The sequence below is a fragment of the Microbulbifer sp. SH-1 genome (genome assembly GCF_011326135.1).
Taxonomy (GTDB): Bacteria; Pseudomonadota; Gammaproteobacteria; order Pseudomonadales; family Cellvibrionaceae; genus Microbulbifer; species Microbulbifer harenosus.
Genome location: NZ_CP046948.1, coordinates 2,182,094 through 2,239,764 on the forward strand (window position 1 = coordinate 2,182,094; position 57,671 = coordinate 2,239,764).

General features: G+C 57.4%; 33 protein-coding genes and 2 tRNA genes (2 of these 35 running past the window's edge). 12 read left to right on the forward strand and 23 right to left on the reverse strand.

What is annotated here, in order from left to right:
- The 7 genes from GNX18_RS09390 to dnaX all read right to left on the reverse strand — a co-directional run.
- Positions 1-322, reverse strand: the 5' portion of a protein-coding gene (locus GNX18_RS09390; RefSeq protein ID WP_138233805.1) for a hypothetical protein. 44 nt of this gene lie to the left of the window's left edge; only the first 322 of its 366 coding nucleotides appear in the window; the start codon lies at positions 320-322; the stop codon falls past the left edge of the window.
- 150 nt (positions 323-472) lie between these two features.
- Positions 473-925 carry a YcgN family cysteine cluster protein gene (locus tag GNX18_RS09395; RefSeq protein ID WP_256367383.1) on the reverse strand — a complete coding sequence of 151 codons (453 nt, stop codon included), beginning with the start codon at positions 923-925 and terminating at the stop codon, positions 473-475.
- Positions 926-941: 16 nt separating this feature from the next.
- Positions 942-1,232 (reverse strand): YcgL domain-containing protein, encoded by a 291-nt coding sequence (locus tag GNX18_RS09400; protein ID WP_138233803.1) that lies wholly within the window; start codon positions 1,230-1,232, stop codon positions 942-944.
- Positions 1,232-2,371, reverse strand: coding sequence for a ribonuclease D (rnd, locus tag GNX18_RS09405; protein ID WP_166217386.1), 1,140 nt, complete (start codon positions 2,369-2,371; stop codon positions 1,232-1,234). The genes GNX18_RS09400 and rnd overlap by 1 nt, the downstream gene beginning before the upstream one ends.
- A 12-nt stretch (positions 2,372-2,383) precedes the next feature.
- Positions 2,384-2,986 carry a recombination mediator RecR gene (recR, locus tag GNX18_RS09410; protein WP_138233801.1) on the reverse strand — a complete coding sequence of 201 codons (603 nt, stop codon included), beginning with the start codon at positions 2,984-2,986 and terminating at the stop codon, positions 2,384-2,386.
- A 96-nt stretch (positions 2,987-3,082) separates the two neighbouring features.
- Complete coding sequence (locus GNX18_RS09415; protein ID WP_166220519.1) at positions 3,083-3,430, reverse strand: YbaB/EbfC family nucleoid-associated protein; 348 nt, start codon at positions 3,428-3,430, stop codon at positions 3,083-3,085.
- A gap of 125 nt (positions 3,431-3,555) precedes the next feature.
- Positions 3,556-5,637: a DNA polymerase III subunit gamma/tau gene (dnaX, locus tag GNX18_RS09420; protein WP_166217389.1), complete on the reverse strand. Its 2,082-nt coding sequence runs from the start codon at positions 5,635-5,637 to the stop codon at positions 3,556-3,558.
- Positions 5,638-5,948: 311 nt separating this feature from the next.
- On the opposite strand from dnaX, the gene GNX18_RS09425 reads away from it, so the two are divergent.
- The 6 genes from GNX18_RS09425 to GNX18_RS09450 all read left to right on the forward strand — a co-directional run bounded on the left by GNX18_RS09425 (position 5,949) and on the right by GNX18_RS09450 (position 20,658).
- Positions 5,949-6,470 carry an RNA polymerase sigma factor gene (locus tag GNX18_RS09425; protein ID WP_138233799.1) on the forward strand — a complete coding sequence of 174 codons (522 nt, stop codon included), beginning with the start codon at positions 5,949-5,951 and terminating at the stop codon, positions 6,468-6,470.
- Between the two features lie 422 nt (positions 6,471-6,892).
- Positions 6,893-7,963, forward strand: coding sequence for a FecR family protein (locus tag GNX18_RS09430; RefSeq protein WP_166217391.1), 1,071 nt, complete (start codon positions 6,893-6,895; stop codon positions 7,961-7,963).
- A 78-nt stretch (positions 7,964-8,041) separates the two neighbouring features.
- Complete coding sequence (locus tag GNX18_RS09435; protein ID WP_240914324.1) at positions 8,042-10,993, forward strand: TonB-dependent receptor; 2,952 nt, start codon at positions 8,042-8,044, stop codon at positions 10,991-10,993.
- A 393-nt stretch (positions 10,994-11,386) separates the two neighbouring features.
- Entirely contained in the window at positions 11,387-14,170 is a 2,784-nt protein-coding gene (locus GNX18_RS09440; protein ID WP_166217394.1) for a TonB-dependent siderophore receptor, read from the forward strand.
- Between the two features lie 293 nt (positions 14,171-14,463).
- On the forward strand, positions 14,464-17,349 hold the full coding sequence (locus GNX18_RS09445; protein ID WP_166217397.1) for a TonB-dependent receptor: 2,886 nt from the start codon (positions 14,464-14,466) through the stop codon (positions 17,347-17,349).
- Positions 17,350-17,637: 288 nt separating this feature from the next.
- A complete protein-coding gene (locus GNX18_RS09450; protein WP_166217400.1) occupies positions 17,638-20,658 on the forward strand; it encodes a TonB-dependent receptor domain-containing protein in 3,021 nt (1,006 codons plus the stop codon).
- A gap of 93 nt (positions 20,659-20,751) precedes the next feature.
- Here GNX18_RS09450 and GNX18_RS09455 read toward each other — a convergent pair whose 3' ends face one another.
- Complete coding sequence (locus GNX18_RS09455; RefSeq protein ID WP_166217403.1) at positions 20,752-22,404, reverse strand: sulfotransferase; 1,653 nt, start codon at positions 22,402-22,404, stop codon at positions 20,752-20,754.
- A 215-nt stretch (positions 22,405-22,619) separates the two neighbouring features.
- Positions 22,620-22,898: a hypothetical protein gene (locus GNX18_RS09460; protein WP_166217406.1), complete on the reverse strand. Its 279-nt coding sequence runs from the start codon at positions 22,896-22,898 to the stop codon at positions 22,620-22,622.
- A gap of 436 nt (positions 22,899-23,334) precedes the next feature.
- Between GNX18_RS09460 and GNX18_RS09465 the strand changes: the two genes are divergently transcribed.
- Together GNX18_RS09465 and GNX18_RS09470 are read left to right on the forward strand one after the other, a co-directional pair.
- Positions 23,335-23,919 (forward strand): MarC family protein, encoded by a 585-nt coding sequence (locus GNX18_RS09465; protein ID WP_138233795.1) that lies wholly within the window; start codon positions 23,335-23,337, stop codon positions 23,917-23,919.
- A 470-nt stretch (positions 23,920-24,389) separates the two neighbouring features.
- Complete coding sequence (locus tag GNX18_RS09470) at positions 24,390-27,080, forward strand: TonB-dependent siderophore receptor (RefSeq protein ID WP_166217408.1); 2,691 nt, start codon at positions 24,390-24,392, stop codon at positions 27,078-27,080.
- Positions 27,081-27,134: 54 nt separating this feature from the next.
- Here GNX18_RS09470 and GNX18_RS09475 read toward each other — a convergent pair whose 3' ends face one another.
- On the reverse strand, positions 27,135-28,334 hold the full coding sequence (locus GNX18_RS09475; protein WP_166217410.1) for a tetratricopeptide repeat protein: 1,200 nt from the start codon (positions 28,332-28,334) through the stop codon (positions 27,135-27,137).
- A 175-nt stretch (positions 28,335-28,509) separates the two neighbouring features.
- Between GNX18_RS09475 and GNX18_RS09480 the strand changes: the two genes are divergently transcribed.
- Positions 28,510-30,294, forward strand: coding sequence for a peptide MFS transporter (locus GNX18_RS09480; protein ID WP_166217412.1), 1,785 nt, complete (start codon positions 28,510-28,512; stop codon positions 30,292-30,294).
- A gap of 216 nt (positions 30,295-30,510) precedes the next feature.
- On the opposite strand, the gene GNX18_RS09485 is transcribed toward GNX18_RS09480, so the two are convergent.
- The 10 genes from GNX18_RS09485 to GNX18_RS09530 all read right to left on the reverse strand — a co-directional run bounded on the left by GNX18_RS09485 (position 30,511) and on the right by GNX18_RS09530 (position 41,639).
- Positions 30,511-31,335 carry a sulfite exporter TauE/SafE family protein gene (locus GNX18_RS09485; protein ID WP_138233791.1) on the reverse strand — a complete coding sequence of 275 codons (825 nt, stop codon included), beginning with the start codon at positions 31,333-31,335 and terminating at the stop codon, positions 30,511-30,513.
- Positions 31,336-31,515: 180 nt separating this feature from the next.
- Positions 31,516-33,624, reverse strand: a complete 2,109-nt coding sequence (gene pnp / locus GNX18_RS09490; protein ID WP_138233790.1) for a polyribonucleotide nucleotidyltransferase — start codon at positions 33,622-33,624, stop codon at positions 31,516-31,518.
- 245 nt (positions 33,625-33,869) lie between these two features.
- Positions 33,870-34,139, reverse strand: coding sequence for a 30S ribosomal protein S15 (gene rpsO / locus GNX18_RS09495; RefSeq protein ID WP_105103464.1), 270 nt, complete (start codon positions 34,137-34,139; stop codon positions 33,870-33,872).
- A 201-nt stretch (positions 34,140-34,340) separates the two neighbouring features.
- The gene (gene truB / locus GNX18_RS09500; protein ID WP_138233789.1) at positions 34,341-35,291 is read right to left on the reverse strand and encodes a tRNA pseudouridine(55) synthase TruB; all 951 of its coding nucleotides are present in this window, start codon (positions 35,289-35,291) and stop codon (positions 34,341-34,343) included.
- A complete protein-coding gene (rbfA, locus tag GNX18_RS09505) occupies positions 35,291-35,728 on the reverse strand; it encodes a 30S ribosome-binding factor RbfA (RefSeq protein WP_138233788.1) in 438 nt (145 codons plus the stop codon). The genes truB and rbfA overlap by 1 nt, the downstream gene beginning before the upstream one ends.
- A 117-nt stretch (positions 35,729-35,845) precedes the next feature.
- The gene (gene infB / locus GNX18_RS09510) at positions 35,846-38,665 is read right to left on the reverse strand and encodes a translation initiation factor IF-2 (protein ID WP_138233787.1); all 2,820 of its coding nucleotides are present in this window, start codon (positions 38,663-38,665) and stop codon (positions 35,846-35,848) included.
- Positions 38,666-38,811: 146 nt separating this feature from the next.
- Positions 38,812-40,308: a transcription termination factor NusA gene (gene nusA / locus GNX18_RS09515; protein WP_138233786.1), complete on the reverse strand. Its 1,497-nt coding sequence runs from the start codon at positions 40,306-40,308 to the stop codon at positions 38,812-38,814.
- A gap of 177 nt (positions 40,309-40,485) precedes the next feature.
- Positions 40,486-40,962 (reverse strand): ribosome maturation factor RimP, encoded by a 477-nt coding sequence (gene rimP, locus GNX18_RS09520; protein ID WP_138233785.1) that lies wholly within the window; start codon positions 40,960-40,962, stop codon positions 40,486-40,488.
- Between the two features lie 364 nt (positions 40,963-41,326).
- Positions 41,327-41,403, reverse strand: a tRNA-Met gene (locus GNX18_RS09525).
- Positions 41,404-41,562: 159 nt separating this feature from the next.
- Positions 41,563-41,639: transfer RNA gene (locus GNX18_RS09530), tRNA-Met, on the reverse strand.
- A gap of 345 nt (positions 41,640-41,984) precedes the next feature.
- Between GNX18_RS09530 and GNX18_RS09535 the strand changes: the two genes are divergently transcribed.
- The 3 genes from GNX18_RS09535 to GNX18_RS09545 all read left to right on the forward strand — a co-directional run bounded on the left by GNX18_RS09535 (position 41,985) and on the right by GNX18_RS09545 (position 46,566).
- The gene (locus GNX18_RS09535) at positions 41,985-44,099 is read left to right on the forward strand and encodes a TonB-dependent receptor (RefSeq protein ID WP_166217417.1); all 2,115 of its coding nucleotides are present in this window, start codon (positions 41,985-41,987) and stop codon (positions 44,097-44,099) included.
- A 104-nt stretch (positions 44,100-44,203) separates the two neighbouring features.
- Positions 44,204-45,382 (forward strand): PepSY domain-containing protein, encoded by a 1,179-nt coding sequence (locus GNX18_RS09540; RefSeq protein ID WP_166217420.1) that lies wholly within the window; start codon positions 44,204-44,206, stop codon positions 45,380-45,382.
- A gap of 158 nt (positions 45,383-45,540) precedes the next feature.
- The gene (locus GNX18_RS09545; protein ID WP_166217422.1) at positions 45,541-46,566 is read left to right on the forward strand and encodes a zinc-binding alcohol dehydrogenase family protein; all 1,026 of its coding nucleotides are present in this window, start codon (positions 45,541-45,543) and stop codon (positions 46,564-46,566) included.
- Positions 46,567-46,652: 86 nt separating this feature from the next.
- On the opposite strand, the gene GNX18_RS09550 is transcribed toward GNX18_RS09545, so the two are convergent.
- The 3 genes from GNX18_RS09550 to GNX18_RS09560 form a co-directional block, all read right to left on the reverse strand.
- A complete protein-coding gene (locus tag GNX18_RS09550) occupies positions 46,653-47,099 on the reverse strand; it encodes a transposase (RefSeq protein WP_166217424.1) in 447 nt (148 codons plus the stop codon).
- Between the two features lie 91 nt (positions 47,100-47,190).
- The gene (locus tag GNX18_RS09555; protein ID WP_240914325.1) at positions 47,191-52,404 is read right to left on the reverse strand and encodes an OmpA family protein; all 5,214 of its coding nucleotides are present in this window, start codon (positions 52,402-52,404) and stop codon (positions 47,191-47,193) included.
- A gap of 80 nt (positions 52,405-52,484) precedes the next feature.
- A protein-coding gene (locus GNX18_RS09560) for a DUF11 domain-containing protein (protein ID WP_205828104.1) crosses the window boundary here: on the reverse strand, positions 52,485-57,671 show its 3' end. The gene runs 8,574 nt beyond the window's last position; 5,187 of the gene's 13,761 nt are visible here — the last part of the coding sequence; its start codon lies off the right edge, out of view — the gene reads right to left on this strand; its stop codon occupies positions 52,485-52,487.

Here is a 57,671-nt window from a genome sequence, read left to right on the forward strand (position 1 = left end):
GGAGTATCAGTCCGACGATGCCAATAATCAGCATGACCGCAAAGGCTCCACCTGCGGCAAACACCAAGCTGGCGGTCACCTCCGGGGTTGCACCATTTTCCTCGAACACCATCTGATATGCGAAAAGCGGCAGAACCGGCGTCAGCGGTGCGTCGTCCATAGTGCCACGCGCGGGTACCAGTAGTACGGTAGCGGACACCAGCAAAAACAGATTGCGCAGCCAGGACCAGTGCCAGTTGCGCATAAACCACCAACCCGCCGCGAGCAATACCACCACACCGCCGGCATATATTGCCCAGGCCACCTTGAATTCTTCTGCCATTATCTTTCCGCTTGTCTTTATTAATGGTTCATTTTTCGTTTGGCTATCGGGCACCGTTAACAATTTAATTCTCGCCACCCCGGGGGTTTCCGGGTTCCCGCCTTTGCGGGAAGAACGATGTTTAACGGTATCCTTTCGCGAATAAATTTTTCAATCGTCACCGATCCAGACGACGATGTGATCTTCATAATCTTCCACCTGCACTTGCTCCTCACTGATCACCTGATCCCTCACAGAAATACCGGCTTTATGCACGGATTCCGGATCGCCGGAAACCAGCGGGTGCCACTCGGGCAACTGCCCCCCCTGGGCCAGCAAGCGGTAGGCGCAGGTAGCGGGCAACCAGGCAAAGCTGGCAGCATCGTCCGGGGTCAACTGGATACAGTCTGGCACCTTCTGTTTGCGGTTTGGGTAATCACTGCAGCGGCAGCTGTGGCTGTCCAACAACTTGCAGGCCACACGGGTGGTGTAGACCTCTCCGGTGTCCTCGTCTTCCAACCGGTGCAGGCAGCAGCGACCACAACCGTCGCAGAGGGATTCCCACTCGGAAACCGTCATTTCCGCGAGGGTTTTGCGCTGCCAGAATGGCCTTTGGCTTACCACGTCCGCTACTCCGAATTCAGCCGCGGGGCAGTTTGCTGTTCTGCGCGGCAATTGCCCGCATTTCGTCATCCTGCGCCGGCGGCATTTGCAGATAGTAGCCCTGTTCCTGCAGCGCGTGTATGACCTTCTGCGCATCCGCACGCGCCAGTTTGCGCTCGGGGGTGATCAGCATGGTGGTCACATGCACCGGTGCACCAAACAGTTGCTGCAGGCTTTCCGGCACTTTGGACACGCCATCCTGCTTCTGCACATACAGATACATTTCGTCCTTGCGCGGGCTGCGGTAAATATCGCAAAGAAGTTTCATTATGCGTTTCTCAATCGGTTCAGTTCACCCAGCAATGGCTCACCGACAACAGTTCTGCGCCATCCCAGCAGGCGGCCTTCCAGCTCGGGCTTTTCCGCCTGCACCAGGTTTTCCAGTTCTTTTTTGCGCACCAGGATTTCCGGCGGCAGGCCCGCCGCCTCGGCGAGTTCGGTGACTTTCTGTCGCAGCAGTTTCAGATCCTCACCCTGCTCGCGATTCAGCGGCATAGGCATACGCGGAGGCAGGTCAGTGCGCTCGCTGGCGGCAGCGATGATCTGCAGCAGGGTCTCACCGTATTTGCGCATCGTCTTGCCCTCAAGTCCGGGCTGGCCCAGGGTAGCGAGATGCTTCGGCATCGACTGGGCGAGGCCGAGACAGACATTTTCTTTTAACAGGTGATTGCGCGGTATATCCCGCTCGCGCGCTTCACGCTCGCGCCACGCGCACAGGTCCTGCAGCACCGCAAGCTGTTTCTGTCGCAGGCGCCACGCCCCCTTCACTTTGAGGTAGTAGAGCTCCGGCACTTCCGTCTGGCGCGCGGCCTGGATAATCGCGTCGCAGTCTTCCCGCAACCAGTCGAGGCGCCCCAGCTCGCGCAGTTTTTTCAGCAGCATGCCGTAAATCAGCGGCAACCAGGCCACATCGAGGGCCGCATAATTTTTCTGAGACTCGCTGAGTGGCCGCTGCAGCCAGTCGGAGCGGGTCTCGCTTTTCGGCAGTTCAATCTGCAGCAGCTGCTGCACGGTGGCAGCGTATCCGAGGCCCGCGCCCATACCGGAAATGGCCGCTGCCACCTGGGTATCGAAGATTGGCTCGGGGATGGCGCCGAGCAGGCGATCGAGGGTTTCCAGATCCTCACTGCAGGAATGCATGACTTTGACCACACGCGTGTCCAGCAGCAGCTCCCTGAGCGGTCCCAAATCGTCGATGGCGAGATTGTCGATCAGATAGCAGTGTTTACCGTCCCCGATCTGCACCAGTGCAGGCAACGGGTAGAAGGTGCGGCTGCGCATGAATTCGGTATCCAGCGCCACCGCGCTCTGGGTGCGCCAGCGGGCACAGAGTTCCGCCAGCTGGGTGCTGCTGTCGATCCAGATGGGTGTGGTGTCGACCAGTTGTTTGTTGATTTGTTCGGGCATCAGAAAACCAGCTTAAAGGGCGGTGCGGCTATTGAATGCGTGCGCCAGGGTACCGCCGTCGATATATTCCAGCTCGCCACCAATAGGGACGCCGTGGGCAATACGGCTCACTTTGACACCTTTGGCGCGGGCACGCTCGGCGATGAACTGGGCGGTGGCCTCGCCTTCCACAGTGGGGTTGGTGGCAATGATCAGCTCGGCAATACGCTCCTCTTCCTGCTCGCCCAGGCGCTCGCCCAGCAGGTCGAGCCCGAGGTCTGCTGGCCCAACGCCGTCAATGGGGGACAGGTGGCCGTGCAATACGAAGTAGAGACCGTGGTAGTTGCCCGCCTGTTCAATGGCGAGCACATCCGCCGGGGTTTCCACCACACACAGCAGAGAATGATCGCGCCGGGTGTTGTTGCACAAGGCGCACACTGCTTGCTCGGTAAGCGTGCGACAGCGGCTGCAGCGTCCGACTCTTTCCACCGCCTGTTGCAGCGAGTGGGCGAGCAGGCCAGCCGCATCGCGGTCTTTTTCCAGCAGATACATCGCCATGCGCTGCGCGGATTTGGGACCGACACCGGGCAGGCAGCGCAGTGCGCGAATCAGGTCTTCAATCAAGGGGCTGAACATTTATCGGGTACGCCGGTTCAATAACAAAAAGGGGTCACTAACAAAAAGGGCCCGATTGGGCCCGGTATGCTCGATGGGCTCTCGACGGTAGGCCCGTCAGCCGAACGGGAACTTGAACCCTTCCGGCAGGTTCATGCCGGCGGCGAGCCCACCCATTTGCTCCTTCTGCACCTTTTGCGCGGCTTCTTCCACCCGGCGCACGGTATCGTTCACCGCTGCGGCCAGAAGGTCTTCGAGCATTTCCTTGTCTTCGCCGAGTAGGCTCTGGTCGATGTTGACGTCTACTACGTCGTGACGACCGTTCATGGTGACCTTCACCATGCCCGCGCCGGATTCACCGGTAACGCGCAGGTCAGCCAGCTCTTGCTGGATTTTTTCCATGCGCTCCTGCATATCGGCCTGCATCTTCTGGGCCTGCTGCATCAAATCGCCCAAACCTTTCATCATGGGAGTCACCCTTCCATTAATTCATTCAACACATGCGGAGAACGCTAAAAATCGTCGCAAGCACGTGGCTGGTAATGACCGCCGGACGCCACCAGGGCGCGCGCAGTAGATTTTTGCTCTGGTCAGCCCAGGTATTCCACGGTTTCCGGAACCAGCTGCGCGCCCAGCTCCGCCTGCAGATCCTGCACCAGCGGGTCCCGGTTGAGGGCGTCGCGGGCGGAGAGTAACTGCGCCTCGCGGGTAGCCGCCACCAGTCGCGCCGGCGTTCCACCGTGGACTTCGCCCACCTGGATATGAACACTTACCGGCTGGCCGAAAAAGTCTCCCAACACATCGGCGAGGCGGCGCTGATGGCCGTCGTCGTAGAGGCTGCTGAAAGACTGGTCCAGGATAAAAGACAGTATATGGTCCTGCCGCCCCTGCAACTCCAGATGCGAGGCAATGGAGTGGAGAATACCGGTCACGCCGATCTGCGGATACATAGCCGGCCAGCTGCCGGGCGACAACGCTTCCAGACGCGCCGGCGGCACAACTGGCGCTGGCTGCGCTGGCACACTGGGAGGAATCGGCGCCCGCGCTGCCGGCGCAGTCTGCGCTTCGGCTACCTGTTGCCGCAAGCGCTCGCGCATGGCGGCGCGGTCATCATCCGCTGCCGGTGCGCCCTCGTTTACCGGTGCGACCGTGTTTTCAGGTATCGCAGGCACAACAGATTCTTCTTCCGCTACTGCGGCAAATGTGGACGCGGCGGGCTCCGCCGCTGGAGATAGCGGCTTCTCTTCAGCTGCGGGCTTTTTTTCGCTGTCACTCCGGCTTGCCGTGTAGTTCGGCTCGAGTGGGCGCGACTCCAGCCCGCGGTCCGGACTTTCGCTCACCGGCTCGTCGTCCCACGGCGGTGTGTCGTCCTGTGGCGGCGCAGACTGCGGCTCTGGACGGGTTGGCTCAGCCGGGGGCGGGCTGGAGGACACAGACGCCCCTGCAGGCGCCTGAGCGACAGTCTCATTCACTGTTGGCGCAGGCTGCGGCTCTGCTGCAACCGGTGCCGATACCGGCTGTGGCGCCGGTTTGTGTTCAACGGCCTGGCCGGCACCGGCGAGGCGGGCCGTTGGAATGTTGGCAACGCCCTGTGGCTTGAATGCCAGCATCCGCAAAAGCGCCATCTCAAAACCGCCGCGAGGGTCCGGCGCCAGCGGCAGGTCTCGGCGTGCAAGCAGGGCCATCTGGTAGAAAAGTTGCACGTTTTCACTGGCGATGGTGGCCGCGTGTTGTTGCAGCTGTTCCGCATCGCCGAGGGCGTTGTCGATCGCCTCCGGTAGCACCTGGGCAATGGCGATACGATGGAGAATGGACGCGAGTTCCGCCAGTGCAGCGCTGTAATCCGGTGCGTGCTGCGAGAGATCGTTGACCGCGGCGAACAGCGCCGCCGGGTTCTCATCCGCCAGTGCCTGTACCAACTTCCACACCAGATTGCTGTCGAGTGTGCCGAGCATGGCCCGCACTTCCGCCTCGCTGATCTTGCCACCGCCAAACGCAATGGCCTGGTCGGTAAGACTCATGGCATCGCGCATGCTGCCGTCGGCAGCGCGCCCGAGCAACCACAGGGCGGCCTCCTCAAACGGCACTAGCTCTTTTTCCAGTACGAAACGCAGGTGCTCAACCACCCGCTCCGGGCTCATGTTCTTCAGATTGAACTGCAAACAGCGGGATAGCACCGTGACCGGCAGCTTCTGCGGATCGGTGGTGGCCAGCAGGAATTTGACATGGGGCGGCGGCTCTTCCAGCGTTTTCAACAGGGCGTTGAAAGAGCTGTTGGACAGCATGTGCACCTCGTCGATCAGGTACACCTTGTAGCGACCCCTTGTGGGCGCATACTGCACATTTTCCAGCAGCTCGCGGGTGTCCTCCACCTTGGTGCGGGAAGCCGCGTCCACCTCAATCAGGTCCACAAAGCGCCCTTCGGCAATCTCGTTACACACCGAGCACTGGCCGCAGGGTTCGGAACTGACACCGGTTTCGCAGTTGAGGCACTTGGCGAGAATCCGCGCAATGGTGGTCTTGCCCACTCCGCGGGTACCGGCAAACAGATAGGCGTGGTGCAGGCGGTTGTTGTCCAGGGCATTGATCAGCGCCTGGAGCACATGCTCCTGGCCCACCATCTCCCGAAACAACCGCGGCCGCCACTTGCGCGCCAGTACTTGATAACTCATTCGCTCTCCGCACCTTGGGGTGCCCTGATTTGGACGGAATATGCCGGCAGCGGCACTTGAGAAGTCGGCCATTATAGCGACATCACCGCTCAGGAGTAGACACCCGCCAGCCGGCGTCGGCGGGGAGCACCGCAAACGACGTTTTCTCGGCTCCGCCTCCCGAAAGGACGAACTTGAGGACAATTCGGTCAACTTATCGTGTCAAAACGACCACTCGTCGATTGCTATACGCCTGTGTTATAACTTGCCCGGCTCGAGACAAAGCAACCACAACAATCACAACGAGCGCTGTACGGGGATTTCACCAACCAATGAATAAAGCCCGGAAGACACTTCTGGAGAAGCTGTTTGCCGAACACGGCCAGGCACTGGTGCGCTTCGTCACTCGCATTGTGCGCAGCCCTGAAGACGCCGAAGACATTGCCCAGTACGCCTATCTGCGCCTGCAGAACCTTACCGATGAAAAGGATCTGGAGAACCCCCGCGCCTACCTCTTCCAGATTGCCAACAATCTGGCGCTGGATCAGCTGCGCCGGGGGAAGCTGCATATTGATTACGTCAACCAGCACCTGCCCGTCGACAGCACCGGCGAGGATGACCACGCCGACCACCACTCTCCGGAACGGGTTCTCGCTGCCAGGCAACAACTACAGGCCATTCACGAAGCCATGGACAGCCTGCCTCTTAAGTGCCGCCAGGCTTTCCTGTTGCACCGCAACCGAGGCCTCTCCTATAGCGAAATCGCTGAAGATATGAACATATCCGTCAGCAGTGTGGAGAAGTACATTCTGCAGGCGCTGAAGGTCTGCCGGCAGAAAACCGGAAACCTCTAATCCCGCAACCAATCTCAATCCGCCCCTCCGTGGCGTACAGGCTTGCTGTGGCGCTTTACCGACACCGCACTGCCGTGCCCAACAGGATTCGAACCAGTCTGGCGCACACCGGCTGACCAGTGCACCGCGGTGCAGCAAATTAATTCGAATTTGTTTGAGGTAATCCCCCCGCTGCTCGTCTTACCTATGAGCAGCGGCATCTGAACAAGAAAAAACGGATTCCGTGAGAAATTTGTGCTAAATTTTTCGGCGTTTTTTCGCAAAAATTGCACAGAAAGTTTGTAGCAGTTGATTTGAGCGCCTTCCCATAGCACCATATTGGTGCATCCAGGCAGTTAAGGCCTGAGGAAAGGCACTTACCACCCAAATGACAACTCTGACAGGCAGTCCAACAGGTTATCGGAAAACAAGGTATTAGTGCGGTGAACCCTCAGGAAGTACAAGACGTACCAACGGAAGACAGGCTGGACCAGGCGTGTGCCTGGATCGCGCGCCTGCGTTCCGACGCGCTCAGCGATACCGACCGCCGCGCTTTTGCCCAATGGATGGCGGAGTCTCCGGCGAACCACAAAGCCTTTGAGGAAATGTGTGAACTCTGGGGCGACCTGGGTGTACTCTCCCGCCTGCCGCTCGACGAAATCTACCCCGAAAGCGTTCCCGCGTCTCACCACCGCGACACCGCTAATCAAGCAAGCCGCGGGCGCCCAACGCCGGCCGGCGACGAGCCCTCCAGCCGCGGATGGAACCTGCCTCAATGGCTGATGGGCGGCAGTGCCGTTGCAGCCTGCCTTGGCATTGCCCTTTGGATTGGCAACCAGTGGTTGCAACAGACACCAACGCAACAGCAGATGTACACCACGGCTGTCGGCGAAATGCGCACTGTTGATCTCCCCGATGGTTCACGCGTACAGCTGAACACCAACTCGGAGCTAATCGTCAACTTCAGCCGCGAAGAGCGCCGCACACAACTGCTGCGCGGCGAGGCTTACTTCGATGTGGCCCGCCAGACCGCACGCCCCTTCACGGTAAGCGCCGGTAGCGCCAATATCCGCGTGCTGGGCACCCAGTTCAATGTGGAGCGCAACCCCGAGAACACCCGTGTATCCGTCACCGGCGGCACCGTGGCCGTGAGCGAGGCCAGCGCCGCCAGTGGCCTGCGGCCGGAAACCGTCAAGCTGACCCGCAATCAGAAGGTCAGCGTGTCTGGCAGCGGCCTGTCCGAAGTCGGCCGCACCTCCGAGCAGGAGGCACTTGACTGGACTCAGGGTCAACTGGTCTTTGACGAAACCCCGCTCAACGAGGCATTGGAAGAACTGAACCGCTATCTCAAGGTACCTGCCGCTGCAGCACCTGCAGTGGGTGACAGGACTCTGTCCGGCACCTTCGAGCTGACCGACCCGGAAAACACGCTTTCCGCCATCGCCGCCGCACTGGGATTGAGCCAGGATCACAGCAATCCCAACCTGACTCTCTTGTCCCCCAAGCCTAACTGAGATATAAACCTCGCTTCGGGTGATCGTACTTTTTTTAGCCAAAAGCTTGCGCTCACCTTCACCAGATAATCCATCAGAATGCATGCAGTCGCGGCCGCTGATCGCGCCGACTGCGCGGGTGAGACGAGAGCATTGGACTTCCGGCACTGGGTAACACTGTCTCTGACAGGCCTGCTGGCATTCTCCGGGAGTGCTCTCTCCGCCTGCCCGAAATCCGGCGTCCAGCTTCCTTCCGGCCCTCTTTCCCGCGCACTGATTGCCCTTGGCAAGCAATGCCGGGTGTCGCTGGTGATGCAACCCAACAGTGTGTCCAGCATCCAGGTTAGAGAGCAGCACCTGGAAACCTCCAATGGCAGTATCGCCCCGGCGCTTCATCAGCTGCTAGACAAGACGCCACTGACCTTCATGCACACCGGCACCAATGCGGTGGCGATCATTGCCCGCCCCACAGAATCAGAGGGCGATCATGCGGCAGCGGCACCAACCCTGCCTGCCGAAGAAGTCACGGTTACCGGGCAGAGTCTCACCGGCAGCCACCTGCGCCACCTGAAGCTCGACAGCTACGCGCCGATCGATGTGCTTGCACAACCGGAACTGGAAATCACCGGCGCACAAACCGTCGCCGAGCTGCTTAAGTTCCTGCCCGCGGTTTCAGGTAATTCCACCAGTACGTCTGTCACCAACGGCGGCAACGGCACGGCCACCGTCACCCTGCGCGGCCTTCCCGCCAGCAATACCCTGGTACTGATCAACGGCCGGCGCATCGTCAACAACGGATTCGGTGGTGAAGCGGCGGACCTGAACACCATTCCGCTCTCCGCGGTAGACCGCATCGAAGTACTGAAAGACGGCGCCTCGGCCGTATACGGCTCCGACGCTATTGCCGGGGTGGTGAACATCATCCTGCGGCGGGATTTTGACGGGCTGGATATCAGCAGTTATTACGGCCAGGCGGTACGCGGCGACCAGCGGACCAATTCATACAGCATTACCTGGGGTGGCGGCAGCGAGACCAGCCACTTGATGTTCAGCCTCGCCCACTACCGCCAGGGCGAAATTCGGAGTCGCGATCGGGATCTATCCGACTCTGCCGACAACCGCGCCCTCGGCGGTACGGATGTGCGCTCTTCCGCGTCCCCGTCGGGATATATTTCGCTCACCAGCGGCGTAGTCACCAATGACGGAGATGGATTTACTCACTGGAACGAGGACTTCCTGTATAACTTCCGTGAGCACACCTCCGCTCTGGTTCCCTCCGAGCGTCAGTCCCTTTATGTTGCCGCCAGTCACAGCCTGTCTGACACCGTGGACGCCTACGCAGAGTCCATGGTTATTCGCACCCGCTCTGAATTGACAATGGCGCCCACGCCCGTCTTTACCCGCTTCGACAATGGCGATCTCAGCATCGCGCGCGATCAGATCTACAACCCGTTTGGCGAAGAAATCACTGACGTACGGAAGCGTGTACAAGAGCTGGGCCCGCGAATCCAGAACAACGACACCGATACCTGGCGCCTGAACACCGGCATAAAAGGACAAGCCGACGAATGGCGCTGGGAGCTTACCGCTGCGACCCATTACACCCGAGCCAACGAAACCCTCAGCAACCTGATTGACCCGAACCGCCTTTCCCTCGCCCTCAAAGGGCCGGATGTCTGTGCCGAAGAAAACGACTGCGTAGCGGTCAACCTGCTCGGCGCCCCCGGTAGTATCGACGGCGTACAGCTGGACTATATCCGCGCAGAGAACCGCGTAGACGGCACCACCCGCATGCACTCGGTTACCTATGTCGCCGATGGCCCATTGGGCGGGAACGCCGCCGGAGAAATACTCGCCGCCGCCGGTATCGAAATCCGCCGCGAGGCCATAGATTTCACCTCTACCGATTCTGCCGGTCTCTCGCTGATTGGTGGCGTAGCCTCAGGTGCGGCGGAGGGTCAACGCCTGATCGGCGAGGCATTTGCCGAAATTTCCCTGCCACTGAAAGCGGACCGCCTGTGGCTCGACGGCGCGCTGCGCTATTCCGAGTACAGCGACTTCGGCAACACCGCCAATCCAAAAATTGCACTGCGCTGGCGACCGTGGCCGGCGCTACTGGTGCGCGCGAGCTATGCCACCGGATTCAAGGCACCTACGCTCATCGACATGAACCAGACCGGCCACCAGAGCCAGGAATTCCTGTTCGACCCCTGCACCAATAGCAATGCCGACCAACTGCCCGGCTGCAACGGTCGCGCGGATCAGGACCGCATCCAGTATCTGACGGAATATGGTGGCAATCCGGACCTTCAACCGGAAACTTCAGACAACCGGTCCCTCGGCGTCGTGTGGACCCCCGGCGACTTCACCGGATTTCATGCCAGCCTCGACCTGTTTGAGATCCGTCAGAACGATGTGATTGATACCAGCCCCCAGTACCTGATCACGAAAAATGCCTATCACGGACTGTTCCGCGATCGCGTGCAGCGGGACGGCGAAGGCGATATCACTCGCATCGTCGCCACCCGCCTGAATATCGGCGCCCGTGAAGTGCGCGGCGTCGATGCCTCCATGCGCTACCAGTATCAGTCCAAAACACTCGGACTGATCCGCTGGTCCATGAACAGCAGCCATATGTCGCGCTACCTGAACCAGCTCGCGCCAGGCAGCCCGGTCGAAGATCTCTCCGGCACATTTGCCGATGCCGCCAGCGGCGGCGCTGGCTCACTGCCCGAGTGGAAGGCCAACACCGGTATTTACTGGCAGCGCGGTCGCTGGGAAGGCGGCTACACCATTCACTATGTGAGTGACCTTGAAGAGAGCTTTACGCTCAACGATCAGGCCGTCACTCGCACCATCGACAGCTGGTCCACCCACGATCTGCAACTGGCATACGGCGTACCCAGTGGTTTCCGCTTCGCCATTGGCATCGACAACTTGCTGGACCAGGCACCGCCTTTCGCCGCCTCGGCATTCAACGACAATTTCGACGCTCGCACCTACGACCTGACCGGGCGCTACTGCTACACCACTTTCAGCTTCAGCATGTGATGCAACCGGCGACAACCGGTTTCTCCTTTTTAGAATCCGCACTACGCTGTTGGCAGTAGCGCGATTACTGCGATGAATGGACACGCGACGAATAAAATCCGGTCGTTGTCCAAGCTATTTGCGATTCGCGAATTTCCCTTTCCTGTCCGCATCAATGTCGCCCCCTCCCCGCTCCCGGCAAAAACTGACGCACATTCCGTTCGCTCATTTCCCCACGGATGACGTCGCAATTGGCACAAACGAACCAAAGGCGCAATTTCATTCACAAAATCTCTTGATGAAAGAAAAATTGTTCTAGGGTTGTTAGCAAGCCTCTATTGATAGAAGTAAGCAGTTGTCAGGGAGAGCAAAGCCAAATTCGGCGAACATTACCGGTATCAGGAGAGGTATACCATGGACAGAACCCGTCTTTCTCGGGCAATCAAGGGCGCGATCGCGGCTGCCGCGGTTTCAACCAGCTTTTCCTCCGTTTCTTTTGCCCAAGATACTCAGGCAGAGGTTGAGGAAATTGTTGTAACCGGTTCTCGAATTCAGCGTGCGACAGACGCCAACAGCGCCACCCCTATCAGTGTGTTTGACGCGGCACAACTCGAACAGTCAGGGCAAACCACTCTGGAAGATTTCCTGCAAGATATTCCATCAATGACCGGTGGCCAACTGGGCTCATCGGTAAACAATGGCAGTGCCGGCCTGGCGACAGTATCGCTTCGCGGCCTCGGATCTTCCCGCACACTGATCCTGATGAACGGTCGCCGCCTCAGCTCATCCGGCGGCGCCACCGGTGTGGTCGACCTCAACACCATCCCTACCTCCATCATTGAACGCGTCGAAATACTTCGCGACGGAGCATCCACCATTTACGGTTCTGACGCCATCGCCGGTGTCATCAACATTATCACCAAGAAAGGGTTTGAGGGGGCGGAGCTCACCGCGGATTACGGTTCCTCCACGCACGGTGACGGCGATGAATATCTCGCCGCAGCGACCTTTGGTACAGGGAACGACAAAGGTCATGTGATGCTAAATGCGCAGTACACCAAGCGCGATGATATCTGGCAGGGAGACCGCCGCTTCTCCGAGTGCCCTCTTGGCGAATCTGGTGGCAACGTGCTTTGTATCGGTAGCCCGACAACTATCCCGGCGCGCTTCTCTCCTCTATCGAATAACGACCAATTCATTGTCGACCCGGTTACCGGAGAAGTCGAAGATTTTGACCTGGCTCGGTACGGCTACAATTTCGCGGCAGCCAGCTATCTGGTAACTCCCCAAGAAGTTGCTTCCATTTATGGATATGGCACCTACGAATTATGGGACTGGGAAGACGTTACTACGATACGGGGATTCTCTGAGCTCTCATTTGTTAACCGTCGCTCAGACCAATTGATGGCAGCGGAGGGTACTTTTTGGGCTCCAGAAGTTCCATTGACAAATCCAGGCTTCCCCGCGGGATTCAATGAACCAGTCACCATCGGCCGCCGTCTGGCTGAAACCGGTGGCCGTTCGTTTACCCAAGACCTAAATACCTGGCGCGGCGTCGTCGGCCTGGAAGGTGAGTTCTGCAATGAGTGGACCTGGGACCTTTCTTACAACTATTCCCGCTGGATCGACTCGCAGATAGACCGCGGCAGGGCCAATACCATTCGGTTCGAAAACCTCCTTGACCCAGCCGCTTGCGCCGCCGATCCAGATTGTGCGGCTGCCGTTGCCGAGACCGGCGAAACAGCCTGGAATCCCTTCGCGGAAAACAGTCTCTCCCCTGCCATGCAGCAGTATGCCCTAGTAACCAACTCACCTATAGAGCGCGCCAGATTACGTAGCTTCCAAGCCAACCTAGTAGGTGATTTCGGAGAATGGGCCCTTACCGGTGAGGCGCCCGCTTGGGCCATCGGTTATGAAAACCGTTCAGAGACGACAGAAATTATTCCTGATGGCGCTGCGGAAATCGGCCAGATCTACTTTGTAAATGGCGACGCATGGGGCGGCAGTTACAGTGTCGATGAGTTTTATGGAGAAGTAAGGGTCCCGGTGCTGGAAGGACGCCCGTGGGCAGATATTCTCGCTTTCGAAGCTTCATTCCGGTATTCCGACTACAACACCATAGGTAGTGACACCACCTTTGGCGCAGTCATCGAATATGCGCCACTGGAGCAACTCCGCTTCCGTGGCACCTACTCCGAAGGATTCCGTGCCCCAGGCCTGGACGATTTGTTCCTGACCCCAACCGTATCCGCAGAAACCTATACCGATCCATGTAACGACTACGATGCCGATGAAGACCCTGTCAACGTTGTTGCCAACTGCATGGCTGACGGTATCGCCCCCGGGACCACTATCGGCACACAGGCAACCGGTCTGTTCGGCGGCAACCCGGACCTGAATGCTGAAACATCCGAGAGCTATACCCTGGGCATCGTGTGGACTCCAACCTTCACTGATGACATGGGATTCACTCTGGATTACTTCAATATCAGTATTGACGACGCCATTGGCACTCTGACCACTAACACCATTGTCAACGGTTGTTATGAGAGTGCGAACTTTAGCTCACCACTGTGTGACCTGATTACCGGCGCACCCGCAGTAGGCACCAGTCCCTCGGCAGACGCGCCCCAGCGCCGAGCATCGGACCTGACTGTTGCCGGTCAGCTATTGAATAGCCAGAACGTCTCAACCTTTGAAACCTCCGGTGTCGATCTCGGATTCGACTACAGCATGGAGATGGGTCCTGGTATTTTCACGGTTAACGCTACCGCGACCTATCTGCATGAATGGAAGTATCGCGCCAGCGCCGACGACCCCACCATCGATTTGGCCGGCTATTATGGTGCAGACCCGGTAACCACAGCTATCGTGGCTTTCCCTGAGTGGAAGCTATACACCACCTTCGGCTACGAGTACGACTGCTGGAGCGCGTTTACCACCGTCCGGATGCTGGGTGAAGTTGATGACTTTGATCCGCAAGCCGGAGACCTTGCAACTCATATTGACACTACTTGGTATCAAGATGTGAACTTCAACTACTTCCGCTGGGAGAACATCAAGATTACCGGTGGTATCCGCAACGTCTGGAACCAGCAGCCACCATATGTCACTAACTACGATGACATGAATACGCTAATGAGAAGCTACGACACTGTCGGTCGCTTCTTCTACGGTAGCGTGACCTTTCAGTTCTAACCCTCCGCCTCAGAAGTTCACCTCTCCAGCCCCGCCTCCATGGCGGGGCCCCTAGTTCCCGCCCATAGCTATCAACACACGATTATCGGACATATATATCCCAAACATCATATCCTGACTATATATCTCAAAATGTTTTTCAATTTCCTTGAGGGAACTATTTCGCCATCCGTTAAATGATCGTTGGGAAGGGAATGACCACTTGGGGGTAGTCATTCCAGCTTCGTGAAACAATTCAAAAAGATCCAACGATCAAGAGAGGATTTAGAATGAGAACTAGCTTTAAGAGAAGCATGCTGGCAGCAGCAGTAAGTGCGACTTTGTGCGCACCTGTATTTGCCGCAGATGACACCAAAGGCTATCTTCGTGGTGCGTTAATCGCCAGTGAGGTTAGCACCTCCGATGTAACTATTACCGTTACGGATCAAAAACAAGGCGCCTCCCGTACTTTTGTCACTGGTACAGATGGCGAGTTTCGCTTCCCAGCATTGGCCACCGGTGTCTATGACATCTCTGCCAGCAAAAACGGCGAAGTAATTGCTGAAGCAAAAGGCGTGGTCGTTGGTTTGGGAGGAAAAACCACCTTCAACTTAGTGGCATCTGGCTCCGGCACTATTGAAGAGCTCGAGGTTGTCGGCAAGCAAGTAAGTGTTGACACCAGTTCTGCAGTACAAGATTTCGTAATTAATACCGATGAATTGACCTCTAAAATCCCTGTTGCACGCAACCTCACCTCTATCGCTCTGCTGGCCCCATCAGCAACTGCCGGCGACGTGTCATTTGCTACAAACAACCACGATGCTCCAGGCCTTTCATTGGGTGGTGCATCTGTTGCTGAGAATGCCTGTTTCATCAACGGTCTCAACACAACTGATTTCCGTAAAGGCCTAAGTTGTAGTCAGGTTCCGTTTCAGTTCCTTGACACTGTACAGGTTAAGAATGGCGGCTATAACGCGGAATTCGGGCGTGCCATTGGCGGTGTAATGAACGCAACCTCCAAACGTGGTGGTAACGAGTTTGAAAGTGGCGTAAATATGTTTTGGGAGCCGGACGCTTTGCGTTCAGACTCTCCAAACACCTATGCTGCAGATAACGATCAGGACGAACGCGAGCAATTGAATTTTGATGTTTGGGCTAGTGGTGCAATCATCCAAGACAAACTGTTTTACTATGGTTTGTATAGCCGTCACAACCAAACCAATGTTGACGCGGGCTCCGGTCGTTACTTTGAAAGCACCTGGGAGGATGACTTCTGGGCGCTCAAAATAGATTACGTTATCGCTGAAGGCCACACACTGGAATACACTGGTTTTGACGATACCCGCGAAGAAACCGAGGGTGGATATAAGTACAGCTCAGAGGATGGGAAGGGTGACAAGATTGCCGATTCTTTCTACACTCGTGGCGGTGTGAACCACACTATTAAGTATACCGGAGCCCTCACTGACGATCTTACGTTGAATGCCCAATACGGTATCAACAAATATGACCGTATGGATGATAACAGCGCGAGTGCCAACCCTGCAGTCATTGACTATCGCTCCGGCTCTCGTGTTGACATTGGCAACTGGGTAAGCCAACAAATCCTGGGAGCAAACGACGAGCGTAAAGCCTGGCGTATTGACCTTGATTATTACGTCGGAAATCATAGCCTTCGTGCAGGTTTTGATAGCGAAGTTAATACTGCCAACGAAGCGACAGAATATACTGGTGGTCACACCTATATGTACCGGGTAGCTTCCGCAAGCAGCTCACTGGTTACCGCTGGACTACTGAATGAAGGCGATGAATTTGTCGAAGACCGAATTTACGAAAACTTTGGTAGCTTCGAAACCGTTACAAACGCTTTCTACATTCAAGATGAATGGGAAATTAATTCTCAACTGACAGCCTATATTGGTGTCCGCAACGAAAGTTTCGACAACAAGAATGCCGAGGGAAATTCCTTCATCAAGATTGACGACCAGTGGGCACCGCGCTTGGGTATAACTTTCGATCCTACCGGCGACGCCACCTCCAAGATTTACGGTAACTTTGGTCGTTACTTCTTACCGATCGCCGCCAACACCAATATGCGTATGGCCGGCGCAGAATGGTATACAGCAGATTACTATCCTTTGCTGGAACTTAACGGTGACGACTCCCCAGTCTATGGCGATCACTTGGCACGCAGCGTCTTTGCCAACGGAGAAGTTGCAGATACACGCTCCATCCTCGATGAAAACATTGAGCCCATGTACCAAGACGAATTCATCCTCGGTTACGAGCTGGCTCTTAACGATGACTGGACTCTTGGTGTCCGCGGTGTTTACCGTGACCTGAAGAGCACCATCGAAGATATCGCTATCGACGCCGCAGTGATTGACCACTACAACTCTACTGGCACATGGGATGCCTCTAAAGTTGACGGGGATACTGTTGAAGATGTATTTGGTGGCTTCCACCAGTACGTTCTCACCAACCCTGGTGCAGATATGCGTGTTTACATCCCTGAGCAAGATGAAACGATTGAGCTGACCGCCGGCCAGCTGGGGTACCCTGCTGCCGAACGTACGTACAAGGCTCTTGAGTTGACCTTCGATCGCGCTTGGGATGGCAAATGGATGCTGGGCGGCTCACTTGTTATCGCCAGCCTGAAAGGTAACCATGAAGGCTATGTGAAGAGTGACAATGGACAAGATGACGCAGGCATTACTACTTCATTTGACCAGCCTGGTCTGACTCAAGGCTCTTTCGGCTATCTGCCGAATGATCGCCGCTGGACAATCAAAACCTGGGGTTCTTACCAGTTCGACAATGGACTGCTGATGGGTGCTAACTTAACTGCTAAGGATGGCCGCCCTATCAGCTGTATTGGGAACCACCCAACCGACGCCTTTGCCGCCGAATACGGTTCTGAATCGATGTTCTGTGGTGGTGAAATGGTTGTGCGTGGTACTGCCGGTCGCACCAGTGATATTTTCAATATCGACGCTAGCCTCCAGTATCCGATCAACATGAGCAATGGTTCAGAGCTTGTACTGCGTGCTGACGTGTTTAACCTGTTCAACTTCGACAATGAAATCGAGGTTCGTGAGCTGGGTGAGTTGGACTTTGCCGGTGCAGATCCTAACTACAAAAAGCCTACCAGCTATCAAGCACCTCGCAGCGTTCGTCTGAGCGCCAATTATCGTTTCTGATAATTGAGAGCAGTAATTTACTGACAACCGTATCAAGCCCCGACCACTGTGTCGGGGCTTTTTTTTTGCCAATCACAATCTTTCCGACAGTCACTAAAGACAGGCACAAAGCTTACGCCTAGGTTACACCAAAGCTCTCTGAAATATTTTTTTGAATTTTAGTGAGGGAACCACTCCTTCATCCGTTAAATGATCGTTGGGAAGGGAATGACCACTGGGGGTAGTCATTTCCGGCATCGCCTATTCAGGCAACACAATATAAATCCAACGATCAAGAGAGGATTTCCAATGAAAAAGAACCTACTGTCTGTAGCTGTTAAAGGCGCTCTGGGCCTCACCGCAGCTGCAATCATGGTTCCGGCAATGCCCGCATTTGCTCAGCAAGATGCGTCAATGGTAGAAGAAGTAGTAGTTACTGGTTCTCGTATTCAGCGTGACGCAAACGAAGTTAGTGTAAGCCCGGTTACTACCGTAAACGCTGATGATTTCAAAGCGACTGGTGTCGTTCGCGTTGAAGACCTGATTAACAGCCTTCCACAAGTTGCAGCAACTCAGACTGCCGGGCAGGCGAATGGTGCCACTGGTACAGCAACCGTATCTCTGCGCGGACTGGAGTCACAGCGTACTCTGGTGCTAATCGACGGTCGCCGTATGCCTGCAGGCTCCCCTGTTGCCGGTGGTTCCGGAGCGGACTTGAACCAGATTCCCGGTGCCTTGGTGGAGCGCGTTGAAGTGCTGACCGGCGGTTCTTCCGCCACTTACGGTTCTGACGCGATTGCTGGTGTCGTCAACTTCATCATGAAGGATGACTTCGAAGGTCTCCGTTTCGAAACCCAAACCAGTTTGTATCAGCACAACAATAACAACAGCGACATGCAGAACCTGGTTGAATCCAAAGGTTTTGACGTTGCTGATGGCAGTGTGACTGACGGTGAAATCAATGATTTTGCCCTCATCATGGGTGCCAATCTGGACAACGGTCGTGGCAACGTTACAGCTTATGCGAACTACCGCAAGATTGATTCCGTTCTGCAGTCAGATCGTGACTATAGTGGCTGTGCACTGGCCGGCTCACCGGATTCATTTGGCTGTGGCGGCTCCACCACCATGTTCCCGGCCAGATTTACTGATTTTGGATCGAACAATGGCTTGGGTCCGAATGGCGAAGCCATTAAAGGGTTTGACTACCTCGTAGAAGGCAACGAGTTTGTTAAACGCAATGGTGAAGTTTATAACTACGGCCCATTAAACTATTTCCAACGTCCCGATGAGCGTTGGACCATGGGTGCGTTTGCGCACTACGACATCAATGATAATGCCACCGCCTACACTCAGCTGATGTACGCGGATGACCGTACCGTTGCGCAAATCGCGCCGTCTGGTGCCTTCTTTGTTACCAGTGACCTCAACTGTGGCAACCCGCTGCTTTCTGAGCAGCAATTCGAAGCTATCTGTGGCGTCTACGGCCTGACCAAAGATCAAAATCTCAGTGATTTGGTTGTAACCAAAACTGATCCCGACGGCAACGTACTTATCAATGAAGTAACCGGCAACCCCATTACCGCTCCCGGAGCCATCTATATCGGCCGCCGCAACGTTGAAGGTGGTCCACGCCAAGACGATCTGCGACACACCAGCCTGCGCGGTGTTTTTGGTGTTCGCGGCGATATCAACGAGAGCTGGTCTTACGATGTATATGCACAGTATGCAGAAGTAAGTATGGAACAGACCTACCTGAATGATTTTTCCGCAACCAGAATTGCTCGTGCACTCAACGTTGTAGAAGATGACAAAGGTAATATTGTTTGTCAGTCCGTTGTCGATGGATCTGATCCTACATGTGTTCCCTACAATATCTTCCAGGAAGGTGGCGTTACTCAGGAGGCACTGAACTATCTGATTCTGCCTCTGTTCGCCCGAGGAACTACCGAGCAGGAAATTTATTCAGGCTATGTGACCGGCAACCTCGGCGACTATGGCGTTCAACTGCCCAGTGCTGATAGTGGTGTAGCAGTTGTTATGGGCTTGGAAAGCCGTAGAGAGACACTGAATTACAGCCCGGATAACGGCTTCCTCACTGGTGATGGTGCCGGTCAAGGTGGCCCCACCTTAGGTGTCGACGGAAGTCTGAGCGTAAAAGAAGTGTTCACTGAAATGAACATTCCCCTGGTTACCGGCAAGCCCGGATTCGAGTACTTGGGTCTGGAAATGGCCTACCGGTACTCTGACTACTCTACCGACATCAGTACCGATACCTTTAAGCTGGCTGCAGACTGGTCACCAATTTCCGACCTGAAAGTCCGCGCAAGCTTCCAGTCCGCAATGCGCCACGCCAATATTCGGGAACTCTATCGCCCGAGATCTATTCAGCTGTTCGACATGACAGAAGACCCCTGCGGATCTCGCGTGAACAGCAAGGGTGAGCTGGTTGGGCCATCTGCCTCTCTGGAAGCATGTATGAACTCCGGCATAACTGCAGCAACGTACGGTGGAGACATGGATTCCCCTGCCGGTCAGTACAACTTCATCGGCGGTGGTACCGAGACTCTAACACCTGAAGAGTCCGAGACCGTGACCTTTGGATTTGTATATTCTCCGAGTATGGTCGAAGGTCTGACCGTAAGCGTGGACTATTTCAATATCGACGTTACCGACGCTATTGATGCAGTCTCTCCAGAAACAGTGCTGAATAAGTGTCTTGAAACCGGTGAAGCCCGTTTCTGTGATTCGATCAACCGCGGCGCCAATGGCAACCTCTGGGTTGGCGAGGCAAGTATCAGTTCTCCGGATGCCAACCTCGGCTTTATCGAAACCGCAGGCATTGATGTAAATGCCAACTACGGCTTCGACATTGGTCGGTTTGGTTCCATGAATATGAACTTCATTGCCACCTATCTGACCAAGTGGGATCAACAGGAGTTTGCGGGAGAAGCGGTAGAAGACTGCAACGGTGTTTGGAATGGCTCTTGCGGCGAACCAACCCCTGAGTACGTCAGCACTCTGCGCGCAACCTGGGCTACTCCTGTGGAAGGGTTGGACGTAACTGGTGGCTGGCGTCATATTAGCGCCGTTGACGACCTCGGTGCCAATGGTGCCGACTTCGACGCAATCGACTACTTTGACCTGTCCGCTGCCTGGGCTGCGACTGACAATGTAATTGTTCGGTCCGGTATCAATAACCTGCTCGACGAAGAGCCACCTTTGACTGCGGATGCCGGCGCCGGTATCTTCGGTAACGGCAATACCTTCCCAGGCATTTACGACGCACTTGGTCGTTATGCGTTCTTGGGAGTTACTGTAGACTTCTAATCCTTCAGGATCAGAAATCTCTACAAAAAAGCGCGGAAGATTTTCTTCCGCGCTTTTTTATTGAATTAACTGATCAACTTGTCGCGAGCGAAATTATTTCGCCAAATACTTCTCGAGGCTCTTCAAGTATCCGCGATAGTTTTGATATCGGCTAGTTGAGCGAGAGTGAATCCCCTCCCTTACCTGCCAAATACTCGCAGTTTTTACGTAGTTACTACGTTCGGTAAACTCTAGACAAGAGGTCTCCCAGGGCAACCCGAGAAAAGAAAGTACATGTCGAAGCTCTCCTTCGGGATCTTCAACAAATTCCTCATACTCGATCTCCAAGATGTCATCAGGAAACAGGCACTTCCAATGTGTCATCAAGCGCACCTGCTCAACGTAATAGTGCGCAATGAACTCAAGATCGACGGAGTAATTCATACCTCCGCCAAGCTGCTGAAAATAAACAGACAGGCAATTGTCTAACAATCCACGTCTAGTCAATAAAAACCTGGATTTTGGCAAAACAGCTTTAATCAAGCCGACATGCAAAAAATTGTCTGGCCGCTTATCCGTAATTAAATCTGCTCCGGGAAACCTTCTTCGGAGGTCTTCCATGTAACAAGAACCCATTGATGTGAGATCGGCATTTGACATACTTTTTATTGCAAGCGGATAACTTTCCCCCATTCGAAATGCAAGCTGAGGAAAAAAATCGTTCTCACCGCCCGCAGTCAACCTAGAATGGCCACTAAGCACTTGTTCAATGAGCGTAGAACCGGAACGAAACATACCACAAATAAAAACTGGAGCATCTTCAACATTAGAGAAATGGTTTTCAAACCACTCCCTGGAAAAACATTGAATCAATGCATCAACTTTACATTTATGGCCATATTGATCATAAAGAGAAAAACGTTTTCTGCCTATTTGATTTGCCAATTGATAGTGCTTGAATGCATTATCATAACTGCCGCAGTCATCAAAAAGTTTACCTAGCGCAAAATGTAACTCTTCAGCTTCCGAGTCTGAAATACCAGCTCTCTCAACAAGTGCTAACGCACGCCGAATCAATACATCGCCGCTTTCACTTGCTGACCCCATATTTGCCAACCGACAAAGCGCCAAACTACAGCCGTCATCTATTTTCAATGCCCTGTTGTACAGTCGTGAAGCCTTGTCTTTCTCTCCCAACTCCTCAAAATAAGCAGCTAGATTTAGCATCGCGGGAATATAGTCACTCCGAACGTCAAGAGCTTTTTCAAAAAATTCCTTGGCCTTGTGTTCACGACGTAGCTCGGAATAGATGACCCCGATATTTGTATACACTTCTTCTTTGTCAGAAATATTCAAAAGCAAAGATTTCTGATACCAATCAATAGCTTCCTCTAAATATCCAGCTTTCCTAAGCATATAGGCAAAGTTAAACACGGTGTTTGGCTGCCCGGGTTCCTTGCTAAAGTATCTTCGATAAGCTTCTATTGCCTTATTGGTATTTCCAACCGACTGCGCCAATTGTGCCAACTGCAACCAATACTCGGGTGTAGTTGAAACACTCTTGGCCAACTGTTCCACACAGTCAATGGCTCTCCCAAACTTTTGCCACTGTATGTAGAGCTGACAAAGTTCTCGCAGAGCGCTTTCCCGGCCGACTTTACCCGATGCCAATTTTTGATAAATACTTTCCGCCTCGGAGAATCTACCACCGAGGGCAAGCCCCCTAGCTTTACGAAGTTCATTATTAACATTAGCAGAAAATGTCATTAAACCTTATTCCACCTTTTGAAACGGCGCGCTGACATTACCTATGCGGCAACACTTACTACATTACCTTCTATGAAATATGGGTTATGAAAAGTGAGAAATTAAAATGGGCCAACCCGATATAGAGGTAGCATTAAAAATCAAAAGCCAGAGGTATCCCTAGCAATCACAAGACAACAAGGAATAACCTCACGGCCACACTTACACAATCTATATCAATAGTTAGTGGGCTTACTACGAGTATCTTCGTCTAACATTTTCTTGGTTTCGTAGGCCATATTTTCCCACTCCTTTTCAGTCATACAGGTTTTCTGCTTAAATCGGGAACCAGTTATTGCACGCACTTTACAAATTTTTTCTTCGTTATCTTTCGCTAAAGAAGCCGCCGGCTCGGTTTTCAGCGTGCCAGCGGACTGATTTTCACTTGTACCAGATGCACAGCCTGCCAAAGCCGATAATAAAAAAGCGGTGAAAAGAAGTTTGCTGAGTTTCATTGATATACCCTAGTTTATAATTTGAGTCGATGATTTTGCCTCAACGCTATCCAGAAATCATCTCATGGTGACTATATGCGAGTCTTTTATTCTCCGGTTCATAACTAACATTTTCCACATAAACTACCCAACCACATTCTTGTGTCAGGGATTGCACAAACAGCGGAACTTCTGAAAAAATTGTGCCAGAATTGCTCTATGGAGAGTCGATTAGTTTCACACAGACTGAGCCTTCTCCACAGCAGCTCGCTTGCTCGCCTCAAGCTGCAGCAAACCCAACCACAAAACCTCATTTTTCTCGACCGTGAACGTTTATTGCGCCGTGATTCAACGCACCAGTCTATTAGCACTCAAGAAATTAGGTAATAAAACTGCCTTTTTCTAAAAAGACGATTAAAAACTCCACTTACACAATATCCCGGACAACCGAAAGACCATGGACACCCTAACCGCCTTCCTCACCCTCCTCTTCGTCATGGACCCACTGGGTAATATCCCGGTGTTCCTTGCAGCGTTGAAGAACGTGCCTCAACGGCGCCAGCTCTACGTGATCATGCGTGAACTCATCTTTGCCTTGATCGTGTTGCTGGTATTCCTTTATGGGGGCCGGTTTGTACTTGCCTGGCTGGGACTATCGCAGGAGGCAATCCGGATTGCCGGAGCGATCATCCTGTTCCTGATCGCGATCCGTATGGTGTTTCCCGTGGAGGGAGGAATCATGGGTGAGCGGCTTGAAGGCGAACCTTTCTTCGTGCCGCTGGCGGTTCCATTGGTGGCCGGCCCTTCGACCATGGCGATTCTGATGCTAATGACAAACAGCGAAGGAGAGCAACTGTGGAACTGGACGCTGGCCCTACTGGGCGCCTGGGCGGTATCTGCGGTGATTTTGTTGGCGTCTTCACCACTTGCTCGTCTTTTAGGCAATCGCGGGTTGATCGCGGTGGAACGCCTGATGGGAATGGTGCTGGTGATGCTCGCAGTACAGCTGTTTCTGGATGGAATCAAGCAGAGCCTGGCTTAGGGGATCTGACCAACGAGAAAAGGAATACAGGAAAAGGGGCGCAAGCCCCTTTTTTACTTTTTCCTGAAAAACTGCCTGCAGGAAGCATATTTGTCCGCCACTAGTAAGCTCTTCAACAGAAAGCTCCCACTTTTCAGCAGCGCCCTCAGAACTGATCAAAAAGCATACATTTTTGCATTTTGATCATTTATTGCCCACCAGAAAGGTCCGAAATTTTAGTTAAGAACATCCTAACTTTTTTTGAATTTACATATTAATTTAATGTAAATATGCAAAACCTTCGGATAGACAGACTCCTTAAAGGTCAAAAAACAGCCAGTTAGATCAAGAAGAGAACAATATATTGTATTTCCATGAGATCTCCCAATGACAGGTTAGTTCCACTATTAAAAATGATCCTTTAAAGTCAGCCCGCACTAAAAATACAACAAACCAATAAAAGTGCCTCTAACGACATAAAGGATGCATTTATGATCAAGACCAAGTTGAGTATTGCTGTTGCTGCGTTCAGCACTCTGGCTACCGCTGCCGTGTCCGCGCAGGAAACTGCCGCTAGCCCAATTGTTGAAGAAGTGATTGTTACCGGTTCACGTATTGCGCGCGATCCGCTGTCCACCACCGGCCCTATTACTATTCTGGATTCCGCTGCCATCAAACGTTCAGGTGTTGGCACCGTTGACGAGCTGCTGAACCAGCTGCCATCCATGGGCACCACCGGCATCAACGCCAATGACAACAACGGCGGTGCTGGCCTGTCTTTCGTAGACCTGCGCAATCTCGGTTCCGAGCGCACGCTGGTACTGGTTAACGGCCGTCGCTTCGTTTCTTCCTCTTCCGGCGTAGGTTCCGCCGTCGACATGAACAACATTCCTGTCGACATGATTGAGCGTATCGAAGTGCTGACCGACGGTGCTTCCGCGGTATACGGCTCCGACGCCGTTGCAGGTGTTATCAACGTAGTCCTGAAAAAGGCTGTTGACGGCCCGATGATAAGTGTCCGCGGTGGTGCCACCAAAGACGGCGGCGGTGAGAACGGCGATATCTCTTTCACCTTCAGTGGTGAAGGCGAACGCGGCAGCTTCATTGCCAACATCAGCCACAGCCAGCGTGATGAAATCACCTACAAAGATCGCGAGTGGGCGAGTCTCAACAGCTCCATCACCCCGAACGGTAACGTCTACACCGACTACGGCAGCTTCAAAGTCAAAGAAGACGGCTCTGGTCTGACGGCAGGAGCAGAGTCTCATGAGATTGGCCAGTACATGTGGCTGTCTGGAGCTATGGAGCGCTCTTCCGCGACCGCCAACGGCACCTTCTCCCTGACTGACGCCACCGAACTGTACGGTGAAGCCAGCTTTACCACCAAAACCACCAACCAACAGCTGGCGGCGCAGCCGATGTACGGCGCCAACGGCATGAGTATGACCACCGACCACCTGACGCCTGCTATGCAGCAACAGTTGATGGCAGCGTGGGACAAAGCCGAGCAGGCATACCAGATCGATAAGGCTGCGTACGAAGCCGCACTGGCCGAGTGGGTAGCGCAAGGTTCACCGGAAGGTATGAAGCCGACTGAGCCAGCTGCGAGCCACGGCACTGCGTGGGATGCCAACCCGATCGATGTACGTCTGCGCCCGGTGGGCGGCGGCACTCGTGACTACGAGCAAACCACCGACACCTACCGTGTAATTCTCGGCGCGCGCGGCGACTTCGCTAATAGCTGGAGCTGGGATACCTTCTACAGCTACGGCAAGAACGAAGGCGAAAACGTTACCCGCAACTCCTACAACAAGCGCCTGCTGTCGCAGGTACTGGATGGCACTTCCCCTATCCAGAACCCGCAGTTCTTCGGCGGCATCGGCGCTGACGTACTCGACTATATCCGCTACGACGACCACGAAAACAACGAGTACGAGCTGGTAAACGCGGGCGCGAGCCTGACCGGCGACATCGAAGCCATCCAGTTCCAGGGCGGCACTCTGGGCTTTGCTGCCGGCGTTGAATACCGCGAGGAATCCGGTGAGTTCAATCCTTCCGTAGAAACTCAGACCGGTGATACCTTCGGCAACCAGCAAGACGCCACTGCGGGTGAATTCTCCGCTACTGAAGTTTTCGCGGAATTCAATCTGCCAATTCTGGCAGGTATGAAGTATGCCGAAGAGCTGACAGCAGATCTGGCAGTACGCTACTCCGACTTCGACACCTTCGGTGGCGAAAGCACCGGAAAGCTGGGTCTGGTTTACGCGCCGACCGAAGACGTGCGTTTCCGTACCAGCTACTCTACCTCCTTCCGCGCTCCGGGTATCTATGAACTGTTCAGCGGTTCTGCTCAGAGCTACGAGTACCTGGAAGACCCCTGCTACGCAGAAGCAGAGAAAGGTACTGGAGCCCATTGTAATAAGATCATTACGGCTTTCGACGGCCAGGTTCCGACCAATATCGGTGGTAACTCTGAGCTGACTCCGGAAGAAGCCACTACCTTCACCGCTGGTGTTGTGTGGACTCCGAGCTTCTTCAATGACTTCTCCATTACTCTGGACTACTTCGACATCGAAATCGAAGACGCAATCACCTCTCCGGATCTGCAGCTGATTCTGGATGACTGTGAACGCAGAGGTATTGCCTCCGCATGTGATCGCATCCAGCGCAACGACGCGGGCAATATCACTGCACTGGAAGGTGCGTTGATGAACCTGGGCCAGATCAACACCAAAGGTGTTGATATCGATATGACCCAGAACTTCGACTTCGACGCTGGCCAGCTGGCACTGCGTGCCCAGGCTACCCGTCTGCTTGAGTACAAAGAGTTCAACACCCAGACTGGTCAGACCACTGACTACAAGGGTTACATCGGCACCTCTTCCGATATGTACGTAAAATGGCGTGCGCTGACCAGCGCTACCTGGTACGGCAATTCCTGGAACCTGGGTGTTGACGCCCAGTACATCGATAACGGCCACAGCCCGTACCTCGACGTACCTTCAGCTACCTACATCAACCTGAAGGCTGGCTGGGACGTAACCGAGGCAATGAGCCTGAGCGCCGGTATTGACAACGTCGCCGACCGCGAGCCGTTCGACGGTTCCGGCGGCGGTGACTGGAACAGTACCTACGACTATCAGGGCCGCTACTTCTGGGCTGGTGCCACTTACCAGTTCTAAGTTGCCGACCTAAAGTCGATACGAAAAAGGGGATGCCACTGGCATCCCCTTTTTTTATTGTTGTTGATTCCTCAAATATTCCAGCTTGCGGTTGTACGCCTGTTGCGTGCCCGGGTTATTGGCGAGGGAAAAGGCGGCACTGAAATGTTCGAGGGAGTCTTCAATCTCACCCAACTTGAAGTTGGTAAGTCCCAGTAAAAAGTGAAAACGGTGGTCGTTTTCGTGCCTCCAGAGAGCACGCTTCAATTGCCGCTTCGCATTTTTGTAATCCCCGTGCTCATAGGCGTTGCGCGCCTGGTAATAGAGGTAATAAGGGTTTCGCTGCCGGTGGAAACGGGCCTTTTCCGCATACTGATCCGCAAGGGCAAACCGCTGCTGTTTGCGGTAGAGCCGCTCGAGATTGCTGATGGCAATGTTGTGATCCTCCTGCAATCGCAGCGCCTGCAGATAGCTCTGTTCCGCCGCCTCTGGCTGCTGGTTGCGGCTGTAAAAGGCGCCGAGATTTGCCCACAGGTCGGCGCTTTCAGGGCGCAATGCCAGCGCCTTGCGCAAATACAGGAAAGCCTGCCGCATGTCCCCCCGCTGCATCCACTCGATACCGCGGTTGCTATAATACTGTCCGAAGGCTTCGGCATCCGAGATTTTTTGCTGGTCGTACACCGGGTCGTACGCCGCCAGATTGAAATCCACGACACGGCGCCCGCGACTGGTTTCCGACACCATATTGATATGCCGGTACACTACAAAGGTCTGCGCCTCTTCATGCCCCCACACCGGTGGCACCTCCACCTGATTGAAATGCGCTTCCGCTCCCAGTTCCCGTGCCATCGCAACCATCATGACGGTAAACGCCATGCAGTTGCCCTGCTGTTGGGTGTAGGTCTCGGAAGCGGTGAGGGTCCGGTCAGCTTGATACTGAACAGTAAAATCGCGGTTTTCAAAGGCGTGCACCAGTGCCACCAGCCGCTGCTGTGGGCTTTCATCGGGTGCAATCTGTGCCAGATAGCGACGTATCTCCGGCTCCAGGCCAAGGATGTCGTCGTCCGGGAGCATTTCCGGTGCAACCGGTTCTGCAAACAGTACCTCGCCGGATAGCAGCCAGTTCGGGTCGATCGCGGCCTCGGGCGCCGGGAGTGTGCTACTGCAGCCCCAGAGCAACATCGACAGCAGGCACGCGCCGAATCTGGTGGCGCGTACAAACAGCACTTGTGACCAGCGCAATCTTTTCAGCCCAGAATTTTCCGGGGTTTTCATCGTTATTGTCCCCATATCGTGTTTTGAATTCCTGATTTTCCACGATTCCTGTCGTGAAGGAATACCTTTTACAGGTGCATTTCCTGTTTCATGTGTAACCATTCGCCAGCTTTTGAGACGACTGTTACACTGCCGGAGACATTTCATTAAAGCTATAACAACCGGGATTGCAGATATGACATCAAATGTCGCAGACGTCACTACGACGGCCCCCCGCACCGGCTCGGGCGAGTTGCTCGGCCATCCGAAAGGACTTTACATCTGTTTTGCGACAGAACTCTGGGAGCGATTCTCTTTCTACGGCATGAAGTATCTGCTTCTGCTGTATTTGACCAAGTACCACCTGTTCACTGACAGCGCCGGCTACGATGTACTCGGTGCCTACGCCGGTCTGGTTTACGCACTCCCGCTGATCGGCGGCTTGCTGGCGGACCGCTATCTGGGTATGCGCAAGGCAGTGCTGTTCGGCGGCATCCTGCTTTGCCTGGGTCACCTGCTGATGGCGGTGGAAGGTCACCAGGCCATTTCTTATGCCGCGGGGACCGTGCTCAGCGAAGCCATTACCCTGAATGACGGCAGTGTTATCGCGGCCGGTACCACCCTGGCCAGCGACGTGATCATCCAGGATGTGGTCGCACTGAACGTCTTCTTTATGGCGCTGGCGCTGATCACTGTGGGTGTAGGCTTCCTGAAACCGAACATTTCCACCATTGTCGGCCAGCTATACCCGAAGAATGATCCCCGCCGCGATGCGGGCTTCACCATCTTCTACATGGGTATCAATGTGGGGTCCTTCATCGCCACGCTGCTGTGCGGCTGGCTGGGTGAAACCTACGGCTGGGGTTACGGCTTCGGTGTGGCGGGTATCGGCATGCTGCTGGGTCTGATCACCTTCATGTGGGGGCAGAAATACCTGGATGGCTTGGCTGAACCCAGCCGTCCGGAAGTGCTGAAAGAAAAGGCACTCGGTCCGATCAACAAGGAATGGGCCGTTTACCTGGGCGGTATCGCGTCACTGGCGCTGGTGTGGTTCCTGGTTCAGAGTGAGCCGGTCGTTCACCTGGCGCAGAACAGCCTGCTGATTGTCGCCATCGTGGGCCTCATCCTGTTCTCCATGCTGCACAAAGACAGTAAGGGCAAGGACATGGTCGCCATCGCCATGGCAGCGGTAACCGCGGCTCTGGGCCTGATCTGGGCGTTTACCGACATAGACGTGTGGCTGGGCGGTATGCTGCTGGGGCTTGTCGCCTTTATCGGCTACGGCTTTGCCCGCCACTATAGCGAGGAGTTCTCCCGCACCGTGGTGCTGATGGTGCTGATCACTTCCACCATCGTGTTCTGGGCTCTGTTCGAACAGTCTGCTGGCTCCATGACGCTGTATGCGGACCGCGTGCTCGACCGCACCGTCGGGGATGGAGAAATCCGCGCCTCCATGTTCGGCTCCCTGAATGCCGGCTTCATCATGCTGCTGGCGATTCCCTTTGCAGCCCTGTGGGTGTGGCTTGGCAAGCGCGGCTGGGAACCCAGCACGCCGGTCAAGTTCGGCCTGGGGATCATTCAGGCCGGCCTCGGCTTCGGTGCGCTGGTTCTGGGTGCTGCATTCCCCACCGAAGCCGGCAAAGTCGCCATGATCTGGCTGGTGCTGGCCTACCTGCTGCACACCACCGGTGAGCTGTGCCTGTCCCCTGTTGGTCTGTCTGCGGTGACCAAGCTGTCCATCGGCAAGGTAGTGAGCGTGAGTATGGGAACCTGGTTCCTGGCCACCGCCCTGTCTGAAACCGTCGCGACCCGTATTGGCAAGATGGCAGCTATGCCTCAGGATGGGGGCACGGATGTGGCGTCTACACTGGCGACTTACACCAGCCTGTACGAATATCTGATGTGGTGGGGTCTCGGCGTCGGCGCGTTGATGATTGTCATTTCTCCGCTGTTGAAGAAAGGGATGTGCGGTATTCGCTGATTGGCGACAACCAAACGCACTAAAAAGGCCGCTGCGGGAAACCGCAACGGCCTTTTTGTTGACGGAAGTGTACAGACAAAACCACGTTGTAGGAGCCTGCGGTGACCGCCATGGATGGCGGAAATGCAAATTATGCAGGAGCACAAATTTGTCAGACGAATGATACGGAGCACTGACCGCTTCGCCTGCAGGCAGGCTCCTACGGAGTTGGTGCCATTAATTGATTACTACAGCGTAATTCAGCCAGATAAACCGCACACCGATCACAAACAGCAAACCGGCAAAGCAGTTTTTCAGCAGCTGCGGCGAGAGCCTGTGGGCCAGTTTGGCACCGAGGCGGGCAAACCAGGTGCTGGCAAGCACAATGCCGAAAAACGCCGGCCAGTAGATATAGCCACTACTCCACTGGGGCAGCTGCGGATTGCTCCAGCCCTGTACCGCAAAACTCAGTGCACCCGCCACCGCGATGGGCAGGCCGCAGGCGGCGGAGGTGGCGACGGCACGCTGCATGACAATATGGCAGCGGGACAGGAAGGGGACGGTCAGTGAACCCCCACCAATACCAAAAATGGCGGATGCCCAACCGATAAACGCTCCCACTACCGTCAAGCCGGCCTTGCCTGGCAGCCGGCTACCGTCTGTGGGTAGTTCCGCCTTGCGCAGCCCATCCAGCCACATTTTGAGGGCGATACCCACGGCGAAGAGGCCGATCAGGAATTGCAGCCAAGCGCCAGACAGCCAGTCCGCGGTAACACCGCCAATCCACGAGCCGACCAGAATACCCGGCGCCATCAATGCAACGATTTTCCAGTCCACCGCGCGCTTGCCATGGTGGGTGCGGATGGAACTGATGGAGGTGATGATAATGGTGGCCAGCGAAGTGCCAACGGCCATGTGCGTGAGGATTTCCGGTGCAATCCCCTGGGCCGTGAACATCAGTACCAGCGCAGGGACGATGATCAAGCCTCCACCGACTCCGAACAGGCCGGCGATGGTGCCCGCCGCCATCCCCACCAGCAAATAAAGCAATAAGACTTCCACCGTCCTTCCCCCAGTTTTCCTGCTTACAAAATTCATTCAAACAAAACGGCGGGAATGCCGTTTTGCACAGCCGAAGACTGCCCCACGGATGAGGGCCATGGGTGGCCCGAATGAAAAAACGGTGGCATATAGCCACCGTTTCCGTCAGCCCGCAAGCGGGCTGTCTGTGTCCCCGGAGGATTACTCCTCGCCGGTTGCCTCTTCTGCCTGATCGGCAGTGGCTTCCTTGATGGACAGCTTAATGCGGCCACGCTGGTCTACGTCCAGCACCTTGACCTTGACCATCTGGCCTTCGCTCAGGTAGTCGGTCACTGCGTTGACACGCTCTTCCGCGATCTGGGAGATGTGCACCAGTCCGTCTTTACCCGGCAGGAAGTTGACGAACGCACCGAAGTCGACAATGCGCACAACCTTACCTTCGTAGATCGCGCCAATCTCGGCTTCCGCGGTGATTTCCTCGATACGGGTAACCGCCGCTTCCAGGCTCACACCGTCTTCACCGAAGACTTTTACAGTGCCATCGTCTTCGATATCGATGGAAGCACCTGTCTCTTCGGTAATGGAGCGGATGGTCGCACCGCCTTTACCGATCACGTCGCGGATCTTGTCCGGATGGATCTTCAGAGTCGCGTAGCGCGGGGCATTTTCATTGACCACTTCACGGGAAGCGCCGATCACCTTGTTCATTTCCGCGAGGATGTGCAGGCGAGCCTGCAGAGCCTGCTCCAAGGCAGTCTCCATGATTTCTTCGGTGATGCCTTCGATCTTGATGTCCATCTGCAGCGCGGTTACGCCGCTCGCGGTACCGGCCACTTTGAAGTCCATGTCGCCCAGGTGGTCTTCGTCACCCAGGATATCGGTCAGAACGGCAAAGCCGTCGTCTTCCTTCACCAGACCCATGGCAATACCGGCAACCGGTGCCTTCAGCGGAACACCCGCGTCCATCAGCGCCAGACTGGAGCCACATACAGACGCCATTGAGCTGGAACCGTTGGATTCGGTGATCTCGGAAACCACGCGCAGGGTGTAGGGGAACGATTCCGGGTTCGGCAGAACTGCAGCAATGCCGCGGCGGGCCAGACGGCCGTGGCCGATTTCGCGGCGACCGGTAGCACCTACACGACCCGCCTCACCCACAGAATAGGGAGGGAAGTTGTAGTGCAACATAAAGTAGTCTTTGCGCTCGCCTTCCAGCGCGTCGATGATCTGCGCATCGCGGGTGGCGCCGAGGGTAGCAACTACCAGAGCCTGGGTCTCACCGCGGGTGAACAGCGCGGAGCCGTGGCTTTTTGGCAGCACGCCCACTTCCACGCTGATCGGGCGCACGGTCTTGGTGTCGCGGCCGTCGATACGGGGCTCGCCGCGTACCACGGCACCGCGCACGATTTTCTTCTCCAGCTTGCCGAAGTAGGTTTTTACGGTGCCCTCATCCACTTCTTCGGTGGCCAGTTCAGCCGCGGCGGCATTGCGCAGTTCGCCCAGACGGGTGGTGCGCTGCTGCTTGTTGGTGATGCGATAGGCTTCTTTCACCTGCTCGCCGAACTGGGTTTCCAGTGCGGACTTCAGCTCTTCGTTAACCGCTTCAGGTTGCCAGTCCCAAGTGGGTTTGCCCGCTTCGGCTTTCAGCTCTTCACAGACTTTAACTACCGCCTGCATTTCCTGGTGGGCATACAGCACTGCGCCCAGCATGATGTCTTCCGGCAGCTCAGCCGCTTCGGATTCCACCATCAGCACGGCGTCTTTGGTACCAGCGACAACCATGTCCAGCTCGGACGTTTTCAGTTGGCTGTAACGCGGGTTCAGCAGGTAACCGTCTTTTTCGGTGTAGCCGACGCGCGCAGCGCCGATCGGGCCATTGAACGGAATGCCGGAGATCGACAGAGCCGCTGAGGTACCAATCATGCTGGCAATATCCGGATCCACGTCTTTTTCCGCGGACAGCACGGTGATCATCACCTGTACTTCGTTCATGAAACCTTTCGGGAACAGCGGACGGATCGGACGATCGATCAGGCGGGAAGTCAGTGTTTCTTTTTCCGACGGGCGGCCTTCACGCTTGAAGAAGCCACCGGGAATTTTACCGGCCGCGTAGGCCTTCTCTTGGTAATGTACAGACAGCGGGAAAAAGTCCTGACCGGCTTTGGCGTCTTTGGCACCGACAACGGTACAAAGAACAACGGTTTCGCCCATGGTGACAAGCGCCGCACCGGTAGCCTGGCGCGCGATGCGGCCGGTTTCGATGGTGACCTGGTCTTTCCCGTACTGGAAGGTTTTGGTTACTGGATTCACTAGTATCTTTCCTGTTTCCTTACGGCTGCTGGCCCATTCCAACAGCCCCTACAGTGTGTTCGCCTGCAAGCAGGCTCCTACATTTTACAAATCATTGTGTAGGAGCCTGCTTGCAGGCGAATTTCGCCGGGCCAAAGCCAAAGGCCGCCCAGCATTCCCAGGGAAACATCTTTGCCCCTGAAAATTCGTCAATTCTTACCGCTAAAAAGAAGAATGCCCGCCAAGGGGCGGGCATTCTCAGGGTCTTAGCGACGCAGGCCGAGCTTGGCGATCAGCTGTGCGTAACGGTTCAGATCCTTGCGCTTCAGGTAGTCCAGCAGCTTACGACGCTGGTTTACCATGCGGATCAGACCACGACGGGAGTGGTGGTCTTGCTTGTGAGAAGCAAAGTGACCCTGAAGCTTGTTGATGTTGGCGGTCAGCAGGGCAACCTGGACTTCCGGAGAACCGGTATCACCAGCCGCCTGGCCGTGCTCTTTCAGGATGGCTGCTTTTTCAGATGCAGACAGTGCCATAACGAATTACCTCGTTCGTAACATGCTTTGAAAATTCGGCTGACCCGTGCATGTTTACAGATCAGCTAATTACGTTTGCAGGATGTCCTGCGCACAGCACCTTTTTACCGTCATTCCGGACTTGTTCCGGAATCCACTGGATACCGTGCCGAATCGAGTCCGGCATGACAAAAGCGTCCGGTATGACGACAGTCAGGAGTGCTATTTCACCAACCGGCGGGGGGCGACCCGCCCGTCATCGGTAATCTCTCCAACGCCCAGAAATTCGCCACTTTCCAGGAAGAGGCGCACCATATCACCTTCATCGCCCAAACGATAGACCTGCAGATCCATCACCGGCTGACCCTGACGCAGATAGTAACCCGAGTCATCCGTAAGGATCATTTTGGGCAGTCCGGAGGCGGGAGAATCCGCCGGCAGCAGGTGGTGATCCAGCAGTTCCGCCTGGCCATCACCGCGCTCGGCAGTGAGCTCGTCCAGGGTGACCGCATCCTCCTCACGGTAGGGACCGGCGGCACTGCGGTGCAGTTTTTCCACGAAAGCACCGACACCGAGTACTTTGCCCAGATCCTCGGCGAGACTGCGCACATAGGTCCCCTTGGAGCAGTGCACCTCAATTTCCGCCCGCGGCAACTTGTCAGGAGAGTCAGCCCCGGGAATAAATTTAAGCAATTCGTAGGAATAAATTTCCACTTCCCGCGCTTCCCGCTCCACCTCGATGCCCTGGCGCGCCAGTTTGTACAGCGGCTGGCCGTTGTACTTGAGCGCCGAGTACATGGATGGCACCTGACGGATAGTGCCGCGGAAAGCTTCCATCGCCTTGCGCACCTGCGCCTCGGTGACCCCGGACGCATCACTAGTGGAAACCACATTGCCGTCGGCATCTCCTGTCTCGGTGGTCATCCCGAGGCAGAAGGTGCTGCGATAGCGCTTGTCAGCATCCAACAGGTACTGGGAAAACTTGGTGGCCTCACCGAAGCAGATCGGCAGTACACCGGTCGCCAGTGGGTCCAACGCACCGGTGTGGCCGGCGCGATTGGCGAAAAAGAGACGTTTGGCTTTTTGCAGGGCGTCGTTGGCCGTGATTCCGGCGGGCTTGTTCAGCAACAGCACACCGTCGACCTGGCGTCCCCATTTTGGTCTGCGGCCCATCAGTCGTTACTTTCTTCCTGAGAGCCTTCCTGACGGCCTTCATCGCCGCCGCGGTCTTCGTCAATATCGACATGTTTCTGATCCGCCTTCACGGCCTTGTCGATCAGTGCAGAGAGGTGCTGGCCGCGCACGGACGTCTCGTCGTAGCGGAAGTGCAGACGGGGAATGGTACGGATCTGGATCTCTTTGGCCAGCTGACTGCGCAGAAAGCCCGCCGCCTTGTTGAGCGCGGCCATGGAAATTTCAATCTTGCTCGGATCGTCTTCACCCACCAGGGTCACATAGACCTTGGCAACGGTGAGATCGCGACTCACTTCCACGTCGTTGACATTGACCATGCCAACCCGCGGGTCGCGCACTTCGTGCTGAATCAGCTGGGCCAGCTCGCGACGCATGGCATCGGCGACCCGGTCGGCGCGGTGGAATTCTTTGGCCATTGAATACCTATCGAAAATGGCTGTTCGCCTGCAAGCAGGCTCCCACAAAACACTCTGTAGGAGCCTGCTTGCAGGCGAACCAAAATGGGCCCCGGCCTTGGCCGGGGCGACGGACAATTACAGCTCGCGAGCTACCTTGGTGATGTCGTAGACCTCAATCTGATCGCCGGGTTTGACATCATTGTAGTCTTTAACGCCGATACCACACTCCATGCCGTGACGGACTTCAGCCACGTCGTCTTTGAAGCGGCGCAGAGACTCCAGCTCGCCCTGATAGATCACCACGTTGTCGCGCAGTACACGGATCGGTTTGTTGCGGTAGACGGTACCCTCGGTAACCATACAACCGGCAATGGCGCCGAACTTGGGCGAGCGGAATACGTCGCGCACTTCGGCGATACCGACGATTTCTTCGCGCACTTCCGGATCCAGCATGCCGGACAGGGCCTGCTTCACTTCGTCCAACAGGTTGTAGATCACGCTGTAGTAGCGGATTTCCACGCCCTCGTTTTCCGCCAGTTTGCGCGCGGCCACATCGGCACGGGTGTTGAACCCAAGAACGATGGCACCGGAGGTGAGCGCCAGGTTGACGTCGTTCTCGGCGATGCCGCCGACGCCGCTGGACACCACGGTCACAGACACTTCCTCGTTGCCGATGTCCATCAGTGCAGACTGGATGGCTTCCAGGGAGCCGCGCACATCGGTCTTGAGCACCACCGGCAGGACTTTCTTCTCACCGGCCTCCATGTTCGCAAACATGTTCTCGAGTTTGGCCGCCTGCTGACGCTGCATACGCTCGGAACGCTCTTTCTCGGCGCGCTGCTCCGCCACTTCGCGCGCTTTGCGCTCGTCCGCGACCACAAGGAACTCGTCACCGGCATTGGGCGTGGAATCCAGGCCCAGCAGTTCCACCGGCGTGGACGGGCCAGCATCTTTCACGGACTTGCCCAGCTCATTGGTCATGGCGCGCACGCGGCCGAAGCTCTGGCCGGCAAGGACGATATCGCCGCGCTTCAGTTCGCCGTTTTGTACCAGCAGTGTGGCAACCACACCGCGGCCCTTCTCGAGACGCGCTTCGATCACCACACCGGTGGCAGGTACGCCCACCTTGGCTTTCAGTTCCAGCATTTCCGCCTGCAGGGATACCGCTTCCAGCAGCTCGTCGATGCCCTGGCCGGTGTGCGCGGACACCTGCACAAACTGAGTGTCGCCACCCCAGTCTTCCGGGATTACGTCTTTGGCCGCCAGCTCGTTCTTCACGCGGTCCGGATCGGCCGCTTCCTTGTCGCACTTGTTGATTGCGACCACCAGCGGTACGCCCGCCGCCTTGGCGTGGGCGATAGCCTCTTCGGTCTGTGGCATCACGCCGTCGTCCGCCGCAACCACAAGAATCACTACGTCGGTGGCCTGGGCACCGCGGGCACGCATAGCGGTAAACGCGGCGTGGCCGGGAGTATCCAGGAAGGCGATCTCACCGTGGCTGGTCGGCACCCGGTAAGCACCGATGTGCTGGGTAATACCACCGGCCTCACCAGAAACCACTTTGGTGTTGCGGATGTAATCCAGCAGCGAGGTTTTGCCGTGGTCGACGTGGCCCATAACGGTAACCACCGGGGCGCGCGACACTTCTTCCCCTTCCACCTGCTGGGACTGGGCAACCAGTTGCTCTTCCAATTCGTTCTCGGAGCGCAGAACCACCTTGTGGCCCAGTTCTTCCACGATCAGGGTTGCAGTTTCGCGATCCAGGCTCTGGTTGATGGTAACCATTTCGCCCATTTTCATCAGGCGCTTGATCAGCTCGCCGGCTTTGATATTCAGCTGCTTGGCCAGATCGCCGACGGTGATGGTCTCGCCCAGTTGTACTTCGTACACTTGTTTTCCTGTCGGCCTTTTGAAGCCGTGCGTATTCTTGACTTTCAGCGTCGGGCGAGACAGGGAACGCGTACTGCGCTTTTCCTCTTCGTCGCTGTCGAAGGCTTCCAGTGCCGCATCAAAGAGCGAGGTTCTACTGGTCTTTTTCGGGCCGGACTTGCTGCGACGGCCACCGCGACGCTTGCGCGGCTCGTCGTCGTCTTCTTCGCGAACAACGTCAACCGTCTCGTGCTTACGGCGGGGAGCGGCCGCCTTGGCTCCGGCTTCCTCGGCATCTTTCTTCTTGGTGAGCTCCACACGCTCGGCGCGCTCTTTCTGCTCCTGCTCAAGACGTGCGCGCTCTGCTTCTACGCGCGCTTTCTTCTCTTCCAGTTCGGCCGCTTCGCGCTCGTCTTCCTTCTTGCGACGCTCAATGGCGGCAAGACGCATGACTTCGATGTCATCGACATAGCTTGAGCGGACGGGCGGTGCTTCCGGTTTGGGTTCCGGTTTCGGCTCGGGTGCCGCGGCCTTTTCAGCTTCTGCAGATTTCGCATCGGCGGCTTGTTCCGCAACTTTGGCTTCGGCTTCCGCCTGTGCCTTCGCCGCTTCTTCCGCTTCCTGACGGGCTTTGGCTTCCGCCTCGGCACGCGCTCTGGCCTCGGCTTCGGCAGCCTCCTGCTCGGCGCGCGCGCGCTCGGCTGCGGCCTTTTCTGCCGCGGCCAGCTCTTCCTCGGCCTTCTTCAGGGCGGAAGTATCCAGCTCGGGCTGTTCGGCCTCTTCGGTCTCTGCGCGCTTGACGTAGGTGCGCTTCTTGCGCACTTCCACATTCACTGTTTTACGGCCGGCGCCCGATCCGGTTTTCAGTGTTGTGGTGGTTTTGCGCTTGAGGGTGATCTTGCGAGGTGAAGCGCTCTGCTCCCCGTGACTGCTTTTCAGGAAGTTGAGCAGGACCTGTTTTTCTTCCGCAGATACCTTCGCATCTGCTGAAGTGTGGGGCAAACCCGCTTCCTGCATCTGCTTGAGCAGACGCTCTTCGGTGGCACCAACCGATTTGGCGAGTTCGCTAACTGTTACTTCGGCCATTCTCTCTCCTAAAAAGTCACTTGGTGGCAGAGCAGCTTCAATGCATTTTGCTGCTCCACCCTTGACCTGCACAGCAGGCAATTCGTGGCGCGCACCCAACAGCGGTGCGCGTGGCCGGGCACAGGCCCGGCACTGGGGTATCCAGCTTATTGATCACTGTCGTCGGCGAACCAGGGTTCGCGGGCTTTCATGATCAGCGCGGCAGCGCGCTCTTCATCCATACCTTCAATGTCGAGCAGGTCATCTACCGCCTGCTCCGCCAGGTCTTCCATGGAGGCCACGCCGCGGCTCGCGAGCTGGAATGCCAGCTGGCGATCCATGCCTTCCATGTTCAGAAGATCTTCCTGCGGCTCACCAGCATCCAACTGTTCTTCAGACGCCAGCGCCTGGGTCAGCAGGGCATCCTTGGCGCGGGCGCGCAGCTCTTCGGCAATCTCTGCGTCAAAGCCTTCGATGGTAAGCATCTCTTCCAGCGGCACATAGGCCACTTCCTCGAGGCTGGTGAAACCTTCGTCCACCAGAACACCGGCCACATCTTCGTCGATATCCAGGCGCTCCATGAAGACTTCCATGATGCTGCCGGACTCGGCCTCCTGCTTGGCCTGCCAGGCTTCAACGCTCATCACGTTGATCTGCCACTCGGTCAGCTCGGATGCCAGGCGCACGTTCTGGCCGCTGCGGCCGATGGCCATGGCCAGGTTTTCTTCGGCAACCGCCACGTCCATGGAGCCAGCGTCTTCATCCACAACGATGGATTCGATTTCCGCCGGAGCCATGGCGTTGATGACGAACTGGGCAGGGTTGTCGTCCCACAGCACGATATCCACGCGCTCGCCGGACAGTTCATTGGACACCGCCTGCACACGCGCACCGCGCATGCCCACACAGGCCCCCACCGGGTCGATACGACCGTCGTTGGTTTTCACCGCAATCTTGGCGCGCAGGCCCGGGTCGCGCGCGGCGCCCTTGATCTCAATAACCTGCTCGGAGATTTCCGGCACTTCGATGCGGAACAGTTCGATCAGCATCTCCGGACAGGAGCGGCTCAGTATCAGCTGCGGGCCACGCGCTTCCGGCAGAATTTCCTTCAGGATGGCGCGCACACGGTCACCGAGACGGAAAATTTCGCGGCCAACCAGCTGGTCGCGGGGCAGGCGCGCTTCGGCGTTGTTGCCCAGATCCACAGCGATAAAATCGCGAGTCACCTTTTTTACAGTGCCGCTGATCAGATCGCCGACGCGATCGCGATATTCGTCAACGATTTTTGCGCGCTCGGCTTCACGAACCTTCTGCACGATCACTTGCTTGGCGGTCTGCGCGGCGATACGGCCGAACTCGACGTTTTCCACCAGCTCCCGATACACGTCGCCGGCTTTCAACTCGGGATCTTTCTCGTGCGCTTCTTCCAGAGTGAACTGGGTACCCAGTTCCGCCAGAGTCTCATCGTCCACCACTTCCCAGCTGCGGAAAGTTTCGTAGTCACCGGTGCGACGATTGATGATCACCTGGATGGTGGAATCTTCGTCGTAGCGCTTCTTGGTGGCCGTTGCCAGGGCCGCCTCGATTGCCTGGAAAATAATCTCCCGGTCAACGCCTTTCTCGTTGGAAACCGCCTCGGCTACCAGCAAGATTTCTTTGTTCATGCAGCTGCCTCTTCAAAAACGCTACGTGCTTTTAATTCAATGCCATGGTGAGGGGCACGCGTGCCATCCCCACCCGCTACTTCTGCATTGCCCTTCAAAATATTCCCGGAAACTCCGGGGACGAAAACTACTTTGCTCGCGCCTGTAGAGAGCACCACAAGCTGTGCGGGGAACGCGCTACTTCTTCTTTCCGCTCTCGAACTGCGGAATCACATTCGCCCGCTCAATACTGTCGATCGGCAGCAGGTATTCATTTTCGCTGTCGATGCGCAGGACCACTTCATCGCCTTCCACACCGGCCAGCAGGCCGCGCCACTTGCGCTGACCTTCAAGCGGCATACGCAGGCGCACTTCTATCTGGGCGCCCATAAAACGCTCGTACTGTTCGAGTTTGTACAGCGGGCGGTCCATCCCCGGAGAGGAAACTTCCAGGGTGTAATTGCCGCTAATGGGGTCTTCCACATCCAGCACCGCACTCGCCTGGCGGCTGACCTTTTCGCAGTCCTCCACGGTGACCCCCTCCTCCGCATCAATGTAAATGCGCAGCAGGGCATTGCGGCCGTGGGTCTGGTATTCGATGCCCCACAACTCACAACCCAGTGATTCCACCACCGGAGCCAGAAGTTCTTCCAAAAGTTCGCGCTTGCTTGCCATATCACCACTTTGGCCCGCGATCGTGTCAGCCGTATTGCCGACCGCCGGGGCGGATGTGCAATTGCCGCAGCAGATTGCAAAAACAAAAAATGGGCAGCGGAGCTGACCCCACGGTCCGAATGAGAAACCGCGGCGCCGACTCCCGGCCCATTCGGATGGCAAACCAGGCTAATCCCGTTTGCCGCAGATACGAAAAAGCCCCTAACAGGGGCTTCAACTGCGTAGTCACACTCAACACACCAGAGAGCGACTACAGAATTTGGTAGCGGGGCAGGATTTGAACCCTAGACCTTCGCCGGCTATGCCGCCAGAGGTAAAAAGAGAGCCCGTCGGGCATCTCGCCAAGTACCACTGGCACCGAATTTGGTAGCGGGGGCAGGATTTGAACCTACGACCTTCGGGTTATGAGCCCGACGAGCTACCAGGCTGCTCCACCCCGCAACAACAACTCTGGGATATCACAACCACTTACAACTTCAGAAGTATAAATGGAAATTTGGTAGCGGGGGCAGGATTTGAATCCTAGACCTTCGCCGGCCATGCCGCCAGAGGTAAAAAGAGAGCCCGTCGGGCAACTCGCTAAAACCACTGATACCAAAATGGTAGCGGGGGCAGGATTTGAACCTACGACCTTCGGGTTATGAGCCCGACGAGCTACCAGGCTGCTCCACCCCGCACCAACAACCCTGGAAACCGACCTGGTAAGACTTCGATTTCCCGCGGCGGGTAACCCCAACCGCTCAGAGGCTGCGCATTCTATTGATCCCCTCCGGGGGAGTCAAGTCACTTCTGGCATTTAATGGAACGCCCACCGCCGACGTTGGAATCAGTAGCAAATTTACAGCTGCCACCACAAGGCAATTGATAAACATTCTCATTTTTCTTATGATCGCCACCCAAATTAACGGGTGCAGCAGACACCCGGGCCGGGTCAGCACTTCCCGGCTCTTGTGAGGTGAACTGCAAGTGACATCCACAAGACAAACACCACCTTCAACACTACTGACTCTCAGGAGCCCTGAATGCGCGGGACACGCACTTCTCTTGCCCTGGCGATTGCCGCTGCCAGTTCAATCACCACATCCATTGCGAGCGCTGCAGAAAGCGATGCGCGCCTTACCGAAGAAGTTGTGGTGACCGCCAGCCGCACCGAGAAACCCCTCAGTGCCATCCCCAATACCGTCACCCTGATCGACCAGCAGGAGCTGACCCGACAGATGGCCGCCACCAGCGACTTGTCCACGATTCTCGGCAACCTGATCCCAAGCTTCTCTCCCAGCCGTCAGAAGATGACCAATGCCGGTGAGAGCCTGCGTGGGCGCAAGCCGCTGTACCTGATCGACGGCGTGCCCCAATCCAACCCGCTGCGCGATGGTGGCCGCGACGGCCACACTATCGATCCGCTGATGCTGGAGCGGGTGGAAGTGATTCACGGCGCCAATGCCATCCACGGCATGGGCGCCTCCGGCGGCATCATCAACCTGGTGACCCGCACCCCCAGCGAAGACTTCCAGCAGAGCCTGCGGGTGGAGTCCAACCTGCAGACCGAAGAAGTCGGCGACACCTTCGGCTACAACGGCAGCTACAGCCTGTCGGGCAAGGTAAACGATGTCGATGTGCTGGCGAGCCTGACCTACCGCGACACCGGCATCAGCTATGACGCCAACGGGGAGATTGTCGGTTTCGACAACACCCAGGGCGACACCATGGACAGTGAAACCATCAACGCCTTCATCAAGACCGGCTACAGCTGGGACGACCAGCGCGTGCAGCTGACCGTCAACCACTACCTGGTGGAAGGCAACAACAACTGGCTGAGTGTCGACGGAGACATTTCCGAAGGCATCCCCACCACCGCCATCGAGGCGGACGTACCCGGCAAGTCCCCCTCCAATGAAGTGACCACCATCAACCTGCAGTACAGCAAGGAAAATTTCCTCGGCCAGAAACTGCGCGCACAGGTGTTCTCTCAGGACTTCGCCGGCACCTATGGCGGCACGCCCAGCGGCACCTTCCAGGATCCAGCCTACGGCGAGATGGTGTTCGACCAGTCCCAGAACAACTCGGAAAAACGCGGCCTGAAGCTGACCCTGATCAAAGACGATATTGCCGGCGCAGCGCTGAGTCTCGCCTACGGTGTGGATCTGCTGCGTGACGAAACCTGGCAACAGCTGATTCTCACCAACCGCGCCTGGGTCCCGCCCACAAAATACAAAAACATCGCCCCATATGCGCAGGCGGAGTTCAGCGGCATCGAGCGCATGACCATCACCGCAGGCGTGCGCCGTGAAATTTCCGAACTACAGGTAGACGACTTCACCACCCTCTACTCCTACAACGGTGGCCAGTTTGTGGAAGGCGGCAATCCGGAGTTCAGCGAGACCCTCGGCAATATCGGTGCTACCTACACGTTCAATGACGCGCTGAGGGTGTATGCCAATTACTCCGAAGGCTTCTCCATGCCGGATGTGGGCCGCGTACTGCGGGGTATCGACGAGCCAGGCCTCAGCGTGGAGAGCTTCCTCGACATGCAGCCGATTCTGACCGAGAACCAGGAAATCGGGCTGAATTTCAGCATTGACAGATTCACCGCGCAGGTCGCCTACTACACCTCCGATTCCGATTTCGGCCAGCGCCTGAACCTCGGCAGCGACGGCATCTACAGCGTCAGCCGCGAGCAGACCGAGATCGACGGCGTGGAGCTGCGCGGCCAGTGGTTCGCCACGGATACCGACACCATCGAAGCGCGCTACGCCTATACCAAGGGCCGCTACGACTCCAATGACGACGGCAAGGTAGACACCGACCTGGACGGCCGCAACATCGCCCCCAACCGCTTCAACCTGAGCTGGGCGCGCAACTGGACTGACGATTTCAGCACCCGCCTGCAGGCCAACTGGCTGCTGGACCGGGATTTTAAAAACAGCGCGGGTGTGGTGACCAAGGAATTCGATGGTTACACCATCATCGACGCCAGTGCCCAGCTAAAGGCGCTCGGCGGCGAATTTGCACTGGGCCTGCAGAACCTGACCAACGAAGACTACTTCACCTACAACTCCCAGACCGCGGGCAACGACATCCGCAACTTCAGGGGCCTGGGACGCAGCGTGAACCTGTCTTACTCGAAAGTGTTCTGATTGTTGATGAGTAGATAGACTGTTCGCCTGCGAGCAGGCTCCTACGGGCAGGCTTCCTCCCAATGCGTAGGAGCCTGCTTGCAGGCGAATCGGTTAAATCCCCCATGCGCAAAACGTTTTTCATCCTGCACAAATACGCCGGCCTCACCCTGGGCCTGCTGCTCGCCCTGATCGGACTCACCGGCAGTCTGCTGGTGTTCGATCATGTGCTGGATGAACAACTCGCGCCGCACACTGTGCGTTTCAATCCGAGCAACCAGCCGGCCAGCTATGCGGAGATTCTCTCCGCGGCACAGGCGGCAGTGCCGGGCAATCCTGCGCCTACCCGCCTGATGACCCAACGCCAGGCCGGCAGCCCCCACGTTGTGCGTTTCCCCACCCCGGAGGGCGCACCGGGCCCGCTGGAGGTCAGCGTTTCGCCTACCGATGCGGAAGTCCTTGCGATACGCACCTGGGGTACCAGCGGCTACACCATGACCTGGCTCTACCGCCTGCACTACACCCTGCTCGCGGGTAAAAACGGCAAGATCGTGGTGGGCTTTATGGGCCTGCTATTGATGCTGTTCTGCATCACTGGTGCCGTGTTGTGGTGGCCGAAGGCACTCAGGGCTGGCAAGGACCGCTGGAAACGCGCCTTTAGCATTTCCCGCAGCGGCAACCGCTTCCGGTTTTATTTCGATATCCACAAGGTAATCGGCATCTATTTTCTGCCGCTGTTGTTGATTGTGAGTTTTTCCGGCGTGGCACTGGTATTTCCCGTCCAGGTGGAAGCGGTGATCGGCAGTGTATTCAAACTGGACCCACTCCCCGCCCTGCCCGGATCGAACACGGACACAGGTACCCCCATTTCCCCCGATCAGGCGGTCGCCATCGGTGAACGCGTGTTCCCGGGCGGAACGCTCAAACGTATCTATCTGCCGCGGGACAACAAAGACAGCTACGGCCTTACCTTCCGCGCGGCCGGCGAAGCCTGGTCCAACTACGGCGCCAGTATCGTGCGCATCGACCAGTACTCCGGTGAAGTGCTGATGTCCCAGGACGTCACCGGAATCCCGCTCGGCAACAAAATCCTGCGCTGGCAGTTCCCGCTGCACAACGGCGATGCACTGGGTATTGTCGGGCGCTGGCTGGTACTGCTCACAGGCCTGACACCGGCCCTGCTGTTTGGCACGGGCACGTACCTGTGGTGGCAGAAACGCAGGCTCAGACGCGGCGCCAAAACCCGCACCGCCAACAAGCCCGCCAAGCCCGGCGCTCCCGTCAACATCCCCGCGGAAGTCTGAGCCAAATCACAGTCCGCGCGGTGAGGCTCAACTAAACTGCGACCGCGGTTACGAAATTTCTGCAACTTGTGCGCGCTACTGGCGCGAAAATTGAACACTAGTTGAATTCGGGATACACAATCCTCCCATCTTTGCCCCAATGGACATGGAGCTAGCGCGTGAAAGCTGTCGGCCTCTTTCAATACCTGCCCATTGACCACGAAGAGTCGCTGCTCGACCTGCATATCGATCAGCCGGAACCCGGCCCCAGGGACCTGCTGATCGCGGTCAAGGCCATCGCGGTCAACCCCGTCGACACTAAGGTCCGCGCCCCCAAGGCAAAGCCGGTTACCGAAACTACGCCCAAAATCCTCGGCTGGGATGGCGCCGGCGAAGTGATCGCCACCGGCAGTGACGTAAAGAATTTCCAGGTGGGCGATCAGGTATATTACGCCGGTGATATCAGCCGCCCCGGCTGCTACAGCGAATACCAGTTGGTGGACGAGCGCATCGTCGCCAGAATTCCGCGCACCCAGGACTATTTCGCCGCCGCGGCACTGCCGCTCACCAGCCTCACCGCGTGGGAAGCGCTGTTCGACCGGTTGGGGATTTCCAGCAGCGGTACCGATGCCGGCAAATCCATCCTGATCATCGGCGGTGCCGGCGGTGTCGGTTCCATCGCCATCCAGCTCGCGCGCTCACTGGCAAAGCTCAAGGTCATCGCCACCGCTTCGCGCACCAAATCCAGCGTGTGGGTAAAGCAGATGGGCGCAAGCCATGTGGTCAATCACCGCAACCCGGTGGACGAGGAATTGAAAGATATCGGCATTCCGGAAGTGGATTACATCCTGTGCCTCGCCGATACCGACCAGCACTTCCCCGCCATGGCCAACGCCATCAAACCCCAGGGAAAAATCTGCTGTGTGGTGGACAACCGAGAGCCTCTGCCGATGAACCTGCTGAAACCCAAGAGCGTCACCTTCGTGTGGGAATTCATGTTCACACGCAGCAAATTCGAAACCGGAGATATGGATCATCAGGGGTGGATTCTGAATCGGATCGCCGAGCTGGTGGATAACGAAACGCTGGTGACCACGGTTGGCGACACCGTGGAACCCATCAACGCCGCCAACCTGCGCCTCGCCCACCGGCAGCTGGAGACCGGGCGCACCATCGGCAAGATTGTGTTGGCGGGGTGGGAGTAGCAAGAGTTAGCCCTGTAGGAGCCTGCCTTGCAGGCGAACAGACTCGGCCTCCGTAGCCGTTCGCCTGCAAGGCAGGCTCCTACAAGTCAAAGCCAGATCGCGTCCCACAACGGGTAGTTTCGAAGGGATTTGACGAGACCTGCCCGAAGGGGATTGGCGACGACATATCTGGCAACCGCCTGAATGTCCTCCTCCTTGCGCAACGCATGGTCATGAAAACCGCGTTGCCAGACTGGACTTATCCAATTACTACTCAACAGCTTCGTCGTCAGTGACTTGGCCTTCTGGACCGCTTTAGACAGGTCAGCACCTTCAGCCAACTGCAAAAGCCAATGAACATGATCCGGCATAACCACATAGCAGAGTGTATCCGCCTGCATCACCTCCCTGATCGCATGCACAAACGCTCTACCGTTTTCCAGAGTGCTAAAAACATTCTGGCGTTTGTGGCAAACGGCTGTTATCAAGTAAACACGTTTTGATTCGCTGACTCTGCCCGCGCGGAGTTTGTGGCCCTGTGCAATCCGTTGCATCTGGGGTTTCCTTCAGGTTGTGAGGGTTGTCCGCCTGCAAGCAGGCTCCTACAACGTGCCCTGTAGGAGCCTGCTTGCAGGCGAACCATTATTAGAATTTTCCGATCATATTGATGAACACACCCTGGCTGTCGTAATCCAGGTCCGTCAGGTCATCGGAGAAGTCGGTAAAGTTGTAACCGATACCCGCCTTGAAATGCCGTCCCATCTGCCGGTACAGCGCCAGCAGTGCGCCGCTTCTGCGGTCGCCCGCTTCCGGCAGGTCGAGCAGGCGGCCTTCGATCAGCAGGTCCCACTGGTTGACGAAGTGCCAGTCCGCGCGCAGGACATACAGGTGCGCGTTACTGTCGAAAAACTCCGGGTCTTCCCTGTCCATGCTCAACTGGCCGAGGCGGTAGGCGTATTTCGCACCCAGGGTCCAGCGCTGGGTCAAGTCGTAGTTGGAGTCCACGGAGAAGATGTGGCTCTTCTGCACAAAGTCGATGGCACTGCTGTTGCTGCTGGACGTCACCAACACCTGGTCGCTGGTGGGCACGTTGTAGAAGTAGGTGTACTTCAGCAGCGTGTTCCAACGGTCGTTTTCCACCGGGCGGTAGGCGTAACCCATCACGCCCTCGGTGAACTTGCCGTCGTAGAACTGGCCCGCCGAGCTCTGGCTGTCGGAATAGTTGAGCTTGCCTACGAGACGCCAGTCCGGGCTGATCTGGAAGCTCAGGGCATTTTTCAGCAGCCAGGTTTTGCGCTCGTTTTCCAAAACCGTCTCGGGATCGGACAGGGTCTGGGTATTGTCGATGCGGTACTCCACCGCGCTCGACAGGCGCAGGTCGCCGTCGTTGAACCCCATGCTGGCGCCCATGGCGCGGCGCTCGGTCTCGGCACCGGTGCGCGGGTCTTCGAGGGTACCGGCCTCGAGTGAGGTGCCGTAGTTCCACTTGTCGCTCGGCGCCAGGTCGATACCGAGGGCGTGGGTAAGGCCGGTGGACACATCGCCGTGGGTATAGCGCTCTTCACCGTAAATACTGGTGGTGTCGGAGAAGCGACTGCGGAAACCGCTGTTCAGGTTGCCCTTGCGCGCGCGCACGCCGGTGTCGGTGCGCTCGTTGTCGAGGGTGTAGTTCAGATAGAGGTTGGTGCGGTCGGTCACCAGGAAGTCGGTACCGAGACGCGCCGCATTGCCGGTGTCGCCGCCGGAGAGTTCGCTGTCCACCGTCAGGCGATCGCTCACACGATAGGCACCGCCAAACCCGATACGGTTGTTTTCATCCCGGTTGCCGGACAATTCCGCCGTGCGCTGCACGAAACCAAACGCATTCCAGTTGGCGCCGGAGTCGTAGCCCGCCTGAATCGCCACATCGGTGCGGTCGCCCTGTTTCTGGGTGACCGGCACCACCGGCGACAGATCCTCGCGGGAATCGGAACGGGCGGCGGCTGCGAGGCGCCAGCGCTCGCTGAGGCGATAGCCCAGTTCCACATCGGTGGCGGCAGTCTGCAGGCCCTGTTGCTGTTCCTTGTTGTCCATTTTCAGGCCCACATCGAAACGCTCGCCGATGGGCAGGTTAACCACAGCTCCATACTGCTCGGTTTCCCGGGTAGCCAGCTGCCCCGGTGCGGAGAAGCCCGCGTCCCGCTGCTGGGCGTAGACCGACATGGAACCGCGCGCGCCCTCGAAGAAATCTCCCATCTGGATCGCGGCTTCGACCTTGTTGGCTCCGGCTCTGGCATCCGGGTCGAATGACGTCTGATCAAGCGGCCCCTGATCGAAACCACCCTGGTTGAAACTGTAACCGCCGTCGAGAGAGGAAAGGCTTTCCAGGGTGTTGCCCTGGCTCTCTGCCACTTCCACTTTCATCCAGGTGCCAGCGGTTTTGCGCAGGGTCAGGTCGACACCGTTGAGTGACGACTCGTTGTCTTCCTCATCCTGCTGGCTCGCACTCACGCCGATGCGCACGTGATCGCCGGCCCAGTACTGGGCGCGACCGCCAACCGCGAGGGTGTCGAGGTCATCGAAGCCCGGGGTGTATTCGTAGCGGGCCACCAGGTACTGCGGATTGCCGTTATAGGAGCCGTCCTGCACGATCAGGTTGTCGTTGGCGATCGCCGACAGCGGGCGGTTCAACAGCACCCGGCCCTGAATGTAGTCCACGTCGTAGTCGATCACCGGAGTGAGGTTTTTCACCCCCAGCACCAGGCCGGAGTTCTTGTCCCGTACTTCCACCCGCAGGCGCTCGGAACCGGTGAGAATATCCTGGTGACGCAGGTAGTAGAGCGAACCACCGGTACCGCGGAACTCGTCGCGACCGGCAATGGTGCCGGGCTCCGCGCTGAATGCGTCCATTTCAAAACGCTTGTCACCGAAGTCGGTAACGTCGTCGGTCTCGTAATGGAAATTGGCCCCGTACAGCGCGCGGTCGATATGCGCCAGCTCGTTGTCGGTGTAGGACGCCTTGAAGTTACCCCACAGGGCGTAATCGTCGTAATTTTCCAGTTTGATGAAAAACTTGCCGGACGTGGGCGCATCTTCCACCACGGTGGAATCGTCGCCGAAGGTCGGGTAATACAGATCACTGTCGAGACGACGGAACAGCGCGTTGGGGTCCTTCTCCATAAAGTTGGTGAAGAGCTGGTCGATAGGCCCCTCTTCCGTATCCGCACTGGCGGACAGACGCCAGCCGTCGCCGAAACTGCCACTGGTATAGAAGGCCAGGCGGCCGTCGTAGCTCGCGGAATTGTCGTAGTGGGTCTGGTCGCCGGTGACCAGTGCCGCCGGGCCATTGGTGTCGTCGTGGGCGATGGTCACGTCGGCAATGCCAACTGTAAACCAGTCGTCGCGATTGAACTCAAGGTCGCGCAGGAACAACTCGCCGTTACCCTGCTCGTCCAGCACCGCCACTTCCACGGTGTGCAGGCCCTTGGCAAAAATTTCCTCGGCAACGAAATCGCCACTGCTGCTGACGGGAATTTCGCGGCCCGCCAGCCACACACTGTGGTTGGCCGGGATCTCCGCACCGTTCACCAGCACCGCGTTGCCGTTTACCGGAATGTTGCGCTCGGCCAGGCGGTTTTCGCCGTAGCCGACCAGCAGTTCTTTTTCGGTGGTGGCTTCCTGCAGTTGCGGTTCGAAGTTATCCACAAGCCACAATGTCTGTGGGCGGGTTTCGTCGAAGCGCTGTTTCCAGTCGTACACGCGCAGCACGTACTGCAGTTTTTTCAGCGGCGCCTGGAAGCTGTCGAAGTCCGCCTCCCAACTGCCCTCGCCGTTCTGGTCCAGGGTCACTACGGCGAGCGGCGCATCGCGCAGGGACTGTTGTTCTTCGAAAATACGCACTTCCGCGCGGGTGATGAACGAGGGGTAGTTGGTGTAGCGCTTGAACTGCACGCGGCTCTCCACCAGCTCCGTTTCCGGATCGTCCGCGTAGCGGATGGTGCTGGGGAAGGCGCTGACGTTGAGGCGCGGCTGCATCGTCTGGTTGTCGAAGCGGAACTGGATGTTGGCGTTTTCCAGCGCCACGTCGGTACAACGCTGCAGGTCTGCAGAGTTCTTGTGGGGATCGTATTCCGGTGCGCCATCCACGGTGATACGCATCAGGTTCAGGGCGTAGGGGTTGTGGGCCAGGGCCTCCTGCTGCAGGCGCTCGATTTCCAGGCGGTCCTGTTCCGCCAGCAGGGCGAGCTCGTCGTAGAGCACCTGTACTTCCACGCGGGCGCCGTCCATGTGGATAAATCCGGTCTGCACCACATCCTTGGATTCCACATAACCGCGGCCTTCAAATTCCACCTGGCTATCGTCAAGACCGAGTTTTTCCTGAACGATCTCCATGGTCTTTTTCGCGCGCGCGGACGAAAGACCCACGTCATCGCCGTAGACCATGGCCTCGCGACGCTCCATGCGCTCGTTATCGCTGTAGCCGACAAAGCTCAGGCGCACGTTTTGCTTGCCAGCCACCTCTTCCATCAGGCGCTGCATCTGCGCCAGCTGCGCGCTGGAAATCTGCGGGTCGCCGCTGTCGAGAAAAATCGGCGGCACGTCGCCGGTGGGGGATTCATGGGCGATGGTGATGGTTTCCGCGGTGGCGGATTCCGGACACGCCTGCACGCCGTCGGCGGCGGTCTCCAGCAAGTCGTCGTACCAGAATTCCACTTCCACGCGGCGGTTCAGGGAGCGGCCCTTGGCGGTGTCGTTGGCGGCGATGGGCTGGGTAGCGCCTTTGCCGCTACTGGTCACCATATAACCCGGCAGATTCAACTGGTCGGCGACGGCCAGGGCAACGCGACGCGCTTCGGCACGCGACAGCGCCATCTGGTCGTCATACAGCTCTGCCGGGCCCTCCGGTAGCGGTGCGCCATCGGTGTGGCCGACAAAGTGAATGGTCAGGTTGGGCCGCTCCTGCAGCGTCGCGCGCACCTCCTGGATGCGGCGCACAAACGCGGGCGGCAGGTCGATCTGGCCCGGCTGCAGGCGCAGCGGCGACACCAGGTTTTTCAGGCGCGCGCGCTGATCGGTACCCGCGGTGTAGCGCAGCTTACACACGGTTTCCTGGCGGCAGACTTTTACCCGGTTGAGCTGCAGCGCCTCGGCGCGACGCTGGGCGTCGCGGGCTTCCTGGTCCAGCTCGAAATAGCGCAGCGTCACTTCCACCCGGCGGTTCAGTTCGCGGCCTTTCTCGGTGATGTTTTCCGTCAGCGGTTCGCTGTCACCGCGGCCCTCCACCACGATGGCGTCGTCCGGCACTTCCAGCGCAGTCTGGAAATACTCCGCCACCTGTTGCGCGCGCGCCAGGGTAAACGCGGTTTTGTCGGCGAACTCGGATTGCTGCTCGTCGCTCAGCGGATCGCTGTCGGTGTGGCCGGTAAAGATCAGCTGCAGTTCGTGCGCGTCGCTGAGTTCGGCGAGCCTTTCCTGCAGCTGCTCGAGCAGTGCCGGATCGATCTCGTCGCTCACCTCGCGGTACAACAACGGCGGCAGGACATCTTTTTCCAGCACCGCTTCTTCCGGCGCGATAAAGGATTCCGCGTCCTGCATCCACAGCTGGCCCGCGGTGGGGATCAGGGTGGTTTCGGTGTTACTGCCGAGCGGTTTTTCGGTGTATTCGCCCGCGCTCTCGACCTGTGGCGAAAGGCCGGGGATCAATTGCCACCAGCTTGTTTCTGCCTCGGCTTCAGGTTCCGCGTCTTGCGCAAAAGCCGGGATTACCGGAAGCAATACAAGTGCGAATAGGCAGTTGCGGAAGTTGCCCGTAAGTCCTGGGGAGCTGGATCCCGGCATGCGCCGGGATGACGTTGAATTGAATGATTCTTTCTGCGTCATACCGGCACTTGGCGTCATACCGGCGCATACCGGTATCCAGTTTCTAGAGATGGCACGGACCAATTTTGAAGGACGGAACATCACCGGGCGCCTCCCTGATCATCACTTCCGATCATGCGGTTAACACTGCGTTTGAGCCCGTCCAGCACATTGCCGCGCTCGGGCGGCGCACCACGGCGCCAGAAAATTTCGGTTTCGATATTGAGTGGGTAGCAGCAATCCAGCGCTGCCCAGTCCTCGGCGATACGGGCCTTGATGGTGGCAAGACGCGCATCTACCAGCGACGGATCTTCATTTTCCGCCAGGTAGGACAGACGCAGCACGGACGGTGCTTCCTGCAGGCGCTCGAGCAACAGTTCCGTGCGCGATTGCCACTGCGGGCGCAGCTCGCTGGTACCGGGCTCGAACACCGCTTCCGCCAGATCCAGGCGCACCACGCGGTGCAGGCTGGTACCGAAGTTGAACTCCAGCATCTTGCCTCGGGTGGCGCGCTGTACCCGCGGGTTTTCCGTGGTCAGGCGATAACCGGAAGGCAGGCTGCGGTCGTCCAGCTTCAGTACGAAGTTGGAACCGCGATCGGGGTTCGGCACCGCCGCACAGGTAATGTGGAAACGGCCGTGGGCATCGGCAGTGGCCTTCAGGCCATTCGCCGTCACCACGCGCGCGCCGGGCACACCGCCCTCGCCCTGGTCTTGGTAGCCGTTCAGGTTCTTGTCATCGAACACCTTGCCGATCACGTCGGTACAGTCGAAGGTCGGGTCCGGCACCACGCGCACGGTGGCCATCGCCTCACCGGAGGTCTGCTGGCCGGAGAGTTCGTTGAACATGCGCGCGCGGTTGATGTACTCGCCCTCGCCCACACCGGAGCCCACCACCAGCAGCAGTTTCATGCTGTGGATCTGCTCCGGTTCGGCGCGCAAGTGCGGCCACTGCAACTGCAGGCCGTTCACTACAGGTTCCACCGGCATGCCATCCAGGTTCGCGGAACCGGCCACGTACTTGAAGCCCGCGGGGAAGTAATCCACCAGCTGCAGATCCGTCAGCGGCACCGGCAGCGAGTTGCTGAAGGTGATGGTGTAGGGCACCAGCTGGCTGCGGGTCACATTAAGCATGGCCGCGGTTTTGGTCAGCGCCAGTGCGCCTTCCAGTTGCGGATCCAGCGCGATGTGGTTGTTGAACAGCTGGCTGCTGCCGGGCTGGTTGCTGTCATCCAGGTTCACGCGCAGGTAGTAGTTGGTCTCCGCACTGCGCGCGTCCAGATCGATCGACGGCGGTGTTGCGGTCAGCTGCACCTCACAGTAATCCGGGGTACCCGGGATCACGTCCGCGGCGCTGCCGAGACACGCAGCCACATCGAAGCTGCCGGTGTCGACACCGGTCTGCGGCGGAATGATCTGTGACGGACCGGAGACGTACTCCTCACTCGGCACATCCACTTCGATCAGATAATCCGCGTTTGCCGCACAGGCCGCGCTGCTGAAGTTCACATCGAACTTGTAGAAGCCGCCGGTAACGGTGACCTGATTCTGCTGCTTGGGATCCTCGAAACAGCTGTCCGGCAGCGGCTGGCCACTGGACGCCTGCAACATCCGCACGCGGGCGCCATTGACCGGTGCGCGCAGTACGGAGTCGTAAACTACGCCGTTCGGGGTAATCGGCAGGTTCAGGTTCTGCGGGTTGGCCCCGGAGCCCACATAGATATCGCGGATCTGCTGCGGACCGTTGGTGTAATCGGAACTGGCAGTACCGAGAGACGCGGTGGATTCCACCGCATTCGGTGCCAGATAGCGCAGCTCGTAAGTCGCACCGCCCGCGTTCGCACCGTCCATGTTCGGCACCAGACCATCAAACACGAAATAGCCGTTCTCATCGCTCTGCACGGTTTCCAGCAGCGCGTTGTTGAAGTACAGCGACACGTTCCAGTTGGTGAGCAGTTGCTCTTCGCTTTCGGCGGTCTCGCTGAAATTCACATCGTGCCAGAGGTAACCGGACAGGTTGGCAATGCCCGGGGTACCGCCGATGTCGATGGCCACGGTGGCTTCGTTGTACACCGGCGGATCGTTCCATTTCACCTGCGCGGTATTCACCACCGAGTAACCCATGGCCAGGTTTTCTCCCAACTTGGCCTCGAAGCGCAGGGTGATGGTTTCACTCGGCTGCAGGTCGCCGTAGTTGGTGCTGTAGTCCACCGTGATCAGCGGGCCATCGATCATCACACCGTCGGGCTGGCCATTCAGCAGCGCCGAGTTTTCCACGTAAGTGAGCACGCCCTCACCGGCCACCAACAGGTCGTCGTATATAGTGACCAGGCTCGCGGGTACCGCGCTGATGTTGGTCACGCGCACGATGTATTCCAGCACCTTGCCGGAATCCGCCGCGCCGCCGCCAACGACCGCCACTTCCTTGGTGATGGACAGCTGCTGTGCATCGCCCACCACCACTTCGGTAGGCTGGGCGCCATTGCTGCTGTTGCCGTCCGCATCCGTCAGGGTCAGCGGCAATTCCAGGCTGTACACATTGCCCTGGTTGCTGATGATGGTGCCGCGCTCGGTATCCGCGTTCACCATCACGTCGAACACGATGGTGGCGGTCTGCGCGGTAGTGAGTACACCCTCACCTTCCGCGGGCAGCGGCGGGGTCAGGTCTTCACTGCTGATGGCGATACCGGTGACCAGCGGTGAATCCACACCGTTATCAGCGATCGCGATGCCATTCAACGTGGTGCTGCCGGCCACATAGGTGGTGTGCTCCGGCACCAGGTCTACAAAGCGCGCCTCGGTCGCGTCCTTTCCGCCCATGTTGCGCACGGTGATGGTGTAGCGCAGCACATCCTGCGGATCGACGATACCCGCGGTCATATTGTCCACCGCCAGTTCCACAGTTTTCAGCGCACGCAGCAGCGGCACATTACCGACGATGTCGATGGTGGGGTCGTCGGCCACTTCTGTGGCGGGGTCGTCGGACGGCTTCTCATCCAAGGGGGTATTTTCACCGCCGGCGCCGACACCGTTGGCAAAGCCCTGGTTGGAAATCACCGTACCGTCGTTGACGTTGTTGATGGTCACATCGAAGGTGATCACCGCTGCTTGCGCACCGCTGGCGGTCGGGTCCGCCAGCAGCTCGCCGGCTTCCGCACCCGGGGATTGCACGGTCAGCGTCGCCGCCAGCGGCGTGCTGCCATTCACGTCATCCAGCGCCGCGCCGTTCAGGGTGGTGGAGCCGGCAACATAGGTAGTGTTGGCCGGCACCTGGTCGCGCAGGCTCGCCTCCAGCATGTTTTCGTTGCCGATGTTTTCCACCCGGATGGTGTAGCGCAGGGTATCTCCGGGCATCAGGCTGTCGGGCTCGCCGGTGAGATCCTCGGAGGTTTTTTGCACTTTGAATACCGGTGCGGACTCGATAACCACGCGGGTGGGGTCTTCATCTCCGCTCACCAGCGGATCAGCCGCACCGTTGATGTTCGGGTCGTCACTGTTGACCAGCGGCTGGCCGGGCAGCTGCACCTGTGCCTGGTTCAGCACCGCCGTGGCACTATCGATCGCACTAACCAGCTGCACCTGGTACACCAGCTGGATTTCTTCCGTGCCGCTGCCGGCGCCACCCAGTGTCAGGTTGCGCACATCCACCAGACCGCTGCCATTGGCACCGCCGGTTGCCGAGGTCGCCGCGGTATCCGCACCTGTCGGAGCGGCGATCAGTTGCAGGGTACCCGGAGCGAAGAATGCCGGTGCATTCAGTCGGTCCAATTCATCGATCACCGAGACATTTTCGACCTCCAGATCACTGAGGTTACGCAGCGTTACGGTGTACTGGAGCAGGTCACCGGGCGTGGCGGTGGTCGCCGGGCTGACACCGGTGGTGATGTTCTCCACCACCTTCTCGAACAGCACACTCGGCACCGCGGCGGTGACCGTGAACACGTCCTCGTGGTCTTCCACAGACGGTGTGCCGTCCGGTGGATTCGCCGCGTAAGTACGCTCGTAAATGCGGGCATCCGGGCCAGTGCTGTCCCAGCTGTACCACTGCTCCGCGCCCGCCACATTGTCCAGCGCTGCACCGTCGATGGTGTCTTCATCGAGCCACGCGTCGTAGGCGAACTGCACGTGGTGGTCCGCGGCCACAGGCGCATTGGCTCCCTGCGTAGTAAACGTCAGCGTACAGGTATCCGCATCGAACGCGACGCTGAAATCGCTGCCCTCGCTGAGGGTCGACACCACATTGCCACCCGCATCCAGAATGGCCGCGGCAAAGTTGGCCGGCGGCGTTGCGCACAGGCCTCCCTGATCGGAGTCTGGTAAAAAGTCACGCACGGTGAGATCCCAGGCGGGACCGGTGCCGCGGTTGTGCACATTTAGCAGGAAGCGGCCAGGCAGACCGGACTGGATAGTGGTGGCGCCGTTGGCCATGGATTTCGCCATCACCAGTTCGGTGGGCTCCACCACGGTCATGTCCGCGGTGGTGTTGCCGCCGCCGGCGCCCTGGCCGCTGGCCGGGTCGTCGTTGACGAAGTTGTAGCGGTAAGTGGCACTGCTATTGAAGGTCTGGCCGTCCGCATTCGGCGGATTCACATCCCGCAGACGCACGATCACATCCACCACCGCCTGCTCGTTCGCGGGCACGTCGATACCGTTGGCGGTGTCTTCAATAATCAGCTGATTGCCGGTACCGGAATTGACCGGGGCAAAGTTGGCGCTGCCGGAGACTTTCTCGGCAGAGACAAATACCAGCTCCGCGGTATCCGGCAGATCGATCACCACCTGCACATCGTTCAGCGCGGCCGCCTGGGCAGTGGCCGGAATGGTGACGCGATAGCGGAACGGCTCGCCAATGGACGCGGTCTCCTGGGTGTTGGCGATGTCCAGATCCACCGCACTGGGTGTGCTGAACACAATGCCCTGTGGCGCAGTGGGACCGTAGTCTTCACGCATGTCTTCGGCCACATTCACCGCCGCCAGGGCCGGCAGCGCGTCCGCGGCAAGGGAGTAATACACCTCGATGAAGGCGCCGTTCTGGATGGCAAGGCCGGCGCCGATATTGGCGTCCGCCTGCAGGCGATAAGTCATTTCCAGTACGCCGCCGACGGGAATCGCGTAACCGCTGCCGACGAAGTCCCAGCGCACTTCACCGCTCGCCGCATCGTATACCGGGGTCACATTGGCAACACCGCTGCCGTTGATCGTGGTGCTTTCCACCATCACGCCAGCCTGGCGCAGACCCACCGGCACCAGGTCGCGCAGGGCCAGATCGTAGGCCGGCGCGGAGCCGTT

Coding starts and splice junctions, on each gene's coding strand:
- GNX18_RS09400 (WP_138233803.1), bottom strand. CDS start 1,232: ATGAAACTTCTTTGCGATATTTACCGCAGCCCGCGCAAGGACGAAATG.
- rnd (WP_166217386.1), bottom strand. CDS start 2,371: ATGCCCGAACAAATCAACAAACAACTGGTCGACACCACACCCATCTGG.
- recR (WP_138233801.1), bottom strand. CDS start 2,986: ATGTTCAGCCCCTTGATTGAAGACCTGATTCGCGCACTGCGCTGCCTG.
- GNX18_RS09415 (WP_166220519.1), bottom strand. CDS start 3,430: ATGAAAGGTTTGGGCGATTTGATGCAGCAGGCCCAGAAGATGCAGGCC.
- dnaX (WP_166217389.1), bottom strand. CDS start 5,637: ATGAGTTATCAAGTACTGGCGCGCAAGTGGCGGCCGCGGTTGTTTCGG.
- GNX18_RS09425 (WP_138233799.1), top strand. CDS start 5,949: ATGAATAAAGCCCGGAAGACACTTCTGGAGAAGCTGTTTGCCGAACAC.
- GNX18_RS09435 (WP_240914324.1), top strand. CDS start 8,042: ATGCATGCAGTCGCGGCCGCTGATCGCGCCGACTGCGCGGGTGAGACG.
- GNX18_RS09440 (WP_166217394.1), top strand. CDS start 11,387: ATGGACAGAACCCGTCTTTCTCGGGCAATCAAGGGCGCGATCGCGGCT.
- GNX18_RS09445 (WP_166217397.1), top strand. CDS start 14,464: ATGCTGGCAGCAGCAGTAAGTGCGACTTTGTGCGCACCTGTATTTGCC.
- GNX18_RS09450 (WP_166217400.1), top strand. CDS start 17,638: ATGAAAAAGAACCTACTGTCTGTAGCTGTTAAAGGCGCTCTGGGCCTC.
- GNX18_RS09455 (WP_166217403.1), bottom strand. CDS start 22,404: ATGACATTTTCTGCTAATGTTAATAATGAACTTCGTAAAGCTAGGGGG.
- GNX18_RS09460 (WP_166217406.1), bottom strand. CDS start 22,898: ATGAAACTCAGCAAACTTCTTTTCACCGCTTTTTTATTATCGGCTTTG.
- GNX18_RS09465 (WP_138233795.1), top strand. CDS start 23,335: ATGGACACCCTAACCGCCTTCCTCACCCTCCTCTTCGTCATGGACCCA.
- GNX18_RS09470 (WP_166217408.1), top strand. CDS start 24,390: ATGATCAAGACCAAGTTGAGTATTGCTGTTGCTGCGTTCAGCACTCTG.
- GNX18_RS09475 (WP_166217410.1), bottom strand. CDS start 28,334: ATGAAAACCCCGGAAAATTCTGGGCTGAAAAGATTGCGCTGGTCACAA.
- GNX18_RS09480 (WP_166217412.1), top strand. CDS start 28,510: ATGACATCAAATGTCGCAGACGTCACTACGACGGCCCCCCGCACCGGC.
- rpsO (WP_105103464.1), bottom strand. CDS start 34,139: ATGGCACTGTCTGCATCTGAAAAAGCAGCCATCCTGAAAGAGCACGGC.
- truB (WP_138233789.1), bottom strand. CDS start 35,291: ATGGGCCGCAGACCAAAATGGGGACGCCAGGTCGACGGTGTGCTGTTG.
- rbfA (WP_138233788.1), bottom strand. CDS start 35,728: ATGGCCAAAGAATTCCACCGCGCCGACCGGGTCGCCGATGCCATGCGT.
- infB (WP_138233787.1), bottom strand. CDS start 38,665: ATGGCCGAAGTAACAGTTAGCGAACTCGCCAAATCGGTTGGTGCCACC.
- nusA (WP_138233786.1), bottom strand. CDS start 40,308: ATGAACAAAGAAATCTTGCTGGTAGCCGAGGCGGTTTCCAACGAGAAA.
- rimP (WP_138233785.1), bottom strand. CDS start 40,962: ATGGCAAGCAAGCGCGAACTTTTGGAAGAACTTCTGGCTCCGGTGGTG.
- GNX18_RS09535 (WP_166217417.1), top strand. CDS start 41,985: ATGCGCGGGACACGCACTTCTCTTGCCCTGGCGATTGCCGCTGCCAGT.
- GNX18_RS09540 (WP_166217420.1), top strand. CDS start 44,204: ATGCGCAAAACGTTTTTCATCCTGCACAAATACGCCGGCCTCACCCTG.
- GNX18_RS09550 (WP_166217424.1), bottom strand. CDS start 47,099: ATGCAACGGATTGCACAGGGCCACAAACTCCGCGCGGGCAGAGTCAGC.
- GNX18_RS09555 (WP_240914325.1), bottom strand. CDS start 52,404: ATGACGCAGAAAGAATCATTCAATTCAACGTCATCCCGGCGCATGCCG.